The organism is Sphingobacterium bambusae (assembly GCF_033955345.1).
GTDB lineage: Bacteria > Bacteroidota > Bacteroidia > Sphingobacteriales > Sphingobacteriaceae > Sphingobacterium > Sphingobacterium bambusae.
Genome location: NZ_CP138332.1, coordinates 575,672 through 633,342 on the forward strand (window position 1 = coordinate 575,672; position 57,671 = coordinate 633,342).

A 57,671-nucleotide genomic window follows, 5' to 3' on the forward strand; every position below is an offset into this window, starting at 1 on the left:
AAGGAGATGTTTTTCCCGTTGCCGGCCGTGCCCTTTAGGGCGATGACCGTGCCCACTGCAGATAGCAGAAAGAAAGTCATCTGGTCGCTGATGATAGCCCAGCTGATCTGCTTATCCCCAAAATAACTGGCCACCAAGGGAAAGCCGACGAAGGAGGTATTGCTAAAACCGGATACCAGCATCAAGGTATGCGCCGTTCGCCGAGAAAAGCCAATCCGTCGTTGCAATAGCTTGATAAATACGATGGCGCCCAGTAAGATAAACACTGGCGCCAAGAGCAATAACAGGAAACGGTCATCCCAATGTAGCCCCGGCAAATAACGGAACGACGTAGCCGGTAGACCAATGTAGACTATCCACGTATTAATACTTTTGAAGCCATCTGCACGCACAATTTTCCGTTCTTTTAACAGATATCCGGCGAACAAACAAAATAAGATAACTAGGAAATTTGACATACTAACGTAAATACTGCCGATTGAACACCTCAAAAAGGAATTATGGCATTGTAATTTCTCAGAAATTAATAACTTTGCGCGCTAAGTTATCAAATATTTGGAAGTAACATTGAAAAAAACACAGTATATTATAGGGATCGCACTACTATGGGCCACACGTAGCGCGGCACAGACTGACACCTTGCAAACCGCAAAATCGGCAAAAAATCCGCTTATCATTGAACTAGAGGTTGAAAATGGTGGAATCATAGCTTCAAAAGAAGTTAAAGAAACTGCGTTTCAGCATGCTTACTACAATGGCGTAAACCTCAAGGTGGGCTGGAAGATACAGCATTCAGACGATCAATACTTTACACTATACAACAACCCTATTTATGGTGTGGGTTTATATAGTAGTACCTTCAATACCGATATTATCGGCAGCCCATATGCCCTGTACGGCTTTATGCAATCGCCTTTTGGCAACTTGGAAAACAAACGTTGGGGATTTGACTACCGTATCGGTTTAGGTATTTCCGGAAACTTCAGGCCTTATAATGAAGAAACAAATCCGTTGAATGTAGTTATCGGAGCGCGTAATAACGTGTTTATCGATTTGGGGATTCGCGCACAGTATAAGCTTAATGCGAATTGGCGTGCCGGTGCAGGTTTGGCTTTCCATCATTTTTCTAACGGAGCCATGCGCCTGCCAAACAAGGGAGTCAATCTGGTTCCGATTACCGCATCGATCACCTACCAGCCCAATGGAGAGAACGTTTTGCCGGACAAAAGTAAGATTGAACCATACAGCGACAATATACACTATCATGTGAACTACGGCATGGGCTGGAAACAATTGGAACGCGATATCGATCACCGCTTTCTGAAAATGACTATGAGTGCCTACGCCAGTAAGCACGTGTCTCATAAGTGGCGGATGGGCGCCGGCTTTGATCTATTCTACTCCGAATCGGGTAATAGCGATCAAATTGCCGGTGACAAGAGCGGGCAGCTGAGCGCTAAGCTCTCCTACGGCCCGTCTTACTACCTCGCCCATGTATTGACACGGAATTTGATCTTAAATGGAAACGTTGGGTATTACCTGCACAAGCAGTACTTTAACGGCGAGATAACACGTATCTTCCTGCGAGCTGGAGCTCGCTATTATGTGTATGAAAACATCAATGCCGGTGTTTCCATTAAAGCGCATAAAGGCAAGGCGGACTTTATTGAATGGACCGTAGGCTACACCTTCAACAGATAAATGAGATAAAGGCAGTATATCACAAAAAAAGAGAAGTTTAGCTTCTCTTTTTTTTGTGATAATAAGTATTGATGTAGCTCGACCTACATCACCAGTTTACGAATACTTTTCGCGAGGTTACGGTCTACCGTGATATATCCAGGGTAGTAAATATTGCTATTTCCAATACGCATAGAAGGCTTAATCTTCAACACCAAAAAACCTTCTCCTTCGCGGGTAAAGATCTCGTTAAGCACACCCTCCAAGCCCTTTTCTTCCGTTGCACCAAAGATGTTGGCTTTAAATGTCAAGGGCACCGTCGTACTTTCTCCGGTAGCCAATTGCACGTTTTGATTCACATCGCCCTCAAACAAAGGTTTACCCTGTATCTCGATCAGGTATTTAAACGAATTGATCGATGTTTTCGAAGCCGTTGGATTGCTGATTTTCATATTCACGCGCGCTTCCAAAGGTAGATCCTTGCGCAACATGGCCAATGCTACCGCCGGCAGGGACGCGATATTTACACTATTTCCCGCGGTGTAGCTGTTGATAGCTCGGCCAGCTAGGCGTACGTCCTGCAACGATTCTACCGAATAATCACACTTTGCAAGCGCATCGATGTTATTCTTACTTACCGCACAGCCGCCCATAACCAGCGCCAACAACATGCAGCAAAACAGCGTTAAAGTTCTATTTTTCATATTTCTATTGTCTACTATTTTTTTCTACCACCAAAATTATAGGTAACGCCCAACGTGAAGACCGCATTACCGGCTTTCAGGTAGTCGTTATCCAGCACATTAAAGTTGAAGCCGTTGGTATATTGCAACTGAAATCCCTTATTAAGCTCCATTCGTGTAAAGAATAGTGGCTCAATAAAGAAAGCTTCTTCTTTTGGACTCGCCAAATCGTTAATAGTAAAGTTCGTCATTGCCACACGGCTTGCACGAATGGCTGTACCATAGTTCAAGTCACGCTTTTTACCAAACAAGTTTAACTTTTGTTTTCTTGTGGACGAGTAGTTCACCTGCACAAAGATCTTATCAAAATCCATGGCGCGTGTTTCTACGGGCTGCATCCCTGTCGTCGTAGCCCGGCGATCCACCTCTGTAGATGATCCCACACCGTAGCCCCCATACACCTCCAACACCTGCCGTTTCTCCTTACCGATCTTGGTAAAATAGCCTACTCCGGCCTCGACCAGTTGCTGTCGAAAAAGTTCATTGCTATTTTCTCTGCCCCGGTCGATATAGGAGCCGTTCGCAATCACGGCGACATGCTTTCCAACAGCGACACCAGCGTTACCACTGAGATTGCCTTTGATATTGCTATGTGCAGCGAGGTAAACCTCGCCCTGCTCCCGAAACATGGGTGTAGCCGGCACGTTGGGCATATAGATCGAGCTGCAAGCGCCCAGAGATAATGCAAGCGGCACCGCCCAGAGTTGTGTTAATTTGATTCGCATAGTTTTTTCCACCAGCCTTAAAGCATAATTATTGTGCCAAAATAGGGCAGAAAAAGCAAAAGCTAGATCAACTAGCTTTATATAATGCCTGCTTTTAGGAGCTCGGCTTCCATCTCCTGCTGGAGAATCAGAGCTTCCGCCCGTGCGCGTTCTGCAAAGTCTCGTCCTTTGGATGCATAAATAATACCCCGTGTGCTGTTGACCAACAAACCACAATCGGCGTTCATCCCATATTGGCAAACATCCTGTAGTGAGCCTCCTTGTGCTCCTACGCCGGGCACCAGCAAGAAATGATCGGGTGCATGCTTACGCACCTGTAAAAATGCATCACCTCGGGTTGCGCCAACAACAAACATCGTGTTGTCTACCGTTCCCCATTCACCCACCTTCTGCAATACGGATTCAAAAAGCTGCTCGCCCGATGCATCGCTGAAGTTCTGGAAATCCTTGCTTCCTGCATTCGATGTCAGTGCCAGAACGATGGCCCACTTATTGGGGATATCAAGAAAGGGCGTCACAGAATCCTGTCCCATATATGGCGCAATCGTGATCGAGTCAAAACCCAAGCCCGACACCTGTTCATCAAAGAAGGCCTGCGCATACATGGCCGAGGTATTTCCGATGTCGCCACGCTTGGCATCCGCAATGCTGAAGCAGTCTTTAGGCAATATTTCCCAAGTTTTTTGTAAGGATTGCCAACCTTTCACACCATAGCACTCATAGAAAGCAATATTCGGTTTGTAGGCCACGCAGAGATCCGCAGTAGCTTCGACGATAGCCTTGTTGAAGCTGAAAATAGGATCTTCATCGTCCAACAGGTGCTCTGGTATCTTCGTGATATCCGTATCCAAGCCTACACATAAAAAGCTTTTCTTATCTTTTATCGCCCGAACGAGTTCCGCTCTAGTCATTGTTTATTAATTAAAGTCGTCATAAAATCAAAAACCTCTTTTCGAGAATAATCGGCCATCCCCTCATGGTGTGCAGCAATGTTGCCTTCCTTGTCGAGAATAACCGTCGTCGGGATAGATTGTCCCAACCAATTGCTGGGAATCTCCGTTTCCGGAAAGTAAACTGGAAGATCCATTTCTCCCTGTTCCATAAACTCACGCGCCTTTTCCGCCTCCCCATCTATTTCTACCAACATGAAGACGATCTGATCATTATCCTTAAACTTATCTTTCAACGCCTGTATAGACGGCATCTCCGCCTTACAAGGAGGGCACCAGGTTGCCCAAAAGTTGACAAAAACCACTTTGCCCGCCAAGTCGGCAATAGAAACCACCTCTCCTTCCTCATTGCTGAACGATACATTGGCCTTAGCGCTTTGCTCTTGTCCCTCAGGCAGCGCAACGCTATCGCTTGGCGTTTCTAAATTAGGCTTGAACAAACCGATTTTCATAAGCCCTTGCTGAAACCAAGAGCGACTTGCCGGAATAATCAAAGCGACAATCAGTAAAACAAACAGCACATTACCGACAATCTTCCAGGTTTTCTTTTTATCCTTCATGCGATTCATCAATTAGCTATCAAATTTTTCCAACAACTTCACTAGGGTCGCAAAGTCCTTGGGATACGGTGCTTCAAAAGCATAGTCCTTGCCATCAATTGTGAAATTCACAAAGCGCGCATGGAGCGCAAAGCGTTTCATAATCGGCAATTCTTCCTGTTCCTTCGCCATGGTAAAGCCGCGCTTCTTGATCTGCGAAAGGAAAACAGGTTTCCCGCGATACATGCTATCCCCCACAATAGCGGCATGTTGTGTCGCTAGGTGAATACGTATTTGGTGCATCCTTCCGGTAATGGGCTTACATTCCACTAAGGTGAAATGTTTAAAGTACTGAATGGAATTGAATATGGTCTCCGCTTGTTTACCGTTCGCCCGATCGATGGATACATTCTTGTTGCCTTGGTTTAGAATAGGCAGGTCAACCAATAGATTATCAAATGTATGTGTACCGCCTATAACGGCATGGTAAACCTTGTTGACGCGGCGGCGTTCAAATTCAATGGATACCAATCGGTAGGTCTCTGGATTTTTAGCAATCAACAAAATACCGGAGGTTTCTTTATCCAATCGATGACAGACCTGCGCATCCGCATGATATTTCTTTGCCAACCGAAGGATATTCACTTCTCCACCACTGCGGTCATCCAATGAAGCCACAAATGGCGGCTTATTGATGACGATCAAATTATCATCCTCAAAAATGATTAAGTCCTGAAATTTCGGGAATTTAAATAAACGATTTTCGCTTTCCTGCATAAGCACAAAAATAAGAAATATAGGATAGATAAAAGAGCAGCCTCCGTCATTATGGGATTATTTAGCATATTTCTGTTTTAATTATTTAGTTTTGCCTAACAAAAACAATACAGATGTCAGTAAATAAGATAATCAAACGCGTAACAACAAATACCATCATGGGCATGAAACAGCAGGGCGAAAAGATCAGCATGTTGACGGCCTACGACTATTCGATGGCACGCGCGCTGGATGAAGCCGGAATAGATATTTTGTTGGTGGGTGATTCAGCGGCAAATGTTTTTGCTGGCTATGAAACAACCCTTCCCATTACGTTGGATCATATGATCTACCATGCGAGCGCTGTTGCCCGCGGAACAAAAAGAGCTTTGGTATTGGTGGATCTTCCTTTTGGTGAATACCAAGGCACCGCAGAAGATGCTTTTAAAGCAGCCGTGCGCATGATGAAGGAATCTGGTGCACACGCCTTGAAACTGGAAGGCGGAACGGAAATTTTAGAAAACATTAAAAAGATTATCGATGCAGGCATTCCCGTATGTGGACACCTTGGTTTAACACCACAGGCCATCAATAAATTTGGAACCTTTGGTGTTCGGGCGCAAGAAGAAGCCGAAGCCGAAAAACTAAAAGCCGATGCCTTGGCTCTACAGGAAATCGGATGTTTCGCCATTGTTCTAGAGAAAATCCCGGCCAAACTAGCCAAAGTAGTGTCCGAATCGCTTACTATCCCTACGATCGGTATCGGTGCTGGAAATGATTGCGACGGACAAGTATTGGTGGTTAACGATATGCTCGGTTTCACCAAAGATTTTAAACCTAAATTTCTACGTCAATATATGCAGCTGTATAGCGGAGTCGTCGAAGCGGCCAGCCAGTATGCGGCCGACGTAAAATCAGGGAATTACCCCAACGAAAACGAACAGTATTAATCCAACCCCATGCGCTTTGTCCTGATCTTTGTATTACTGGCTATTCTGGTCTATTATATTTCCAGAAGGTTCATGATGTCTGCACCGCAGCGCACGGGGCTTACACAAAGCCGCAGGCAGAACCTGCAGTTGCTGGATACCCAGCCCGGTTTGTTGGCCAAGGTCACGCGGAGCACCATGATGACCGTAGGGATTGGCGTAGTGCTTTTTTTTCTTATCCTTATTATTGGAATGAAGATCAAAATATTATGGATTGCACTTCCACTAAGTCTTTATCTTATCGGCCAACTGTTTGTGTACAGCAACCATATGAAGGTTGTCCGAAACCAACGCCTATACTTTGATCCGCAGCAAGGCGATGTACTGGTGCAATACAGCAATGGAGAGCAGCTGCAGTTCAATCTGCTCCGGGATATACAGTCTGTAGCCGAAGTGAAGTCTGTGCAAAAGAATAGAGATACCCTTTTTGGTTATTATAAGCTAGAGCTCAAACAAGGACAGTTGGTTATCCCCTATTTGCTGGAACAAAATCCGCAGCCCATCAACAAGCAGTTTTTTGATTGTTTAGCGACGAACTATCTGATAGTCGTCGAAAGTCGACTCTTCCCTATTATATAAAACATAAAAAGCAGCAAATTTTGCTGCTTTTTATGTTTTATATAACCAATATTCTTATTCGTTTATTGCTTTCCAGATCATGTCTTTCAGTTGCGGAATATTTTTACCAGCAACAGAAGAAATAAAGATAGCCGGAATTCCTTTCGGCAATGTCTGCGACATCTCCGCTTCCAGTTCCTCGTCCAGCATGTCCGCTTTCGTTACGGCCAATAAGCGCGGCTTATCGATCAACTCGGGGTTGTAGGCCGTGAGCTCATTCAGCAGAATCTTGTACTCTTCCTCTATGCTACGATCCGTATCCGCCGGAACCATAAACAGCAATACAGAATTTCGTTCAATGTGGCGTAGGAAACGGTAACCCAAACCTTTGCCTTGCGATGCCCCTTCGATGATACCGGGGATATCCGCCATGACGAACGATTTATTATCCCGATAGCCCACAATACCTAAATTAGGCACCAATGTGGTAAAAGGATAGTTCGCAATTTCAGGCTTAGCTGCCGAAACCACAGACAGTAAAGTCGATTTACCCGCATTTGGAAAACCTACCAAACCAACGTCAGCCAGTACTTTCAGCTCCAATATGATCCATTGTTCCTTACCCGGAAGACCGGGCTGCGAAAAGCGAGGTGTCTGCTGTGTAGACGATTTAAAGTGCCAGTTTCCCAATCCACCTTTCCCACCAGGGGTCAGGATTTTTGTCTCGCCATCTTCCGTGATATCAAAAAGCACTTCGCCCGTTTCGGCATCCTTAGCTATTGTGCCTAGTGGAACCTCCAATATCTCATCTAGACCTGTTGCGCCACTACGTAGCGACGAACCACCAGACTCTCCATTTGCCGCAATAATATGTTTACGGAATTTCAAATGCAGCAGGGTCCAGTGTTGGGTAGATCCCTTTAGGATAATATGGCCACCGCGTCCACCATCACCGCCATCAGGGCCACCTTTGGCCGTGAATTTATCGCGGTGCAAATGCGCAGAACCGGCACCACCATGCCCCGAACGGCAACACACCTTCACATAATCTACAAAATTTGAGCCTTGGGCCATATTCCTATTTTATTAGCTATTAATATTGATCAATGATCGTGGTCAACGATTGAAAGATGGTTTCAATTTCGCCGATGCCATCCACCTTCGCCAGTTTTCCTTGCTGCTCATAGTACGGAAGTACATGAATTGTTTTGCTGAAATACTCCTCTATGCGTTTTTTCAACTTGTCGGCAGCATCATCTGCTCTACCTGAGATTTCCTGTCTTTTGGCGATACGCTGGGTCAATTCCTCCTCGGTCACATCCAACGCCACAACTCCTGAAATTTGTTGGCCAATAGACAACAAAAAAGCATCCAACGCTTCCGCTTGCGCTACTGTCCTTGGGAAACCATCAAAAATAAAACCTTTGGCTGCAGGATTCTTTTTGATCTCCTCTTCCAACATGGCAATCGTAATCGAATCAGGAACAAGATTACCTTCCGCAATGATCTGGCTTACTTGTTGACCAAGCTCGGTTTGGTTTTTAATGTGTGCACGAAAAATATCGCCTGTAGAAATGTGTACCAACTGATATTTCTCGATAAGTTTTTCAGATTGAGTACCCTTACCAGCACCTGGAGGACCGAATAAGACAAGGTTTAGCATAGTTTGTAGTAATTTAATTCTATGTTCGAAAAAAAAGCCTAATCCGATAGAGAATTAGGCTTCGTGTACTAAGTGCGCTCAAAGGGAGTCGAACCCCTAACCTCCTGATCCGTAGTCAGGTGCTCTATCCAATTAAGCTATGAGCGCGGCAACCATTACTTCTTGGCATAGTGCCTTTCCGTTTTGGTGATGCAAATATAGGCAAATGGATTTTCTCTGCAAATTTTTTTTCACTTTTTGGTCACAAGAAAGAGCTAACACGCTACGGATCAAAGCAAGAAATTTTTATATTTTGCCAGCTGGCCTTTCCATTCCAATATACGTATAACAATCGAACAGGCTTGCTTCCTATTTTGAGGATATTCGCTACCCGAGCAACCTAACCCAGCGAGAGCCATGAATCTTGCGCAAAGCTCAGCAACATGTCCGATAATTTCGAAAAGCAAGGAAACCTTCAATTGAAAACAATCGTGCAAATAGGGTGAGAAAGTCTTTAGCTGATAAAAGTGAGAAGAAAAAAAGTGCGCTCAAAGGGAGTCGAACCCCTAACCTCCTGATCCGTAGTCAGGTGCTCTATCCAATTAAGCTATGAGCGCAAACTTTCAAAACGAATGTTGCAAAAGATGCTGTTGTCGTTTTCAGTGATGCAAATATCGGCACTTTTTCCTTTTTTCCAAATTATTTTTCAAAAAAAGGGTATCTAAAACGATATGTGGTATATATATTGTTGATTAAAACATCATTACATTTGGCATAAATTTTCAATAACATGGCGGAACGCTTAATAAAAAGCAACAAAATTAGAGTCGGCGATATCAGCATCTCGTATTTCCACAAAAAGGCAAAAGCAGCATCGGCAAAAACTATTATTTTTCTTCACGGCTTTCCGTTCAACAAAAACATGTGGCGACCACAACTAGAGTCCCTACCCGATCATATCGACGCATTTGCTGTAGATATCCGCGGTCATGGCAACAGCACCTCGGGACATGGATTTTTCTCGATCGACGTTTTTGCAAAAGATCTGCGTGTATTTATGGAACGCCTAAATATTGACCAAGCTGTGCTATGTGGCATCTCCATGGGTGGATACATCGCCCTGCGGGCCTACGAGCTTTTCCCCGAAAAAATAAGTGGCTTGGTGCTTTCCGATACACATAGTAAAGCAGATAGCAATGCCGCCAAGCAAAAGCGCTTCGACAGTATTCAGGCCGTATTGAGCCACGGCCGCCGTCCTTTTGCCATTGGATTTGTGGAAAATGTATTTGCTCCTTCCAGTATAGAAAAATATCCCGAGGCCATTGAATTGATTAAGAGCAGCATCCGACGAAACAGCATCAGCACCATATGTGCAACATTATTAGCCTTGGCATCCCGCACGGATACCAGCGCTAGCCTGTACCAGATTGAAGTACCCGCCTTGCTTATACGTGGCGCGCAGGATAAGATCACCGCAAAGCAGGATATGCTCGACTTGGCCAATGCCATCCCGAAAAATAGCTATGTAGAAATCGAGGATGCAGGCCATCTGCCCAATTTGGAAGATGCCGAAAAATTCAACAGCCTACTGCAGGAATTTATAGAAGAGGTTTAAGGACCTCTTCTATGCCCGCAAGGCTTCTTCGGCGAGTCCATAGCCCATGTCGATCAACTCGGTCGAACGATGAAAATCCCAGACACCTGCCGCATCTTGTGGTATCGTGATGGTAAAATCAGGCTGATAATAAGCCAAGCTCAGCGTGCTCAAGCGCCTGCGCATGGCATAGAACGATTCCTGCAGCAAGCCTACCGGATTCAATTTCGCCACCAAACCCTCCTCTTTGGCCGGAACACCATCTAGGTTTACAGCAATCACGATATTTTCTTTTTTTGTCACATGATTCAAAGGCAACGGATTGAGCACCCCACCATCCACCAAAAATTTATCGCCATGCACCACGCCTTTAAACACGCCGGGAATAGCGATGGAGGCACGAATAGCGGTGTAAATACTTCCTTCGGTAAAAAGCACCTCCTCTTCATGCTCTAGATCCGTAGCTACCGCCGTATACTTGAAAGGAAGATCTTCGATCAACACATCCTCAAATACATCCTGCAAAATCGTCAGCACACGTTCGCCTTTTAGTAAGCCATAACGCGGATTCGTAAAATCCATCAACCGAAACACCTGCGCCTTGGTCAGCGTCCTCATCCAGTCGCCCAGTTCCTGCACCCGGTTACAAGCGTAGGCAGCACCAACCAGTGCGCCAATGGAACAGCCCACTACTTCATCAATTTCATAGCCTCTGCCCAGCAGGTATTGTATAACACCAATATGCGTAATCCCGCGTGCACCACCACTTCCGAGCACCAGCGACACTTTTTTCGGTCTATCTATGTATTGCATACGCTAAAGATAAGAAATAAATATGCTGCGTTGATTGTCAGCCGAATGTCGATTTTAATTCTTGTTGATATGCCGAATATATAATATAGTTACTTTTGCTAACACTGTTAACAAAATGTTTAAACAAGAATGGGGATCAGCGATCGAAAGCTACGTCAGCAAGAAGAGATAAAGCAGCAAATCATTGCCGAGTCATGGCATATTATTGCCGAGGAAGGTTGGCATGCGCTGTCTATCCGTCGTATAGCCGATGCCATTGAGTACAGCATACCAGTCATCTACAAACATTTCGAAAACAAGGAGGCCATTCAAGAATATTTCATCAAGGATGGTTTTGCGAAACTGACGGAAGAGATGCGACAAGCAGAAGCACAAGCGGCCAACGACGACGAGCGTATTCGCGAAATCGCTTACAGTTATTGGCGTTTTGCGGCCAGTCGTACAGCACATTACCGCATTATGTTTAGTTTGGGTATCCCCCATTGCGAGACCGTTAACAATGTAGCCGAGATGAAGCAGATGTCCGACATTATGCGTGTGTCCATCGAGAATCTGGCGAAAAGCCATCAGCAAGAAAACACCGACATCTACCTGAAGCTAAAAACCTTCTGGTCTATGTTGCACGGATTTATCTCCATTGAATTGCTGTCGAATGCCGTCATTCCCGAGGAGCCGACGCCCATGTTCAAAGATGCCATAGAGAGTTTTATGTTTACCTTAATTAATAAAAAATAAAAAAATGAGCTTATTACAAGATTTACAATGGCGATATGCAACCAAAAAAATGAATGGTGAAGCGGTTGCACAGGAAAAAGTAGACTATATCATCGAAGCAGCGCGCCTAGCGCCTACATCATCCGGTCTGCATCCCTTCAAGGTGATCGAAATTTCCGATCCCGAATTGAAAGCAAAAATCCAGCCTATCGCCTACGGCCAAAGCCAAATCGTAGATGCGTCGCATCTTTTGGTATTTGCCGCATACGATGAGTACACCAAAGAGCGTGTTGACTCCGTATTTACACAGCAAGAAAACGAGCGCAATTTACCACAAGGGTTTGCCGACGATTACAAGAACCAACTGTTTGGCAACTTCCAACAACAGAGCAAAGAGCAACATTTCCAACATGCAGCGCGTCAGGCCTACATCGGTTTTGGATTGGCCATTGCCGCAGCAGCTGAACAGAAAGTCGATGCTACACCGATGGAAGGTTTTACCAATTCCGCCTTGGATGAATTGTTGGAACTGAGCAAATGGGGGTTAAAATCCGTTACGATCTTAGCGTTAGGTTACCGTGACAGCGACAACGACTGGTTGGTCAATCTAAAGAAAGTACGTATCGCGAAAGAAGACTTCGTCCTTAATTTGAGCTAATACTAAACAGCTATATTGAAACAAAGCGAAGAGGGGCTCTCCAGTGATGGAAGCCCCTTTTTTATTTACTTCGAAGCAGGAATCTGCTGCAGTATCTGCAGCAAGAACTTCCAAAATTTCTGTACCGAAGATATCGATACCCTTTCCTGTGGCGAGTGTGCGCCCAAAATGGTCGGGCCAAAGGAAATCATGTCCATCCCGGGGTAATTGGTACCCAAGATACCACACTCCAATCCGGCATGGCAAGCCACCACTTCCGGCTCTTCCGCAAAAAGGGATGTGTAAGTAGATTTTAAGACCTCCAGAATCGCCGAATGCGGATTCGGTGTCCAGCCCGGATAATCGCCCGAGAAGGAAACCTCTGCGCCCATCAACTCAAAACAACTCCGTAGTGCCGTTGCAAGATCCCATTTCGACGATTCTACCGACGAACGTGTCAAACATTTAATCACGATAGCACCATCCTTCACCTCTACCCGAGCGATGTTATTGGAGGTCTCCACGAGATCCGCAAAATCAGCACTCATACGGTATACGCCATTCGGCGCCGCATACAAAGCCTTCAGCAGTTTCTCCTGCACAGCCGTCGGCAACAAGGTAACAGGCGCCGCCGCTATCTTCAGCAGGCTGATCTGCAATCCCGCATCAACGGTTGCAAACTCCGCTTTCAGCGCCGCCACTTCCTTATCAAAAACAGAAAATACACCTTGTTCGTCTATATCTTCGAAAGCCAACAAGGCAGCAGCCTCTCGCGGGATCGCATTGCGTAAGCCACCTCCATCAATATTCGACAAACGTGCGCCCTGTAAGGTTAACTTATAGAGCAAACGCGTCAAGATTTTATTGGCATTGCCCAAGCCTTTATGAATTTCCATGCCCGAGTGTCCGCCTTGCAGGCCTTTCACTTGCAATTGGTAAAGCATAGCTTTCTCCGAAACCAAAGAGGTTTCATAGGACAAGCGTGCCGTGACATCTACCCCTCCGGCACAGCCGATATCAATTTCCGTATCCTCCTCGGTATCCAAGTTAAGCAAGATACTGCCGCTCAACAAACCGCCCTGCAAGCCTTTGGCTCCCGTCATGCCGGTTTCCTCATCAATGGTAAAAAGCGCCTCCAAGGCCGGATGTGCAATATCCATCGCCGACAGCAACCCCATAATGGCTGCCACGCCGATACCGTTATCTGCACCTAAGGTTGTTCCATCCGCGCGCAACCAGTCGCCATCGATCCACATTTGAATACCTTGGTTATCAAAATCAAATACCGTGTCATTATTCTTTTGATGCACCATATCCAGATGAGATTGCAGCACCACCGTCTGCCGACCTTCCATGCCGGCAGTAGCCGGTTTACGGATAATCACATTGCCTACCGCATCTTTAACCGTAGACAAGCCCAATCCATGACCGAAATCCAACATAAACTGAATAACACGTTCCTCTTTTTTTGATGCACGAGGCACCGCGTTCAACGCTTCAAAATGCGTCCACACCGTGCTCGGCTCTAATTGCTCTAACATAGTAGCTCTCTATTTTTGTTGTTAGCGCAAAAATACACATTAGCAAACATAAAGCGTCCGTTGTATAAACTATTAAAACAATTTGCATAAAGAAACATTTATATATACTAAACACACACATGTCTATACACGTAGAGCGCAAGCCAATTATATTCAGTCCAGATTCCAAAAGAGTGCTAGCACGTTTCTTTCAGCTCAGCGAAGAGCGGTCATTAAAAATCATCAAGCGCATACTTGGGCTATCTCGAACAAAGCAGAACGAACTTTTCAATCAAATTTTACGCGATTTTTCCAAGCGGCACCGGAGCGTAGTTTCCATTTTGGAAAAAAACTATAAGCGAGTATCCCCCCTTATCAAAAAAATAAGTATTGAGGAACAAGACATTACCTACAAAGAGCATCTAATAATCGGCGCATACTTCACCATGGAGTATTCCATTGAGGCTGCTGCTTTTTTCAACCCTTCTATTGTCGAAGATGTGGATCAATCGCAGTTGCGTGATGGGGAGAAGCGAATCATCCTGAGTTTCCGTGCTACCGGCGAAGGGCATGTTTCGTCGATCGTATTCCGATCTGGCATCATCGATAAAAACCTCGACATTCAACTGGATGAAGTCGGACGACTGTTGGAGAAACCAAAGCAGGTAAAAAATCACCAATATGAAAAAGTTGATTTTATAACGAAGCTATCGGCTTTGCATGCACCGGAAGAGGAAATGCTGGCCATCATCGAGCGTAAACTACCCGAATTATTTACTTATGAAGAGCTGCGCAAGTTTGTAAATGAAATAAAGGACGAAAATACGTTGAGTTTAGACAGCGACACCTTAAGCAATCAAATGCAATGGTTGGCATCATCGCATTACGAAATGACCTACTCGCTCGATACGGCCATATCCGAACGAGTGATATTTCCCATTGCCGATACCGAAATACGGGGCATTGAAGATGCGCGTTTTGTAAAATTTGCCGACGAGAAAGGGAAAATCACCTATTATGCTACCTATACCGCCTACGACGGTTTTTCCATTCTTCCCAAATTGCTATCTACCAAAGATTTTATCCATTTCAAGGTGCAACCTATAAATGGTAAGATTGCCAACAAGGGAGCGGCGCTATTTCCACGGAAAATAAATGGCCGATACGCCATGCTGTGCCGTGTAGATGGCGAAAACAATTACATTTCGTTTTCGGACAATATCACCAATTGGCATGAAGATATCATCTTGTTGAGTGAGCCCGAAGAACCATGGGAATTTATTCAGCTGGGCAATTGTGGGTCGCCCATTGAAACCGAAAGAGGTTGGCTAGTCATCACACACTGTGTGGGGCCTATGCGGAAGTACACCATTGGAGCCACGTTACTTGATTTGCATGATCCCACAAAAATCATCGGCCGGTTGAAGGACCCCATTTTATCGCCCAATGCGGAGGAAAGAGAGGGCTATGTTCCCAATGTTGTTTATTCCTGCGGACAAATGATCCATAACGGCCACCTCATTATACCTTATGCGATGTCGGATTATGCATCCACTTATGCCACCGTCAATTTGGAATTCCTGCTAAACGCCCTATGCGAAACCGCATAGCTACGCAGCGCTAAGATCAATGTATACCGCTGTTCGTGCAGCTTACCTTATTGAAAGCTATCCTCGTTAGGGCGTTTGTCCTAACGAGGATAGCTTTTTTTGTGCCTTTGTTTTTTGAAAAGTGGTTGCCGTTTTTTTTCCGTATCTTAAGTTCTCAAATCGTAAAAAAATGAAATCATCCAAAGAGAAAATGATTGCCGGAGAAATCTATCAGGCTATGGGGAGGGAACTGTTTGACGAAAGGCAACATGCCAAAGAGCAGCTCTATGTTTTCAACAACTTAGCGCCCTCTAAAATAAAGGCAAGAAACCAAATCTTAAAAAAGCTCTTCGGCGAAACGACCAACCTATTTTTTATAGAGCCTCCATTTCGCTGTGATTACGGCTACAACATCTTTTTGGGAGACAACTTCTATGCAAACTTTAACCTCACCATCTTGGACTGTGCACCTGTTACCATTGGCGCCAATGTGATGATCGGCCCCAATGTATCGCTTTTCACGGCCGGACATCCGGTACATCCCGAGCCACGTGTGGCAGGCTGGGAGTTTGCAAAACCCATCAACATAGAAGATAATGTTTGGATTGGCGGACATACCGTTGTCAACCCGGGAGTGCGTATTGGAAAGAATTCGGTGATCGGCGCTGGATCCGTCGTGACAAAAGATATTCCGGAAAACGTCATTGCAGTAGGCAACCCCTGCCGCGTTCTCCGCGTAATAACGGATCGCGACAAACAGTATTATTATAAAGACGAGCAGATTCCGAATTTAGAAGAATAAGCCTATTACATAGCAAAGGGTTGCATTAAAAAATGCAACCCTTTGCTATGTAAGTCGAACTGTTAACGGCTCGAAAAAAGTCTTTCAACGAGCTGTTAAGCCGCATTTTTTTGCTTCAAAATACGCTTCACCTCATCGAGCAATACCGGCAACCCCGGGTAAACCATATCATGCCCATAGCCATCAAATTCCAGCAACTTTACATCCGTATGTCCAACAATAGTTAACATTCTTTTGAGGTAGGCATTTTCTTCATAGCGACCAAGCATCTCTTTTTCGCGATCACCGGTCAACAGTACAATCGGCGCGGCATCCTTTCTCACCCAAAACAGTGGTGCCCATGCATCGATGGTTGGCTGCTTCTCATCAATCCCCTGCTCCTTGCGTGCCGTAAAGTGCGTCACCGTTTGCCCGCTAAACGGAATAATACCTATCAGCTGATCCGCATCCATCCCTTCCTCTTTTAAATAACGCTTATTAAGGCCCAGCATCAAGGCGAGATAACCACCTGCAGAATGACCAGATAAGAAGATCTTATTGCTATCGCCATTGTATTTTTCGGCGTGCTTCAACACAAAGGAAACCGACTTCGCCGCATCTTGAATAATATCCTCCACCTTTACCTGCGGCGCAAAGCGATAGCCCACACCCACAATTACATAGCCCTTCGCTTTCAGGAATGCAGGAATTTCTTTCTGCCCGCCCGTTAGTCCGCCGCCATGATACCAAATGATGATTGGTTTCTTTTCGCCAGCAACCGGATAATGTATATCGAGTTTGCATTGTGTACGCTGGTAATCAGAAGCCGGCTTGTCCACATAGCTTAAGTTTTCGACCGTTTTGTATGCTTGAGCATCCTGACTGCGCGCGTTGAAGAATGTGCTTAGGGAAATAAAAAATAATAATACTGTTCTCATAATACGATGTTTGCCCCTCAAAGTACCAAAAAAAGATACAGCATGCAAACGGTCGCTATTATTTGCTTCTAATAAGATAGATTAAAAGAATGCCGGAGAGGATAAAGCTGACCGTAAAGCCCAGCCAAGAGAGGATGGGCATTCCCCAAATCAAGTATCCTACACGGCCATGCGCCAAGATACTTGCCCCCACCCCAAAGGTCATCGCCAAAATGGAAAGTAAGAATTTATTGCCGATACGATGAAAGACCAGCTGCATACGGTCAAAATCTTGAATCTTATGGTTCATCGTCAGCTTATCCGACTTGGCTTTCTCCAGCAAGGTAATCAGATCTTCCGGCACCTCGGTCAGCACATCTTTCATGAACTTCGCCTTATCGAGCAGTTGCTTTTTGATGTATTCGGCCGACATTTTTTGTTGGGCAATTTTCTTGGCAAAGGGCTTGATACTTTCGGGGACATTCAGTTCGGCGTGCAACTGCCGACCAGTACCTTCCAAAATGGAAACCCCGCGCAACAGCAAATACACGAAATCGGGCAGCAAGATGCTGTTATATTGCAAAATCTTATTGAGTTTGAAGAGCATCACCGAGATATCGATATCATCCAGTGCATTCTCTTCGATCATTTGGAAAACCTCATAGGCATCACGCTCCAGCTGCCGTTCGTCTTCGATATCATGGACCACCGCCAGCTTTTTGATATTACGGATAAGATCCTTGGCATCATTCATTAAAAAGTTGATGACCATGGCCTCAATCATATCGCGATCCCGCGGAATCATAAAGCCCATCGACCCAAAGTCGATAAACACAATCTGTCCCCTCTTGTTCACCAACACATTGCCGGGATGTGGATCCGCGTGAAAAAAGCCATGCTGCAACACCTGCTCCAAATAAAGATCCAAGCAATTTTGCAATACGGCTTGCGGCTGTAGACCATGATCTGCTAACAGCTCCTTATTATTGATCTTGAAGCCTTCTACAAATTCCATGCACAGGATTTCATCGTTAGAATACGCTCTGTAGATCTTGGGCACATAAACCAAGCTGTTTCCTCGAAAATTGCGGCGAAAACGTTCGATGTTATTCAGCTCATTGGTGAAAGAAAGCTCGCCGACTAAGGAATTGGCAAACGACTGGACAATTTCGTACAGATTGATCTTCTGGATAATTTCGTACTTGCTACGGAGCAACTTTACCAAGTCTAAGATAAAGTCGAGGTCGGCATGCACAATTTGATTTATCTGGCTTCGTTTCACCTTGAATATTACCGCGTTCCCATCTTTCAGCGTAGCGCGATAAACCTGCGCGATGGATGCCGCCGCGATAGGTTCTTCCTCTATCGATGCGAAGTGTTCGTTTACGTCAATACCCAATGAAATCGCCAGCTTCTCCTGCAGATTCATCGGCTCGGGCGGGACTTCATCCTGCAGCTTCACCAGCTCCTGCCGCAGATCATCAGGAATAATATCCGCTCGGTTGCTCAGCAGCTGTCCTAATTTGATAAATGTCGGCCCAAGTTCTTCTATAGCCAGTCGCACACGAATATTAAAATCCTCTTCAAAGATGCGCTTGGTATGCGTGTTCCAAAGCAATATACTATCGGGAATCAAGCGATCGATATTGGACCGAGAAATCACTTCATCGAAACCATGCTTGGACAAAACGCGAAGAATCTGCCCTACCCTTCTAATTTTATGCATGCCATACATAGGCTAATCGATATAGTTATCCAAGCCTATGGCATGGCTCACCTTGGTACTTAAGCTCGTAATGTCCGACTTAAGCCCCACCATCAAGGTCAGGAACTGAACTGAATTTCCCTCTATGCGCCTAAAATGTTGAAGATAGCCCAATTCAGCCCCCAAGAAGAACCCTGGGAATTTATAGTCGGCCCCAACGCCCATTTTCCCGGCTAGGGAGATCGAATATTTGCTATCCATTTTTAACACCTGCCCCACCAGCTCACCCCGCGGTTCGCTCACCAATCCTACAGCTGGCCCCAAGTAAACAAAGGTGTTCAATCGCTTAAATTGACGACGGCGGCCTGCCGCCATACTCAACATATAAAAGTTGGCGCGCCCGTTCTCCACCATATGGTTGTAGTCGGGGTCGGGAAGTTGCTGGTTGTAACCATAGGTCAATAGGTACAAGGTAGGCGTCAAAAAATAACGGGGATCCTTCAAAGAAATATCTAATCCCATACTGCCCGAAAACAGCTTTGTCGTAAAGGCTTCGTTCGTCTTTCCGACAGGGAAAGAAAGCCCTGTACCTCCTAAATAATAAATTTTATGATAATGAATTGTATCCCGCTCTTCCTGTGCAAATCCCGCATAAACGCATAGGGATAGCAACAGCATTGTAATCAGCTTTTTCATGCAACCAACAGTATTGTTATCCTTTAACAATAAACTGGTACAAAAGTTTTCGGGAAGGGATAGGGTCTAGAGGAAATTCTTGCTCTGCGGTCCTTGGTTAAACAAGAGATCCACCGCGCTCAGATCCGACAGAAAACCATGACGCTCTTCAAACACTTGGTAATAGGCAGGCTGCGCGGGCCAATAATTGCCTTGCTTAGGGTGTATCGCCTGTCTTAAGTCCACATCCGCTTCAGCAGCAGCATAAGCTTCCGTGAAGCTGATCGTCTTGTTGAACTTCAGGCATTTTAAGAGCAGCTCCAGCTGAGCAACGTTAAAATCCAGTAAAAAAGCATGTTCCCGATTATAAAACTGGCGAAAATCATCTTCATAGTACTCGAAGTAGGCCGAACTGCGATAGGCCGTCTGCAGACTGAGCCAGTGCAGTCTTTGCCAATCGTGCTCATAGTTGATTCGGATATCCTTCACCGCTACGCGTTCCTTCCTTCCGTGAACAATTGGCACAATAAGATCCAGCACGCCGTTTGCCGTCGCGATCTTCGCCCGCGTACGGTAGCTCTGCTTCGCGTAATGCTCATACTTCTCCAACAGCAAGGTTTCACTAGGATGCTGTTTGATGGCATGAAAGTAAGATACCGGTGGCAAGTAAAAAGCAGGCAAGAGCAAGGGTGAATTCATCGATTTTAACTATTTTAGGCAAAAGTAAACTTATTTAGGGATATTTGCAGGGAATTCAAGGAATTTGACCGTCTTCATGAGAAAAAAAAGCATCGCAGCATTACTTTATATTACGTCTTTATTACCGTTTTGGCTGTTGTACAGGCTGTCCGATCTCTTGTATTACCTGCTTTTCTATGTTATGCGCTACCGCAAGGAAGTGGTCTTTGAAAATCTCGAAAATGCTTTCCCCGAGAAGTCAGCAGCGGAGCGAAAAACCATTGCCAAGAAATTTTACCGCTTCCTACCCGACTTGGTCGTCGAGGCGGTGAAGATGCGCAGCATGAGCAAAAAGGAGGTCGAGAAACGTATTGAGCTGCTCAACCCCGAAGAAGTTTATCAATATTTCGATCAAGGCAAGGGCGTTATTGGTGTCACCGCGCATTACGGTAATTGGGAACTGGGCATCTATCGGCTGTCATTGATGACCAATTTCCCGAGGCTCATCATCTACAAACCCCTGAACAATAACGACTTTAACGAAGTATACAATGCTTTACGTTGTCGCTTTGGTGCTACGATGGTGCCCATGAAACAGATCCTGCGGCATATTGTCCAACTTCGGAACCAGCCCCATATCAGCATGTTTGTTGCCGATCAAACACCTACTTATCAAGATTCGGACTACTATATGGATTTTCTGAAGCAAGAGACCTTGGTGTATACGGGAACCGAGCGCATCGCTAGGCTGACGAAAAACCCTATCGTCTATTGCCACATCGGGCGCAAGAAAAAAAGAGGCCATTACTATTGTCAATTCACGAGCTTGGTAACCGATCCGGATGCTTACGCGCCGCATGAAATTACCGAGATCCATAATCGTTTTACCGAAGCGATGATCAATAAGGAACCTGCCTATTGGCTTTGGTCGCACAGACGTTGGAAAAGAAAACGCAGATCATGAAACAGTACCCACGCGTAGCCGTCGTTATCCTCAATTGGAACGGACGATTTTTTTTAGAGAAATTTTTACCTTCTGTCTATAACAGCAGCTATCCCAACACAGAATTTGTCTTGGGCGACAATGCGTCTACCGACGACTCCATAAGCTTCGTCGAAGACAATTACCCCAGCATACGCGTGATCAGGAATACCGAGAACCTGGGCTTTGCCGGCGGATACAATGCCATCTTGGAGCAGGTCGAAGCCGATTACTATGTGTTACTGAATTCCGACGTGGAAGTCACCGAATCTTGGATCGAGCCGGTCATCGATTACTTGGAGAGCCATCCGCAGGTTGCAGCAGCACAGCCCAAGATCAAGGCCTACCATGCTAAAGCCCAATTCGAGCATGCCGGTGCGGCAGGTGGCTATCTGGATGGCTTCGGCTATCCCTTTTGCCGGGGTCGGCTATTTGATGTTGTGGAAGAAGACCAAGGGCAGTATGACGATAATCGGGAAGTCTTTTGGGCTTCCGGTGCAGCGCTTTTTATCCGTTCTGCCGTTTGGAAAGAAGCCGCAGGCTTTGATGCCGATTTCTTTGCGCACATGGAAGAAATAGACCTCTGTTGGCGTTTGAAGCGCATGGGTTATGGCGTTGCCTATGTGGGCGCGGCTACGGTATATCATGTAGGGGGCGGTACCTTAAGCACCAGCAACCCGAAGAAAACGTACCTCAATTTCAGGAACAACCTCGTGATGCTGCAAAAAAACCTCCCGTTTTTTCAAGCCTGCTGGATCATCTTCTTGCGGATGTGGTTAGATCTATTGGCCTTGTTCAAATTTTTGGCCGATGGAAAACCACGTGATGCCTGGGCGGTGAGCCGGTCGCATCAGCACTTCTTTCTCTACTTCTTCCGCAACGCCCGAAAAAGACGAGCTTACGCATCCCCGGAAAATAAAAAAGGCCGCTACAGCAAAAGCATTATTTGGGCTTTCTACATGAATAAAATACGAAATTTCCGCGAATTAGAAGGTGATAATTTTAAATAACAGCAGCGCAGTCGAATAAAGCATACATTCGCAAATAAATAGATGGCTACGCCGCAGCTGCAGCACCAGAAAAACAGGGTTCATAGTTTATTTACAGCCTATTTTTACTAAATTTGCTGACTATGTTAGCAGATATTCAGGAAAGAATCGCCCAACTTACGCAGGAGCTAAACGACTACAACTACCAGTATTACGTTTTGGCAAACTCCCTTATTTCAGACTACGATTTCGATCTGAAACTAAAGGAATTGGAAGCCTTGGAGCTTGAATATCCGCAATTTAGAGACCCCAACTCACCTACGCAAAAGGTGGGAGGCGACATTACCCAAAAGTTTAACACCATTCCGCATCGTTGGCCCATGCTATCTTTGGGCAACACCTACAATGAGCAGGAGCTCCGTGATTTTGACGAGCGCGTGCGCAAGGTTGTGGGCGATCAGGTGCAGTATGTATGTGAACTTAAATTCGATGGCTTATCCATCTCGTTAACCTACGAAGACGGGAAGTTGGCGCAGGCCGTTACCCGTGGCGATGGTGTGCAGGGCGATGAGGTGACCAACAATGTCAAAACCATACGCAGCGTGCCGCATCATCTCAAAAAAGGAGATTACCCTTCCCTATTCGAGATACGCGGTGAAATATTTATGCACCGTGCCGCTTTCGAGCGCCTGAACAAACAGCGTGAAGATGCTGGCGTGCAGACCTACGCCAATCCGAGGAATTTTGCTTCGGGCACCATCAAATTGCAAGACCCAAAGGAAGTTGCTAAAAGACCCTTAGATTGCTTTCTATACTTTTTGTATGCCGATAACAGAAACAGGTTGTTTGACAGCCACTGGGACAGTATACAAGCGGTAAAGAGCTGGGGCTTCCAAATATGTGAACATACACGCCTGTGCCATTCCATCAATGATATAATTTCCTTTATCAACCATTGGGATGAAGCGCGACATCAGCTATCATACGATATCGATGGTATCGTGATTAAAGTAAACGACTACGCGCAACAGGAAGAGCTGGGCTTTACAGCCAAGTCACCCCGTTGGGCCATATCTTATAAATATAAGGCCGAGCGGGTGGAAACCGAGCTGGAGCGCATCACCTATCAGGTAGGTCGCACCGGCGCCGTGACGCCTGTTGCCAATCTAAAGCCCGTTGTGCTGGCCGGTACCACCGTCAAACGCGCCTCGCTGCACAATGCCAACGAAATTGCGCGATTGGATCTGCATGAAGGCGATACTGTCTATGTAGAAAAAGGCGGCGAAATTATTCCCAAGATTATTGGTGTGAATGGAGAGAAACGTGCTGTAGGAACAGCGCCCATCGTTTACCCAAGCGTATGCCCCGAGTGCGGAACGGCACTCGTTCGCCAAGAAGGCGAAGCCGTGCACTATTGCCCGAATGAAGATGGATGTAGACCGCAGATCGTTGGAAAGCTACAGCACTTCATCGGTCGCAAAATGATGGATATCCAAGGCATGGGTGACGAAACCATGGAAACCTTCTACAAGCTAGGTCTCCTGCGTAAAATAGCCGACATCTATTCCTTGAAAGATCATCAAGAAGAACTCAAAGGCTTGGCACGCTTCGGCGCCAAGTCCATCGATAATATGTTGGCCGGCATTGAACAATCCAAATCCAAGCCTTTTGAGAAGGTGCTTTTTGCGTTGGGCATCCGCCATGTCGGGGAAACCATTGCTAAAAAGTTAGCGCAGCACTTCAAGACTATCGACCAAATTATCGCTGCAAGCGCCGAAGAGATGGCCGCCGTGCAAGATATTGGAGGCCGCATAGCCGACAGTGTGTACAGCTACCTGCACGACCCGCAACACCTGTTGGAAATCGGACGGTTAAAGGAAGCAGGCCTTCAATTTGAAATCGAAGAGCAGGAAGTTATCCTTGCCGGCGACAGCCTCAGTGGCAAGACCTTTTTGATCTCCGGCGTATTCGCCGACTTCTCGCGGGAAGAGCTGGCACAGCTGATCGAATCGCATGGTGGGAAAATGGTTTCCAGCATATCTGCGAAACTAAACTACCTTGTCGCAGGCGACAAGATGGGGCCCTCCAAGCTGGCGAAGGCCGAGAAACTGCAGGTGCCGATCATTTCGGATCAGGATATTTTGAACATGATTAATCCATAATAAATTTATATTACACACAATGAATGAGCTTCAAGGAGCAGGTGTAGCTTTGGTTACTCCTTTTAACGCAGATGGATCGATTGACTTTGAGTCGTTGGGCAGACTGATCGACTTTCAAATCGACGAAGGTATGAATTACTTGGTATCCTTGGGTACCACTGGTGAAACAGCAACCTTAACTGCAGAGGAACGAAAGCAAGTTTGGGCATATACCTCGGAACGTGTTAACGGTCGCGTACCATTGGTCGCAGGATTGGGGGGAAATAATACGAGTGAAATTGTCAAACAGGTTGCATCCTTTGATTTTTCAGGCTATTGTGCCTTGCTTTCGGTGTCGCCTTACTACAATAAGCCAACGCAGGAAGGCATCTACCAGCACTACAAAGCTATTGCTGAGGTGGCCAAGCTTCCTGTCATCCTATACAATGTGCCCGGCAGAACGGGCAGCAATATGTCGCCTGCCACAACCATTCGCTTAGCGCAGGATTTCAAACATATTGTAGCGACGAAAGAAGCGTCTGGAAGCTTTGCGCAGTTTAGCGAAATCATGCGCGATAAGCCCGCCGATTTTCTATTGATCTCCGGCGATGATCCGGTTACGTTACCCATGATGGCCTTGGGTGCCGTTGGCATCATCTCGGTTATCGGCAATGCCTTTCCAAAGGAAGTTGCTACCTTGGCCAGCCTATGTGCAGCCGGGAACTATGCGGAGGCACGCGAGATACACAACAGCTTGCTGAAACTCACCGAGCTTTGCTTCGTGGAAAGCAACCCTTGTGGCGTGAAGTATATTATGAAGCAATTGGGCATCATTGCTACCGATCAAGTACGCCTGCCGCTCGTGCCTGTTAGTGCGTCGTTGCAAGCTACCATTGATCAGGAATTGGCCAAATAGTGCGATGACAATGATCAGGTCTTATACAATGGGTTGCTTGCGCAACCCATTTTTTAGGACATAAAAAATCCCCTGTTGAAGAAACAGGGGATTTTTTAATGATCAGATAACCCGTTTACTTATTTTCTTGCTTTGCTGCTTGGTTCTTGCGGATGATATTTAAAGCACCACCAGCTTTGAACCATTCGATTTGCTGCGCATTATAGGTATGGTTAGCCGAGATCTCATCTTGCGAACCATCCGCATGGTGAAATACTAAGGTCAACGGCTTGCCAGGCGCAAACTCCGTCAAGCCCAAGATATCCACCGTATCGTCTTCTTGAATCTTATCGTAATCGTCTTTATTCGCAAAGGTCAAGCCCAACATCCCTTGTTTTTTCAAGTTCGTTTCGTGAATACGGGCAAATGATTTCACCAATACCGCACGAACACCAAGATGACGAGGCTCCATGGCTGCGTGTTCGCGTGAAGAGCCTTCACCATAGTTTTCATCACCAACCACAATTGATCCGATTCCTTCTGCTTTGTAGGCACGTTGCGTTGCAGGAACTGCCGCATATTCGCCCGTCAACTGGTTTTTCACAGAATCCGTCTGATCGTTGAAATAATTTACTGCACCGATCAGCATGTTGTTCGAGATGTTATCCAAGTGGCCGCGGTATTTCAACCAAGGACCAGCCATGGAGATATGATCCGTGGTACATTTCCCTTTCGCCTTGATCAATAATTTCAAACCTTTAAGATCCGTACCTTCCCAAGCCGCGAAAGGCTCCAACAACTGCAAACGATCCGACGTTGGCGACACTTCCACCTCTACTGTAGAGCCATCCGCTGCCGGTTCCTGATAGCCCGCATCTTCCACATCAAAGCCTTTGCTTGGCAATTCATCACCCGTTGGCGGATCTAGCTTCACCTCTTCGCCATCGCGATTGGTTAAGGTATCCGTTACCGGGTTAAAGCCCAAGTCGCCCGAAATAGCAATTGCAGCCACCATCTCCGGAGAGGTCACGAAAGCATAAGTATTCGGGTTACCGTCGGCACGTTTCGCAAAATTACGATTGAACGAGTGCACAATGGTGTTTTTCTCTTGCTTATCCGCACCCGCGCGATCCCACATACCAATACAAGGACCACAAGCATTGGTAAAGATCGTCGCACTAAGCTCTTCAAAAGTCTTCAGTAAACCATCGCGATCCGCCGTGTAGCGCACCTGCTCCGATCCCGGATTGATACCAAACTCGGCCTTGGTCACTAAGCCCTTGTCTATCGCCTGCTGCGCAATGGAAGCGGCACGCGCCAAATCCTCGTAAGAAGAGTTGGTACAGGAACCAATCAAGCCCCATTCTACCGTAGTAGGCCAACCATTCTTATCTGCCTCTTCGCGCATACGCGAAACCGGCGTATATAAATCTGGCGTGAACGGACCATTCAACGAAGGTTCCAATTCAGACAGGTTGATTTCAATAAGCTGATCGAAATATTGTTCTGGATCGGCATAAACTTCCGGATCGGCTGTCAAATGGGCTTTCACCGCGTTTGCTGCGTCAGCCACCTCCGCACGGTCGGTTGCACGCAAGTAGCGCTCCATCGACTCATCGTAACCGAAGGTAGAAGTCGTTGCACCGATTTCTGCCCCCATATTACAGATGGTACCTTTACCCGTACAAGACAAGGATTCAGCACCTTCGCCAAAATATTCAACGATTGCACCGGTACCACCTTTTACGGTCAGGATACCCGCTACCTTCAAGATCACATCTTTCGGGGAAGACCAACCGCTCAATTTACCGGTCAACTTCACGCCGATCAGTTTCGGGAACTTAAGCTCCCAAGGAAGACCCGCCATCACGTCACAAGCATCAGCGCCACCGACACCGATAGCCACCATACCCAATCCGCCAGCGTTCACCGTATGGGAGTCCGTACCGATCATCATCCCTCCAGGGAATGCATAATTTTCCAATACCACTTGGTGAATAATACCAGCACCCGGTTTCCAAAAACCGATGCCATATTTATTTGATACAGAAGATAAGAAATTGAATACCTCTGAGCTTTCGTTTTTTGCACGCGTTAAATCCTGCGCAGCCCCATCCCTAGCCTGGATCAAGTGATCACAGTGCACCGTAGAAGGAACCGCCACCTGAGGACGTCCAGCCTGCATAAATTGCAACAAGGCCATCTGCGCCGTTGCATCCTGCATAGCTACACGATCCGGTGCAAAGTCCACATAAGAATTTCCACGTTCGTAAGCTTCCGTAGCGTTGCCATCCCAAAGATGCGCATACAAAATTTTCTCCGATAAGGTTAAAGGCTTGTTTACAACCTCACGAGCAGCGCTGATGCGCTCCTCGTATTGGCTGTAGACCTTTTTTATCATGTCTATATCAAATGCCATATCTCTTAAATTATATTATCTGTTCAGCACTATTTACAGTGGTAGGAAAGCCTCTATCTATCCAACCAACTGCTTCACAGGAGGAGCAAACTTCGTTAAGTCGATGCCCTTCACTGCATTTTTATATTCTTCCACATTCGGAATTCTTCCCAATATAGCCGAGAGCACCACCACGGGCGTTGAAGCCAATAAGGACTCTCCTTTTTTACGTTCGGAATCTTCCACCACACGTCCTTGGAAAAGACGCGTTGAGGTCGCCAATACCGTATCACCTTTAGCAGCCTTCTCCTGATTTCCCATACATAGGTTACAGCCAGGGCGCTCTAGGTACATGATATTTTCATATTCCGTACGGGCATTGCTTTTTGGTAACATATCGCTAAACTCAAAACCAGAATAGCGTTGTAGGATTTCCCAATCGCCTTCGGCCGTTAGCTCATCAATAATGTTGTAGGTTGGCGCTGCCACCACCAATGGTGCATGGAACTCCACCTTACCTTGTTGCTCTTCCAAGTTTTTGAGCATCTGCGAAACGATTTTCAAATCGCCTTTGTGCACCATACAAGAACCAACGAAACCAAGGTCAACCTTCTTCTCACCCGCGTAGTACGAAAGGGCGCGAATGGTATCGTGCGTATAGCGTTTAGATACATCGTCGTTGTTCACATCCGGATCGGCAATCATTGGCTCGGCAATAATATCCAAGTCAATCACCACCTCGGCGTAATATTTCGCATTTTCATCAGGCGTCAACGCAGGTTTCTCACCCGATTTGATTTCAGCAATACGTTTATCCGCTCTGTTGATCAATCCTTGAAGTACATGCTTATCGTTGTCCATGCCTTTATCGATCATAATCTGGATCCGCCCTTTGGCGATCTCCAACGATTCGATCAAGGTGTCGTCCTGCGATATACAGATCGAAGCTTTCGCTTTCATCTCGGCCGTCCAATCCGTAAAGGTAAAGGCCTGATCCGCAGGAAGCGTACCGATATGTACCTCGATAATTCTTCCTTGGAACACATTTTCGCCAGCAAACTGCTTCAACATTTGCGCTTGCGTTGCATGCACCACATCACGGAAGTCCATGTAGTCTTTCATTTCGCCCTTGAAGGTAACCTTCACCGACTCTGGGATAGGCATGGACGCCTCGCCCGTAGCCAAAGCAAGTGCTACTGTGCCCGAATCGGCACCGAAAGCCACCCCTTTGGACATCCGCGTGTGCGAATCGCCACCAATAATGATCGCCCATTCATCCACCGTGATATCGTTAAGCACCTTGTGGATCACATCCGTCATGGAATGGTATTCTCCTTTCGGGTCGCGAGCGGTGATCAATCCGAAATCGTTCATGAACTTCATCAACTTCGGAATATTTGCCTGCGCTTTCTTATCCCACACAGACGCCGTGTGACAGCCCGATTGGTAAGCACCATCTACGATCGGTGAAATTACCGTTGCAGCCATAGATTCCAACTCTTGCGCAGTCATCAACCCGGTGGTATCCTGCGAGCCTACGATGTTCACTTCTACGCGTACATCCGATCCGGCATGCAATACCTTGCCCGGTGTTGTACCTACGGCATTTCTGTTGAAAATCTTCTCAACAGCTGTCAGTCCTTGTCCTTCCACCGAAATTTCTTTGGATGGCGCAAATACCGGCGTAGCCTCTATACCGAGGATCTTCGCGGCAACCGTCTGTATTTTTTTACCAAAAACGATAGCGTAAGAACCGCCCGCTTTGATAAACTCCATTTTTTGTGGTGTAAAAGCCTTCGCAATATCGATAAGCTCTTTATCGCCGTTGTATAATTTCTTTGTTTTCGTGTTGATGGTCAACTCCGTTCCGGTCGCTACCGAGTAAACCTCTTCTAAGATAGGTTCCCCTTTTTCGTTGCGTACCACGGTTCCATCGGCATCAACCTTCTTCACCCAGTTTTTAAGGTCTAGACCAATCCCGCCTGTTACATCTACGGTTGTCAAGAAGATAGGCGAAATGCCATTGGTACCACCCACAATTGGCGCGATGTTCACAAAAGGAACATATGGGCTAGCCTGCTTACCCGTCCACAAAGCCACGTTGTTTACCCCCGACATACGCGATGAGCCTACGCCCATGGTACCTTTTTCGGCGATTAACATTACGCTTGCATCCGGGTGTTTCGCTTGTAAAGCGCGAATTTCATCCTGCGCAGCAGGGGTAATCATACATTTACCGTGCAACTCACGATCCGAGCGCGAGTGCGCTTGATTTCCCGGAGAAAGTAAGTCCGTCGAGATATCGCCTTCACCAGCAATAAACGTCACGACTTTGATTTCTTCGGCAACATCAGGCAATTGGGTAAAGAACTCTGCTTTTGCATAGCTCTCTAAAATATCTTTAGCCACGCCGTTTCCAGCTTCGAAGGCATTTTTTAAACGTTCGATATCGGCGTCATACAAGAACACCTGTGTTTTCAACACCTTCGCCGCCTCAGCCGCTTGCGCCGCGTCAGCGCCCAACGCCAAGTCTAGTAACACTTCAATGGAAGGGCCACCTTTCATGTGCGACAAGAGCTCGAAAGCATAAGCCGGCGTGATCTCGGCTACCGTCGCTTCGCCTAGGATAATTTCTTTTAAGAACTTAGCCTTAACGCCCGCTGCACTGGTGGTGCCCGGTAGGGTGTTGTAAATAAAAAAGTTTAGCGAATCTGCTCGGTACGGATTGCCCGAGTCTTTAATTTGTGTGATAATGTCACTTAGCAGGTCTGCGCCATCAATCGGTTTAGGGTGTAAGCCTTGCTGTTTTCTTTCTTCAATCTCTTGAATATAATCGTTGTAAGTACTCATCATTAAGAAATCATTTCAAATTTTAAGGGTATTGTACGAACCTAGTACAGCCTCTTTTTTTAAAATTTTTAATATTTATTATGCCAACATAACACTGTGCGCGACCTAGTATACTAACAAATAATGCGGACGAATGTTTATGAAAAACGAAATCGGTTATCGTTTTTTGATTTACGACAAAAATACGAAAAAAGAATAGGTTTTAATAAGGTTCTGGCTAAGCTAAACGTTAATTTGGAATAAATCCAAACAAGATTTTCCCAACTTTCCTACAAGGATAAAATTGTAAGAACGCAGGGAGAAAAAAGCCTAAATTTCAAGTTTATTTTGCATAACATGCAAAAGTGGCAACTATGCCGTAAATAAAATTCACGAGAGCAGTTGCCACTTATGACACTAAACAGACTTATTTCCAGTGCTTATATGCTTTAATTCCTGCACAGCGAGGGTTGGATTTGCAGCGCCAAAAACACTGCTTCCAGCCACCAACACATCGGCTCCCGCCTCAAGTAGTTGCGCGGCATTATTGCGTCCCACCCCGCCATCAATTTCAATTAACAGCGCGTCGTTAACAGCAGCTGCTAGGGCGCGAAGCTCTTTAATCTTGCTATAGGTTTGTTCGATAAATTTCTGCCCGCCAAAGCCGGGGTTTACCGACATCAAGCATACGAGGTCGATATCGCGAATCACATCCTTCAGCAGGCTTACGGGCGTATGCGGATTGAGGGCAACGCCAGCCTTGCAACCCAGTTCGCGGATGCCAGCCAAGGTGCGGTGCAGGTGCGTGCAAGCCTCATAGTGAACGGTGATGACCGCCGCACCGGCCTCTTTACATGCCTTCAAATACCGATCCGGGTCAACAATCATCAGGTGCACGTCCAGCGGTTTCGTGGCATGCTTGGCAATAGCCTGCATTACCGGAAATCCAAAGGATATATTGGGCACAAACAGCCCATCCATAATATCGATATGGAACCAATCGGCCTCACTGTTGTTAACCATGTGCACCTCCTCGTAAAGTCGCGCAAAATCGGCGGCTAGCACCGAGGGTGCAATCAAGTGTTTTGTTGTAGACATGTATGCTTCTTTTTTAGCAAAGATAAGGAAGTCAGCAGCTATTCTTCGAGGAATTTCGTAAATTAATCGGTCAAGCGATTCCGCGGAGAAATAGTACATTTGTGTAGAATTGCAGTGTTCATCTAAAAAAAGGTACGGTAAGTGGCTAAACTCAAAATAAATTATAACAGGGAAAAGAATCAGAACAACTCCTTCTTGGTCAAGTTTGCGATGGTCATTTTGGCCATTGTGCTGATCTGTATTTTTCTTCCCAAGCAGCCCCGGTTTAGGTATGAGTTTCAAAAGGGCAAAGCCTGGAACCATGACAACCTTATATCGCCCTACAACTTTGCCATCTTGAAGACGCAAGAGGAGCTGATTCGCGACCGCGAGCAGATCTTGAAGACTGTACAGCCCGTTTACACGCTCAATACCAGCGCCAGCAAGGAGCAGATTGACCAGTTCAATACCGACATTGCCGAGAAATGGCAGATCAGCAATATGGATTCTCTCGGGCAAGGCAACCTCGAAAGCTATCAAGCCGTCGGCAATGCCCTGCTCAACTATGTGTACAACCGCGGTATCGTATCGCTCAACAACCGATACCAAAACAAAGGGCTCAATCCCGAAAATGTAGACAAAACACAGAGCCAATACAACTTCACACTGATCCACGAGAACATCGCCCAGCAGAAGAACACGGCCGATATCTTCACCATTGAATCGGCCAATCAATACATTCAGCAATCGCTTGCCAAAAACAACAAGATAGGACGCAAGGCTTGGCTCTCCGAAATCCTAAAAAACTACGTGACCTTGAACTACGTCTTCGACGAGAACCTCACCAACAAGGTTGAGCAGAATGCGCTGGCCAACATATCCAGCACGCGTGGCGTGGTGCAAAAAGGCGAACTTATCGCCGAGAAGGACAAGATCATCAACAACGAAACCTACCAGCGGCTGGAGTCCCTGCGCAAGGTGTTTGAAGATGAGGCGCGCATCAGCGGCAACCAAAATTTCGTTGCCTTTGGCCAGTTTATCATGATCTCCCTCTGTATTGCCCTGCTTATGGTGTTTCTCTATTTCTTCCGGCCTTTTATCTACGACAACAACAGGTTGGTGATGATCGTCCTAATTGTTATCGTTGCCATGCTGGGCGTCTTGTCTTGGGCCATTAATATGAAGATTCCAAACCTGTATTATATCCCCTACTGTAGCGTTCCTATTATCTTCCGCGTGCTGTTTGATACGCGCGTAGCGCTCAATATACACCTCTTGATGGTGCTGATCGCTGCACTCTTTGTACCCAACAGCTACGAATTTGTGTTCCTGCAGTTTATTGCCGGTATGGTATCCATCTACAGCATCAAGACCCTGGTGAAGCGCGAGCAGTTCTTGGTTTCATCCTTGATTATCTTAGCTACTTACATTGTAGCCTATGTAGGCTTGGTATTAACGCGCAATGGTTCTTTCAGCAACATCTATTGGACGGACATTGCTCCTTTTATCGTCAGTGTGGGGCTTACCCTCCTCGCCTATCCGCTGATCTACGCCTTCGAGCGCTTGTTTGGCATTGTTTCCGACTTGACCTTGATGGAGCTTACCAATAGTAATTCGCGCATCCTGCGCGAGCTTTCGCTCAAGGCTCCCGGCACCTTCCAGCATTCGCTGCAGGTAGCCAACCTGGCGGAGGCGGCGATCTACAAGATCGGTGGAAACCCGCTGCTCGTCCGTGCTGGCGCGCTATACCACGACATCGGCAAGATGTCGAATCCGTTGTTCTTTATCGAAAACCAGCGCTCGGGCAACAACCCGCACGAGGAACTGACGCCCGAGCAGTCGGCACAGATTATTATCTCGCACGTGCACAAAGGCGTGGAGATGGCTAAAAAGAATCTATTGCCCGAGGTGGTGATCGACTTTATACGCTCGCACCATGGTACCACACGTGTAGACTACTTCTACAACAGCTTTGTTAAAAACAATCCGGATAAGTTGGTCGACGAAAGTATCTTCCGCTACCCTGGCCCGGTGCCTTTCTCGAAAGAAACGGCGGTGCTGATGATGGCCGACTCGGTGGAGGCTGCCTCCCGCGCACTCAAAGACCCTAGCGAGGAGTCGATCAATAAGTTGGTGGATAAGATTATCGACTACAAAATTACGCAACGGCAGTTTATGAATGCGAACATCACCATGCGTGATATTACAGAAGTTTCGGATATATTTAAGGCGATGTTGAAGAGTATTTACCATGTGCGCATCGACTATGATGTAAACAAGAGCAGCAGCCCTGCCACGGCCTAAATAAAAAATCTTTTTGACTGTCAGAACGTTATTGTTTTTTCGCAAAAAATACGTTTTAACGCTTTGCAGAATAAAATATTTGCGTTATGTTTGCACTGTCAAAACACGGAGAGGTGCCTGAGTGGCCGAAAGGAACAGTTTGCTAAACTGTCGTACTGGAAACGGTACCGCGGGTTCGAATCCCGCCCTCTCCGCCAAGACACATTTTCAAAGCTTTTAAAACAGCTTAAAAATAAGTCAAAAGCCTGCAAAACAACAATTTGCAGGCTTTTTTCGTTTATGAGGATATAGCAAAGTTTTCATAAATACTCCTAAAAGTTGTGGCATATCTGTGGCAGTTTTAAATTGAAAAATAAATTGCCACGAAAAACACCATAAACAACTGTATTACAAGTTGTTTAGCAAAAGAACATCTTGATTTAAAGACGATTTTGATCGACATTTACTTACTTTAAATTATTATGTTATGTTGGAAACACACATTTCGACCACATTTTTTTTAAAAACGTCTAAAAAATCGGACGACGAACGATTTATCTACCTTCGAATTTCGATCAACGGCATTCCAAAGGAAACTTCAACAAAGAAAAAATGGGCAGCTACAAGATGGAACCAAAAAAAAGAAAGAGCTTTAGGTACTAAAGAAGATGCTCGAACTATAAATGCCTACTTAGACGATCAAATCAAAAAAGTTGAAAAACTAGCTACCGTTATAGAAGATAAAGGAATTCCGCTTACATCACAGATTTTGATGGATTCTTATACAGGCAATAATTTGATATCGACAAAAGTTCTTGACGAATTTGCAAAACACAATGAAGAACTATTTGCTCTAATTCCATCAGGGGAAGTTGCAGAAGGCACACACACACGATATGTAACTGCGCGATCACATGTATCTGACTTCATCCGTTTCAAATATAAATGTGCAGATCTGGAATTTAAGCAGCTAAACTTTGAATTTGTTAAGGAGTATGAACTTTACCTTAAAACAGTGAGAGGTTGTAATCATAACACAACACTTAAGTACATAGCAAATTTTAAGAAGATTGTACTGCGTGGAGTGGCTAAGGACTACATTCCTAAAGATCCTTTCATGATGTTTAAATCTAAAAAAACGAAGCCGAATAAGAAGCCACTATCTAGAGAGGAGTTATCAGTACTCGAAAGTAAGAATTTCACGACAAAGCGTTTAGAGGTTATTAGGGATATCTTTGTTTTTCAATGCTATACTGGACTTGCATATAGTGATGTATACAAATTAGATAAAGCAAACATCGTAAAGGGAATAGATGGAGAACTTTGGATTATGGATAGCCGGAAGAAATCAAAATCCGAATTTAATGTTCCACTCTTACCAAAAGCACTGGAGATAATTAATAAGTATAAGGACGACCCGGATTGTATTTCAACCGGTAGAGCACTGCCTGTAAAGTCGAATCAAAAAATGAACGAATATTTAAAAGAGATCGCTGCAATTTGTGAAATTTCAAGTATTCTAAATACGCATAAGGCGAGACGAACATTTGGAAGCACTGTGACTCTAGCAAACGGTGTCCCAATCCACGTTGTGAAAGATATGCTTGGCCATCAATCAGTGAAGCAAACAGAGGAATACGCACTGACAGAGCAGGAAGCGATAAGCAAGGAAATGCAAACATTAAGACGAAAGCTATCTAAAAAGGAAAATAATTCACGATCAATTATCGAGAAGAACACTACGTCCTCCCTTAAGAAGCTTGACATAGATCGTCCTTTGACCAATGACGAATTGAATTTAGTGGCACAATTTATTGAATCTTTAAGAACGAAATCAGCTGATTGAGCGATAACATCCGCTAATATTATTTGTAAATTTACAACCGACTGGTTACTAAATTAATTATTTATGATTAAGAAAAAAAACAGCGAGGCACAATTGGAAGAGGCCAACTATATTACTGTAATCAAACGGCTGAGTGGTAATTTACCTACAGCATACTTGTTTATCGCCATTATTCTAATCTTGCTTCCAAGTACCCCCTATTCTCCCTTTAATGAAAAAATAAATCAATTATTGGAAAAGATTGGTTTTGTTGCGATGACATCGGGCGTTTTTGCCTCTGTTTTGAAATCAATCCAATTTACAGGAGTATTTAGAGAAGAGCTAAACAAGGTAATATCTGGAAGTGCTTTGTTAAAGAACAGAAAAGATCTACCAGATCTTTGGAAAAAAATATCTAAAATAATCTATTCTGAAAAATTTCCAGAAATCAATGAGACTCTAGAAGACAGGATATTGGACACCTATTTCCCGACAACGAAGAACCACTACAATGAAGATGTCGTAGCATCGATAATAATCCATGAGCTGACGGATGATTTTGTCATTCATTACACACAGACTATTCAATACGTTTCTGTTTTAAGCTCGAATGGCGAAGCGTCGGAATTTAATTTCACTTCAACCCTAACTGACGATGAGAATGTTGAGGAAATGACTAGATTGATATCGTTAAAAATTGACGAGGAAGAACTGCAGAATAAGATAGTACCTATAGAAAATACTGGCGAAGGCTTGATAACCTACTCTATTACTGTTCCGCTCATTGGTAAGGACAGATTTTCGATTCTTCATAAGATGGAGAGACGGTACTCGTTGAAAGCTGAAAACTATAAATTATTACGTTTTAATACATTAACAAAAAATGTAGATGTAACAATATCATTTCCACCTGAAATTGAAGTATCCTTTTTCGGAGTAGGGATAATCACTGAGTTTGAAACAGTACATGAGGGAATTCCGAATTGCATCTCTAAGCGTCATAGAAATGACCTAATTCTCCCCAAACAGGGTTTTGGACTGAGTTTTAACAAAAAATAATTTCTACAACTAACTTTTATTTGTAATTTAGCTGTAGTATTAAACGAGTAATAAACAATATATTTGGACATTATGAAAACATACGAGATCACATTTGGAAGCAATGATCTGATTGGATAAAAGATCATGCAATGATATTCTAAAGAAGGTGTCTAATAAGGCACCTTCTTTTTGTTTATAGCGCATCTAGCACTCCATTATATTTTCATCGCCAATATTAAGCTGCAAGTCGATATGTTGTGCTTTTGAGCATTTGTAGATGTGTGTTTGTCGCAAATAGGGAGTCTATGCCATCTGGATTGCCAATCAAAGCCTCGTTTTTCCACTTTCTTGCCCATTTTCTTAGGTTATGAGCAATGGCCATCAAACCGAACTCCACAGCAACTTTCTGTAGTCCTTTCATACTGAATCGGGTAAACCTGTTGTTGCTCTTCATTTGTCCAAATACCGCTTCAACTTCTACAGGTCGCTTACTTCGATGATAGAGCCCCTGTTCCGAGAGTAGTCTTTCTCGAGCCTTGGCCTTGAGCCAGGTAAGTCGGTGGTTCACTTCAATCAGTCGGTTACCTTGAGCTTTATGGCACTGACCTCGCATCGGACATCCTTCACATCGCACAGCTTGATAGCAACTCACTTGGCTGGAGTATCCGTTGGCACTAGCCCGAGTTGAATGACCAATAAAGCGAAGTTTCTGTCCTGCCGGACATACATAAAAGTCCTCCTGCTGGTTGTAATACAGGTTTTGTACCGAAAAAGGATCCTGCCTGTGCTTACGCTTTTGCTCCATATGAAAGTAATTGTACTTGACAAAAGCGGTTATCCCTTTTCCTTCCATCAGCTCATAGTTTTGCTCGCTACCATATCCAGCATCTGCGACAATTAACTCACTCTGCTTTCCGTAATGGGATGCAAAGCCTTCCAGATCTTCCGGCAAGGTTGTGGTGTCTGCGGTAGTCTGATGGATACTATAGTGGGTGATGAACTGTTCTTCGGTACTGATCTGCGTATTGTAAGCCGGTTTGAGCTGACCGTTCTTCATATGATCTTCTTTCATGCGCATAAAAACGGCATACGTATCGGTTTTACTATAGCTATTGCGATCCCCTAGTATTTCCAGCTGTTGTTCATATTTCGCCAATCTAGGCAAATAGTTCTCTTCAAGTTTCTTGAGCTGCTTATCGGTGGACTTACAGCTCGCTTTGAGCTTAGCATTTATCCCTTTGATTCTTTCCTTCAACCCTGCACTATCGATTGCCTTACTCATTTCTTGATTGCCTAATGAAGATTGATCTTCGGTTATCTGCGCATCAATCGCCGAAAGTACAGAGGCGATGTTAGCTTCCAGTTTTAGCTTGTTCTTTTGGATGGATTTCCTCCAAACAAACGTATAGCGACCTGCTAGCGATTCGATCTTGGTGCCATCTACATACTGAACGCGCAAGCTGACATACTCCAGGTCGTGCAACATCCGAACGATGCTTGCAAATAAATCCTGTATTTGACCTTTAAGACGCTTACCTCGAAAATAGTTGATCGTACGGTAGTCAGGGGTGCTATTTCCTGAAAGCCACATGAAATAGATGTTCTCCTGCAGGGCGCGTTCGATCTTTCTGCAGGAATAGATATTGCTTAAATAGGCGTAGAATAAAACTTTAAGAAGTATCCGGGGATGGAAACTTGTGGTGCCTCCGCCTTTATATTAAGAGATAAGGTGTTCGATATCCAGTTGATCAACAACCTGATTAACCAATCGAACGGGATGGTTCGATGGAATACGATCAAAAATATCCTCGGGAAATAGGCTAGGGCTATTGGATGGTAAGGCTTTAAATTGTACTTTCATATCGTTTTTTGGGTGCACCTTAAGATACAAAATCTTAAGGACAAAAAACAGAAAAACCCCGCCATTTTTTATGACGGGGTTCTTTGTTTAAGAAACCTTTTTAGACAGCCTCTTTTTATTTGAAAATACCTTAACATCCTTCGAATCCCAGATTTCTCAGATGAAGTGCTGTTTCTTCTTTAAATTTCATAAACTCTTCCTCATTTTGGTATCTGGTGTCTACTGCACTGCCTTGGTCCCATTGTGTAGTACCAATACAATATAAGCTTGACAATACGTTTGGATGGTATGTACCTTTCAGAATAGACAGAATGTCAAACGCAAACTCCGAAAAATGTGTTTCCGAGTGCTGTAAAATCATCCTATAGTAAACTGTATCACTTATCTTTTTACTTCTTGATGCTGCATAATAAGAAAGCGCCTTATTTTTCCACCTAATATCACAATTTTCGATCACTGGAGATATTTTCCCGCTGTAGTACCTGTCTAACTTATTTACCCGAAGTATGGATCCACCATAAAAGCCTCTTAGCACTGACGCCTCCAAGAGTGTATCGATCGCATCAAAATCCATGTCGTCTACCTCCCGTAGCTCAAAGAAAACAGTGGCACAGAAAAAGTCAGATGGCAGATATAACTTTACCGGTTGGTTATTCGGCTCCACCCGAGCCAACAAAGGTTTTAGCTTGGACAATTGATCGACCGCTTTACGGACACTCCGTTTATTAAAAGTTGCTTTTATCTCTATTACACCTCGTACATATTCTACTGGGATTGCAAGCGACTTTCCTTGATCAGACGAATCTGGATTGTTTTCTATCCATAGTACTGGGGATTCTAACTGATCGTAGATGATAACATCATAATGTACCATAAACTCCGAAGTTGGTATGCCTGAAGAAATTATAAAACCAGAAGTAACCGCGTATCGTTTTGGCAAGAACTCGCTCAACCATTTTCTAAATTCAGCCTCTGCAATACGGCCATGCTCAGTTTTCACCCTTTTGCTGCTATTCTGCTCCTTTGCAATATCGTACGCCTGAAGCATCTTGTTTTTGGACGAAAGAAACTGCTTCCAGCCTTGGCTGGGAATTTGGACTTTAAGAGGAAATCTCTCGCTTTTCATTTATCTTGGCTAATGTATGAAATAAACAATCTTAATTCTGCGCAAGGAGGTAGTAAACATTTCCTACTATTTGTAATATCAAAGTGCTCCTTTCGACTCCATTTTATTTAACAAAATGAAGCGATCGAACAAAAGTAGTCGTTTTATAAAATAATTAAATCAATACAATGAAAATAATTTTAAGGACATGACACGCTTCACATTTTTAATTTTTGTAAACTTTCATTTTTACAATCACAACTTTGATAAAACTAAAAATTATAAAAAAACAAGCGTTAGGGCTGATACTATCCATCCTAACCTGCTCATATTACAAAATTGACCAGCAAGCTCCGACCTTAATTATAGACCCTATTTTTGAGGACTTAAAAGAAAGTTGGATAGAAAGCGAAAAAAAGAAGGTAACGGACCATGGATCAATTTCAACAGTCCAAACACGCTGCGATTGTATTATTCGCAATCAATCTGCCGGTAATTCCTAACAATTTAATTACATCGGCAAAAAAAAAGGTTAATTAGACGTTTTTTAGTACTTTCGTGAAGTAAGCTTGTGAAATTCGCAAACTAAATAATTAACCGACTTAATGAAAGACAAATTATCAACCATCTTGAAAAAGCTGTTTCTTAGCTCAATGGCTGGAATAGCCGCAAACCAACCCGCTAATGCCGCAAATGTGGCAGAAACAATCTCCTCCAATCCAAAAGAAAAAGAACTATCTTTCGATAAGGAAGCGGATTTAAGCCCAAAGCTTTTACTAAAAGTAAATTCTGGTGGCGATTGGTCAGTAGTTTCGCACCGTAGTCACCGTTCACATTCATCACACAGATCACATTATTCCAGTTCTACGAGTAGTAGCAGCTCCTCTCGGTCTACAAGTTCACGTAGTACAGGATCCTCGTCAGGCTCTAGTAGTTCATCATCATCAAAACCTTTAAATTTTAATAGTAGCGGTTCATCAGGCAGCTCCGGTTCAGCAGCATCCAATACTGTGAGGCCTTCGACTAGTATATCGTCGGGAATAACTGCAACGGCGCTTAAACTTGGAGACCGAAACTTAAAAAAAGGGATGATTGGTAGTGATGTAACAGAATTAATTAACATCCTATTAAAAAAAGGCTACCTAAAGCTTGAAAATGGCGAGAAGCAAGTAACAGGAACATATACCTACGACGAAACCATTGAGGCGACCATCAAGCGCTTCCAAAAGGATAATAATATCACCGTAGATGGAAATTGCGGCTCGACTACAGTTTATTATTTATTGTATCTGTAGTATGCAAATAGAACGTTATCAGCATAAGATTTTATTTACGATAGAATCCTCATTATACAGCGAGGCCGTAATACATAAGTGCTTTTATTGGTATCTATCCAAGTTTCAGATCGAAATACAGTCGGTGATGCATCATTATCAGGTAACTGTTGATCAAATTTCATTAGAGGTAGACCAAGAACATCTGATAGCACAGATAAAAAAGAATTTGGTTGATTATCACACGCGAGAAATAATCACCAGAGAGACCATAGATATCAGGACACTTTTAGTAGTGAAAGCGTTCGCGCACGACGATGCCTTTGACGATATGCCAGGTGGCGATCTGAATGATACAGTTGGATTTAGTGCTTCAGATTTTAAGTAGGAATATGTTTATGGATGGTAATGCGATTAAAGATTTCCGAACTTTTAAATCGCCAATGTATTATGGTAGCGATAAGGATACTTACTATCTTCTACCCTTTCGGTTTCATCAGATTAGCGATAGTAAGGAAGTACTGGTCAACGAGATTGGTGATTTCATTTTAGCGCCTACTGGAACAGCAACGCGTATTGCACGCCGGCAAGTGACCAAGAATGAAGAACTGTATGCGGATTTGATAGCTAACTTCTTCATCTCCGAGAACGCAATCCCAGACCTAATTGACGTAATGGCTACTAGGTACCGGACAAAAAAGTCTTTTTTGGACGACTTCACAGCATTACACATCTTCGTCGTTTCATTGCGTTGCAACCATTCCTGCCACTACTGCCAAGTGTCAAGAGTATCCGAAAGTCGACAAGATTTTGATATCTCTATAGAAAATCTAAAGGCCGGTATTGAGCATATGTTTCGGTCACCTTCACCATCAATTACCATGGAATTTCAAGGCGGTGAACCGCTTTTAGCATTCGATAAGGTAAAATATGGTGTAGAATATGCAAAGCAGTTAAATGAAACCTACAACAAGGAAATTACCTTTGTAGTCTGTACAAATGCGACAGTATTTACGGAAGATATCCTAGATTTCTGCTTGTTGAACGATGTAATGGTATCGACTTCCCTCGACGGCCCCTCCTTCCTACATAATGCCAATAGACCGAAAACAGGAGCCAAAAGCTACGAAATGGTGCTACAGGGTATCACCGATGCCAGAGAAAAGTTAGGTTATGAAAAGGTGTCTGCACTTATGACCACCACGGCGTTAAGTTTAGATTATCCAACGGAAATTATTGACAACTACATTGAGAATGGTTTCAGAAATATTTTCCTCCGACCTATTAGCCCATACGGTTTTGCATTAAAAAATGCGAAAAAGAATCACTACCACACGCAAAAGTATCTAGAGTTCTACAAAAAAGGCCTTGATTATATTATTCAACTCAACAGAAACGGCCAGTTTATTGTTGAGGACTACACAACTGTCATCTTAAAGAAGATCCTTACCCCTTTTCCTGTCAGCTACGTGGATCTACAGTCTCCCGCAGGGATGATCAACAATGTGATTGTATTTAACTACGATGGCTACGTTTACGCAACGGATGAGTCAAGGATGTTGGCAGAAAATCAAGATTTCACGTTTCGAATGGGACATGTACAAGACCAATACCGAGACATCTTCTATGGTAAAAAAGCTAAAACCTTTGCTCAATATTGGTCAAATGAAAGTTTGGCGGGTTGTGCCGATTGTGGCTTTCAAGCCTATTGTGGTGCGGATCCCGTATTCCATTATGCCTCGCAAGGCGATTTTGAAGGCTTTAGACCCGATTCAGATTTTTGTATAAAGAATATGGAGATCATTCGACACATTTTTGAATTGATTGACACCCAGGGCGAGTCCCTACTTAAGATTTTCTATTCATGGATAACCAATACCGAACAAAACTAGAATGACTACATGATCCAGCTTAATTCGCGGGGAATCCCCATTAATATAGAAAGCCCTACGTTAGCCACTATCTTTGCAAAATCCATAAATAATGACCTTGTTGCTCAACGTGCGGATGGAGGAACTATCGCATTGTACAAGCACGTTCCGGAGCTTAATAACGATCAAATGATTGTAGGACTTCAGAAATTGGACAATTTAACAGAAGGAGATATTGTTTACATAAATACAAACGGAGCAATCAATACACTCTACAGAAGGGATTCATTGCATAACGCGCTCTTCATCACTGACCGATGCAACAGTAACTGTTTGATGTGTTCACAACCTCCCAAAAATCATGATGATCTATCCCATTTCTACGCTATAAATACTGCATTGATATCGATGATACCTAAGGATACTTTAGAGCTAGGTATTACTGGAGGAGAGCCGACCTTACTTGGTCAAAGGTTTCTTTCATTACTTGCACAGCTCAAGTACGAACTTTCTAGCACAGAGATTCATATTCTATCCAATGGACGAAGTTTTGCGTGGAGACATGTGGCGCAATCCATTAGTAAAGTTGACAATAGGCGAACGGTATATGGAATACCACTTTATTCGGACGATTATCGACAACACGATTACATCGTACAAGCCAAAGATGCATTCAATCAAACGGTCTTAGGAATGCATAATATGGCAAGGTATAACCAACGGATGGAAGTTCGTGTTGTGCTTCACAAGCAATCTTACCGTCGCTTACCGCAACTAGCAAAATATATCTATAGAAATCTCCCTTTTATCGAACACGTGGCCTTTATGGGGCTAGAGTACACCGGGTATACCGTTAAAAATCACGACCTGTTATGGATGGAACCGGTCGCTTATGCCGAAGAGCTCGAAGAGGCAGTATTGTACTTACATGCCATGGGGATGAATGTTTCTATTTACAATCTACAATTGTGTTTACTAAAACAATCACTATGGCCGTTCGCTCAAAAATCAATTTCAGATTGGAAGCAAAATTATCTTGCGGAATGTAGCAGTTGCAGTAAACTCGATAGCTGCGGTGGTGTATTTGAAACTTCTAAGCGTCACAGCACGCTAATTTCAGCAATACGATAAATGGATAAGAAAAATCGCCCCCTGATCTACAAAAATCTATTTCTGTTAGTTGGAGTTCTGCTACTAATCAATCCGGTCATAATCTACATCGTTTTTGGAAAGATATGGTTATCGCTCCTTACAACACTTGTCGCTGTAGTGTTAACCGTCGGCGTTGCCGAAAGAAAAAAACTTCGGGGCATGTTTACCATATGGCTTAATTTTCTGATAGTAATCTCCATTTTTATCCATAGTGAAGCCGTCTTCACCTCTCGTTTTCCAGAATATATTATCGAAGATTTATATAAGGTCAATCATTATTATTACTTCAATCGTCCATACCTAGACAAAACATTTCAAGACAAGGAATACAATGTTCGGTATAAGACCAACGCCCAAGGATTCAGGATTGGAAGTGATGATGATCCTGATGTACGCGTGCAGGAATGTGATTGGCTATTTATTGGAGACTCCTATACACAGGGCGCTCAGGTTGAGTATGAAGACCTATTTACTTCAAAACTTTTCGATAGTTTTCCCAACAAAATAATAGTGAATGCAGGAATAAGCGGAATGGGAATTATTGATGAATACTACTATTATGTTAATGAAGGAAAACTGTTAAAACCGGAAAAGATATTTTTGCAGATATGCAACTTTAACGACTTTATGAAGGTTGAAAAGAGGACGGCTGGGTTTTCTGATTATCTGATGCACCATTCAAACTTTGCCCGGTTCATGTTATATGACTTAAAATATGCGAACCCTGCTGAGCTACCACTGGGTAGATGGACGGAGCCCTTCTATCCAGACAAAAAATCTAACATTGATTATAATATCTTTTACAGGGAGCAATCTGAGAAGAAGAAGAGAGATCTTAAAAACTTCTGTTTATACCTACAAAAATTTTCGAAGGCCGCAGCGGAAAATGGATCGGAACTGATCTTATTTCAGATTCCAACGAAAGAGCAGGTGCACTTTAAATATCTGAACGAAGTTTTGTCGGAATTCGACATCAACATTGAAGAACTAGACATGAATTTCCCTAATAGATGGCTATCCAAACAATGTAAAAATCAAGAAATTGCTTACCTAGATCTGCTACCAGATTTTACGAGTTCCCAAGCAGCACTCTTTTACGATTTCGATGAGCATCTCAACATATTGGGACATCAACAGATTGCAAACAGTTTACGTAAAAAGATAGAGATGTCACCTTCTGCGCGTGCTGAAATTACCATGCTGAGCAAATCTAATGCGGGAGATCGCTATCCCGTCTTCGATATTCACGACAGCACAGTTTTTTTTCAATCATGGCGAGATGGAAACATGGAACTCTTTTCAGCGGACAGCACCATGCAGAGCGTGCAACGGATAACCTGGAACAACAGGGACGAATTACATTCATGGCCTTCGCCTGATGGTCGCACAATTGTTTTCACAGAAGGTGACCAAGCTTTGAATACCACCAAAGTTATTTTAATGGATATCAACGGTACTAATCGACGATCGATCACAAATGGAATCGATACCTTTGGAGCAATTCCGTCCTTTAGCCCAGACGGTAACTGGATAGCTTATGCTGCTTGGCATTTGCGATCAGGGAACTTCACCAACCCCTATATTGTATTACAGCAGATTCACACCAATGAAGTATCAATTATAACCTCGGATGATTATGAACATTGGCGTCCAATATTTTCACCCGATGGAAAAACGATTTATTACATCGCGAAGGATAAAGACGATCAATTTGATATCTATGCATATTCGCTTCAATCGAAGAAAAGAACAAACTTAACCAAATCAACCTATGACGAATGGGATCCAAGTGTTTCTCCAGATGGTAGCACTATGGTGTATTCTGCCCGCCAAAATGGAAATTGGGATCTATTTCTATTAGATCTACAAAGCGGGGTAAAAAGACGGCTTACCGACTCAAAGGGTGATGAATGGGACCCTACCTTCTCACCTTCTGGCAAAACTATATACTATGCCGCCACTTACGGGCTCAGAAATGGGATATTTAAAATACTGACTTCCGATTAATATGCTTTTTACTTCCCTGCCCTTTATGTCGTTTTTCTGCTTGGTCTGCATTGCTTTCTATACGATAAAAGACAATTTCAGAAGCTCTATCGTAATGGTAGCGAGCTTTATTTTTTATGCCTTTTCAGGTGCCTCCAGTTTATTTTACCTATTAATAATAATATTCGTTACATTCACCGCGATTAAGGCTACGCAAAGGTTCCAAAGTAATACGCCTTGCAAGATTGCCGTAGGCTGTATTATCATTATGCTCTTATCAGCAAAGTACTCTCCAATACCGCAGATCATTAATGATTCTAGCGCATTTGGCCAAGAATATTCAGAAAATATTCTACCACTTGGGCTATCTTTCTACGCTCTACAGGCCATAAGCTTGCTTATAGAGATAAACAAACGAAGGTACTCATCGAAGATTAGCTTTAAGGAAGTATCACTTTTTTGCGGCTTTTTCCCCGTATCCATAGCTGGACCTATACACAGGCCAGACCAGCTTATTCCCCAGTTTACTTCACCAAAATCCATTGATACAAGTAATCTTCATATCGGGATAAAAACATTGATTTTTGGATTTATCTGCAAACTTATCGTGGCCGATAAACTCGCGTTGTTGGTGGATCCGGTCTTCAGCAACTTACAAGATCACAATGGATTCCTTGTTTACAGTTCAACCATACTTTACTCGTTACAGATCTACTTCGACTTTTGGGGGTATTCGTTAATCGCTATTGGCCTAGGAAAATGTCTTGGTTACGAAATCAGTATAAACTTTAGAAATCCATACGCTTCTAAATCATATCAGGAATTTTGGCACCGATGGCATATATCCTTATCCAAATGGCTGAGAGACTATGTATATATCCCACTCGGCGGTAGACGGCGAGGCCCCATTATGTTTGTGTTATCTATTTGTGTTACATTTCTATTGAGTGGAGTTTGGCACGGCATATCGATTAATTTCATTTTGTGGGGAGCCATACATGCTGTTCTTTTTTTGCTGGATAATATATTGGTCAATGTTACTCAAGAAAAACCATTAATACCATATAGAAAGCTGCTTTTTCTACTAACAATCCCCTTCACATGGCTAATATTTAGATTCGAGGAACTCGATACACAGCTTGCTGTGCTGAATTCAATATTTAACTTTTCGGGGTGGTCAATCTCGCAAGCTATGATCTACTTCGGTTCTGGGATAAATTTATTTTGGATTACGCTTTCAGTTTCAATTATGCTGATTGCCCATTCTAAGTTTATCAGACAGAGAATTGAAAGTGCCCCACAGACCAGGAGGGCGATGATAATGGACTGTGTCTTACAAACAGCAGGTATGTTACTTTTAATACTAGTAGGCGACATAGGTAGCCGGCAGTTTTTATATTTTAGTTTTTAGCTACTATGTCCATCATTTTAGGAATTTCCGCTTTTTATCATGATTCTGCTGCCTGTCTGTTGGTAGATGGAAAAATCATCGCTTCTGTAGAGGAAGAGCGTTTTAACAGAGTTAAACACTCCGCCGAATTCCCAATTCAAGCAATCAGGTATTGTCTTGGCGTGATGAATTTGTGTATTGATGATCTCGATGCCGTCGTATTTTACGAAAAACCCTTTCTAAAATTTGAACGGCTACTGCAGACCTATTATTCTTTTGCTCCGAAAGGACTAATCTCTTTTTTAAAAGCAATACCGATCTGGCTTGATGAAAAATTGTTTATAAAACAAAAGATCAAGGATGGCCTTTCGGAAATTGGACCATATAATAGAAAAACGCTCAAACTCCTATTTTCCGAGCACCATCTCTCCCATGCAGCGAGTGCATTTTATCCGTCCAAGTTTACTGAAGCAGCCATTTTAACGGTTGATGGCGTAGGTGAATGGGCTACTGCGTCTATAGCTCATGCACAGGACGAACAGATAACGATCGTTAAAGAAATGGCCTTTCCCCATTCTGTTGGTCTACTTTACAGTGCATTCACCTATTATTTGGGCTTCACAGTGAATTCAGGAGAGTATAAAGTCATGGGACTTGCTCCATTCGGCGATAAAACAAGCGATGAAACACTTACCTACATCGAAAAAATAAAATCACAATTAGTGACTATCCACGAAGACGGCTCTATAAGGCTTAATCAGGCCTATTTCGGTTATGCAACAGGGCTGAAAATGGCAAATGAGAAAAAATGGGAGCATCTTTTTGGTATACCAAAACGCAAGCGAGAAAGTGAGCTATACCAGCACCATTGTAATTTAGCATTAGCAGCACAACTTGTATTGGAAGAGATTGTTTTAAAAATGGCTAGGGAAGCCAAACGCGTAACCAATTCCTCGAATCTTTGCCTAGCGGGAGGAGTAGCGTTGAATTGCGTGGCAAATACTAAAATAAGAGAAGCTGGAATTTTTGATAACATATTCGTACAACCGGCGGCTGGAGATGCTGGCGGTGCAATCGGAGCGGCATTTGCCGTGTATCATCTATATTATGGACACAAAAGAACTATTGAAGAAAAACAACACCATGTTTATTTGGGACCTGAGATCGACGAAAAGGATATCATTAATTTAAATCGACGATTTAACACCAATTACTCAAAATTTGATAGTTATAGAGATTTAAGTCGTATTGTCGCCAAACTGATCTGTGAAGGTAATGTTATCGGATGGTTTCAAGGTAGAATGGAGATTGGTCCAAGAGCACTTGGTAATCGGAGTATATTGGCAGATCCTACCAATCCAAAAATACAGGAGCTGATCAACACGAAAATAAAACGTCGAGAATCATTCAGGCCCTTTGCTCCGGTAATCACGTTAAAACAAGCGAAGGAATATTTCGATATCGTAGGTGATTCGCCATACATGCTATACACCGCAAAAATAAAGGAAAGATACAGAAAGCCCTTAGCTGAAAACTTCTCGAAGCTTACGATCAGCGAAAAGCTCGCATTCATAAAAAGCGATTTTCCTGCCGTAACTCATGTTGACTACAGTTGTCGGGTGCAAACCGTATCCGAAGATTTCAACCCCAAGTTCTTTCAACTTCTTTTAGACGTTAAAGAACAAAATGGTCATCCACTGTTGTTAAACACGAGCTTTAATGTCCGAGGTGAACCTATTGTGAATACGCCAGAGCAAGCTTATACATGTTTTATACGGTCTGGAATGGATGTACTTGTTATCCAGAATTATTTGTATTACAAAGACGAACAAGATGATATTGTAAATAAATTGAGTATAGATTTTGAATTAGATTGATACAGTAATATGGAGTTTTTAAAAGATATCTTCTATTTTATAAAAGAAAGAAAAAAGTACTGGCTAGCACCGATGATACTTTTATTGATCTTAGTGGGAGTTATCGTCGTTATTGGAGGGAAAAGTGCACTGGCACCATTTATCTATACAATATTTTAAATAATGCCGAAGAGCACCAGAGACCCCAAGGATTCGACTATTGTTACACTCGCAATTTTGACAATATGCTACTACCTGACCGAGAACGCAATTTTATTACTATTAGCCCTGCTTATATCTTTTTTAAGTCTATTATCAACTACTTTCAGAACTGGGATACATAAAATGTTGACCGCAGCTACTCAGATCGTAGGTTTTTTATCGCAGAAAGTGGTACTGACCCTAATCTTCTTTGGCGTTTTAACACCCTTGGCACTACTTTATCGAATTTTTGGAAAGCGAGAAATGAAGGATTTTACACGAAAAACAAGCAGTACATTTTCTGAGCGAAACGAAACGATCAGGAAAACATCCTTTGAAAAACCTTGGTAAAAGTGGATGTCCGTTTACTTTTACGAGGTTTAAAAAGATAAGAATATAATCGTCAAATCTATCACTACGGAAAACCGTAAGATCGACTCACGTTTTAACGGTAATTTTATAAAAATAAATAAAAGAAATATGACACATAAATTTAGATTCTTACTCGCTATATTTACTATGCTATTGCTCAGCTGCACAAACCAAGATGTAAAAGAGTATAATACAACGGCAACTGATACGACAAATTACAACCTAATAAACCGAAAGCAAAATTCTGTTGTAAAATACGAAATTCATAATCCTGAAATTTCCGTTACCCCGACTAAAACGCTATACAGAGCAAATATTATACTGAAAGAAACAGGCGGCTTTGATGATGAAACAAACAAAACACTGCTCAGTCATATCTATGATTCAATAATGAATTCCAATGATAAACCCGACGCTGTTGCTCTCTATTTGTTCCCAAATAAAGAACATAGCCAAAGCGGGATGGCACAGTGGGTTGCGCGATTATCAAAATCAAAGTTAGATAAAGAACCATCCCTATTTGTGCAGCATTTCGAATCCGAGACTAACGAGCGTAAAAGTGCATCTGAAAAAAACATACTTTCCGTCGAAAAAAGAAAATTGATTTTTTCAGAGATTATACACGTGGAAGATGAAGCCACCCAACAGGCGGACAGAAAATATCCTCTAACCAACACTGCTAATTATAAAAAAAATGAAGATTATCGCCGTACTCTCATGACTAGTTTAAAATATAAAATTCAAAAAAAATACAAGCTAGATAAAGAAAGTCTTAAAACAATATCCATGGAAGGACTAAAGTATAATTGGCCTATGCCGCCCTACCAAAAAGATTGAAACTAGCAAAACCGAGTAACATCAAATTTTGGATATTTTTTTAGGTGTCTGAAAGAAAACAAATCTAAATATTCGATATACTATTAACTAGTAAACTTTCTGGAGGAGCACCGGGAAGAGCAAATATTAAACGTAGCAAAAAAAGTTCAATCTTTCAGTTCCAGAGTTCTATTAACTCTGATTTATTGAACTCCGGAACTGAAAGGTATTTGATTCCACCTGCCTTCTTCGAAATCCCTTTCTTTGTTTAAATTTTAATACTTGCTCCTATTTTAACAAGTAATATAGAATGAAACCGACAACAAGAAGAAGTACCCATTTAACACTGTTTCTATTTTTCTTTTTATTAGTGATTTGTTTATCGGGAAAAAGCGATTTAGGAAATTTATCTTGCTCAAAAATTTCCACCTTAGTGTCAATAGGATGTTGATTTCTAACATCTATATCTGCCTTCGCCAACGGCCTGAATTGTTTCCCGCCAGATAAGCTAGACAAATATTCCTCTAGCTCATCTTCAGTTGCGTAAAGCACGTCCCTAGCCTTGCTTCCCTCAAAAGGACCTACAATACCGGCGGCTTCCATAGCATCCATTAAACGTCCTGCCCGATTGTATCCGAGCTTAAGTTTTCTCTGTATCAACGATGTTGATCCTTGCTGGTGCATAACGACTAAACGGGCTGCATCTACGAATAGATAATCTTGATCCTCCAGTGAAAAATCATCGTTCTGATCAATTGCAGCAATACTGCTAGGCAACATCATAGCTGAAGGATACCCCCTCTGACGACCGATAAAATCTGTGACCTTTGTTATAGATGCGTAATCAATAACAGGTTGACGCGCTTTTATCAATCTACCACTGCTTTCGTAAAGTAATTCACCTAAAAGACGGAGTTTTTCCGCGCCCACACGATCCAAGATTCTTTGCGATTCATTTTGCGACATTAGTTTCATGCCAATGCGCAAACTAAAGTTTGCGCGTATTTGAGGTGTAATACTTCGCGACATTATTTGACTTGTTGCTGCAATTACATAAATCCCTGTGTAAAAGTTCCTTTGCAGTAAATCTACAAGCGTTTTCTCGACTTCATTATCATCGAGAAAAGTTTGTAGATCATCTAAAAGAACAACTATGTTAGGTAAGAAGCGATGCCCTTCATTAACTGATAAATGACGGCTAACAAACCTCTCGTTATAATCACTTATCGTCCTAACGCCAGCTTTTCTAAACAATTCTAACCGGGAATCACATTCCAATACCATTGCTGCAATAGTGGAGGTAACTTGTGGGCCTTCTGATATTGGATAATCTTGATTCGACAACTTTGCCAAATAATGCTTTTCTAAAGACAGCAAAGAATTATAGTCTACCGGTTTACTCCTGCAAATAACGAGTTTAATTTCAGCAGGATGATAAAAATAGAGCCATAACAGAATTTGATTATATATGAATTGTGTTTTCCCAGATGCTATAGTACCTGCAATTAACACGTTGGGGTATCGATACATATCTTGCAATACAGGCGTACCTTCCGCGTCTAATAATAGCGGTAATACAAACGAATTAGATAATTCCTTTGCGTTTAAAATTAGCTTTCTCCAATCTTCTGGGAGCAAATCTAGAGAGGGATAATGATAAGTCGATAAGTTTAATGCTTGATCCACATTATTGGGCACATTAACTTTATCGTTTTCTACTGGGGTGCAATGATCGCTTTCTTTCATAAGATTAATTTTGGTCGTTCTAATATAGCATTTTCAGCAACAACTTAATGTAATTACTAATAAAATGCTTTACTTATTCTAAAAAATCTATGTCATAAGAAAGATTGACGTTTATGTACGTTTTCTTACTTGGTAATATTTTACGAGAACAATACTCGAAACATGCCCAGTGCCTATTAAATCGACAAAGTAGGTTTACTCTAGCAGAACTCAATACAAAAAACCATAACTTAACATCAACAAGTAATTAATAATAAAACTTGACTAGAAAAGGCTTTAAAAATTGTATAAAACTTCTAAAACAAACACTTACATTAATTCACCATAAGAGAAAACTAAATTAATATAAACGTGAAAGAAACTGCCGATAATCAAAATAAGTCCAAACTACAAAAAGGATATTAAAGTCTTTTGTCTTGGATCAAAAGATGGTAAATATGTAAAGTACTGAAATGTCACCAGATCTTTAAGAGAGGAGTGATAGGTTGAGGTACTTTTAATTCGAGATCTTGTCATAAGCACACGTCGGCTGACGGATATTACCCTTGCTTCCTTCCGATCCATACCCAGGCTAATGATTGCAAATAACAACGCTATGTGTGTAAGCTTTAATCTAGGATCTGCATTTATGCGCTGAATCAACTCTATCCAAATTTCCTTAGGTTCAATCATCATCTTTGAACAATAATGTGATGTCCTCTTTACTGTAATAGTAAGATCCAAGCACCTTCCGGTACCTGATTCTTCCAGTTACTCTAAGATTCTGCAAAGTTGCTGGGGATATATTGAGCAACGAACGTACAGCTTTGCTTCGCAGCCAACCTGGATCTGTTGGCTTTAAAGCTAAATTTTCATCATTAATTAGTCGTTTGATTTCACTCAATAATTCGAGTTTGAAAACTTCTAAATCTTCTTTTGTAATATGTTGATGCATCTGGAAATCGTTTATATAGTAAATAAAAATTGAAACACTTTGATTTGATTAGATAAAATGGCAAACTGACGGTGAAGGATCAAAGTATTTCCGAAATACAAAAGTCAATGGCTCCTCCTTCGGCCAATACTGTCACTCGGCATTTATAATCTGGGGTGCCAATTTCCTTTACTGGAAGCCTTTTACCATCTAAATGGTAGTGGGGCGAATCGGAAGGAAGATTAAGCGTTGCATAGCCGGATGCCCTGATCCGGTCTATGCGTTGCAAGATTTTATACATGCTGGATTTTACCTTAATAATTATCTAGATCTTTTCGCTGATGGTGTTTGCTCGACATCCTGCTTATTTGCCTCGATCGTCGGTTCGGAGGCTTCTCTACCTCCCGCCAAATCGGCCGATCGGGGGACCTTCACACTTTGCGTTTTATCTTTGGAAGCGAAGATTGCCTCATCCCTTACTTCCCTTCGATCTTTATCCAAAATATCGATCGTCTTCATTTGGGGGTTGGCAGCAAGCGTCACCGGTATCGTACGCCTGCCGATCTGCAAGTCTGCCTGCACGATATTTCCATTGCGCAAAGCTTTGGAAACTTCCTGAAGCTTTTCAGCATCTTTTAAACCCTTGATGGGATATTTTTTCAGCGAAGCTTCCAAATCATACCCGTATTCTGGACGAAAAGTGCGCATTGGATGATTACCGTAGGCATCCTTTACTTCTAGATTAAGCTTAAACCAGACAGGCGTTCTTTCCTGATTTGGAGTATTTTCTCGGTTCGGTTCATTTTTGGTTCGCAAGAAAACATCCTTTTCTATTGCCTGACCAGAGAGGAGCTTAAACGCCTGTAAGGCAGTAACGCGGTAATCCCGCTCCAAATTAAATGTTTGCGACCGGACAATTGGATTATCCTTTTGCTGCAAAGTGACCTTGTAGTCATTAAGGAAGTACATATCGCTGTCCTTTGATCGGTTAAAATTGATGTCAAAGCTGAGCTTTTCGGTTCGTGCTGCTTTGGGATCGACAGAATCCAGCGGCCTGTGGGTAGTTTGGATACCCAAGCTAAAATTTGGCATTTCACGTCGAATAGCGGTTTCAAGCACTTCGTTAAGCTTATTGTCGAAACCTAGGTTGTCCAATGTTTTTTTGAGGTACTCTAAATTGTTCTCGTTCATGAGCTAATGGATTTAATGGTAAAATGAAATAGATAGCAAATTGGTGTTACTCCAACGGGTGACTGATTGAAATAGAATTTTGGAAGAGATTAAAATTTGAAAAGTGGCTAACGAGATCGAAAACGCTCGCGCTGCTCATTAACCTGCTGATCAGCTGTAACCAAATGCGGAAAATCTTTCTTCAGCATGATTTGCAATGCGTTTTGGTAAGAGCTGCTATTGTAATCAAGCTGTCTATGAAAGCCATCTTGAAGGTTTCGTAGCTCATGGAGCATAACATGTCTGAGCTTACCATCATCTTCAAAACTTAGGATCACTCTTTCCGTATTGGATAACATGCCTTTGGGCTCTGACACGCGGTATTGGACCGTGGTATCATCATAGATGGTTACTTGCTTTCCAAGTCGGTAAGCTTCTCGTTGATCAGCATCTAGCTCCTCGCCATTAACCATTACCGGCGCTTTTACACTGGCAGCATCATAGGCCAGGAATTCACGCGTTTCAGCGTCGTACTCCACCACCATTCGCCTAACTTTATCATCGCCAACGTTTAGCTCTACCACATGATTCGGCTGTTCACCATCCATTAGCGTTCCCATAGCCTGTTGATCAAGCAAATAATGCGGCTGAGGACTTCGGTAAACTGGATGGATGAGCAGTTCGACTTCACCTGAGTCTGTTCTGTTAAGAGATAGCTTCACTTCCATCCGAGCGATACGAAAGCTATTAAGCTCTACATCACTAATGGCGATTAAAGCAGAACGCCGTCCAGCAAACATAGCCTCTAGATCGTAGTCGTCGATAGCTACCTTTTCATTATTGAACAGATTTAGTGATTGCAGCGCTTCACGGGGAAGCTCTGCTTCTTTAAATAAGTAGTGCATAGATTTAAGGATTATTTGTTTAGAAATTGCCCTGTAGTTCTAACAGGAACTTAATTGGATCAATATAGTGCGTACCAATCCGCACACTGAAATGTAGGTGAATCCCCGTTGCTCTTCCCGTTCGTCCCAGGATGCCGATGTCCTGTCCAGCGCGCACCTTGTCACCAACGGCCGCAACACAAGCAGAGAGATGCCCGTAAATGCTGTGGACGCCTCCATGATCGATTCGAATAAATATCCCCAGCAAGGGATGCTCTCCGGTCTCGACCACAATGCCTCGATACATTGCCATCACAACGGGATCATCAGCAGTAAGGTCAACGCCATTATGAAAACTAGTCCTACCAGTTACCGGATGTCGACGTATGCCAAAAGATGAGGTAGTCTTTGGCTTGCGCAACGGACTACAAACGACGATCGTTTCCATCGAATCTACCAAAGAAGCCTTTCGATCATAACTACTACCCTCATGTACTGTATGTTTTTTAGATGTCGGTAACTTCGCCGTAACCTGCCCATACGCATTATAAGCTAGTCCCATGAAAAATACTATTACTAGTAGCATGCAAAGAAAAAGTTTAACCATAATAAAGGAGATCAAGTATTTTTTATGCGCGTAAAACCAAAGCGCAGCCAGTAGCGTAGATAGCACTAAATAAATAGTACATTTGTAGCAACCAATATTAATATATCTTTTATTAATGAATTTTAACCTGATAGAATCATGGACAGAATAGGTGGAAACAATCCGCTAAGGCAAATGGTCCTTCGCGGGAAAGCACGGGAAGATTTCTTCGCATGGCAAAAAGCCAACTTCCAAACGGATCCCGTTAATGTGGATCTATGGCTAATTGGCCTACAACTGGAACTATTTAGCCAGTTTTTCAGGAAGACCATCCGGCATGCCAATGATTTTTATGAAGCACTGGATGCTTACAACAAAACCTAAGTCTTTGGCTAATTGACCTTCAAGTTGAACTATTTAGCCTAAAGACAGCATAGCGAACTAGCGAGACCGGCTTTTCCCCTGATCATGCTGCTGCTGCTTGTCTAGATCATGTCTCGGATCAGCAGCATAATTTTGGAGCATCACCGGTTTATTTCGCTCTCGCTGTTGCATATCCTGAAGTGCTCTTTGGTAGCCTTCGGTATAAGGATCTTTTTGTTTGGACTTAATACCGAATAGATTACGGAGACTTCGAAGCAATAGATAAGAAATACCACCATCAAGGACGAGCGAATACATCAGCGCTTCCCGATTCGAGGTGACACCACTACGGCTACTTGCTCTGCGTTGTAAGCGTGTCCCATCGGAAAGTTCAACAACAGATCCATTTCTGTATTGCTCTTTCTGCAAATCAGACAGTTTCTCTCCATTGATCATCGCCGGCACTCTTATTTTATCCGGGTCGGCAGCGATAAACTCCCTCGTTTCCGAATCGTACTCGATCACATAAGATTTACGCTTACCGTCATTTTCCATATAGGTTTTCAGCACATGGGTCAGTTTTCCCTGTTCAAGCTGTTCCGCTTCGGCATCCAATAAAAGCGGATGTTTCTTTACATCACGGTATATGGGGTGAAGCTGTAACGTGATATGTCCATCTGGCATTCTTTCCAAAGACAATTTAGCGTCCATTTTCTTGATATGAATACCATCAGCATTAATATCCTGCAAAGTAATGAGATCCGTACGATGTCCTGCTAACAAGGCATCCATATCGGCCTCAGATAACCTTGGTTTGCCATTATTAAGCAATCCCAGTTTACGTAATTCTCCTACAGGAATATCCTGTTCATTGAATAGTTTGTCCATAAAATGACTGTTTTGTTTTTTACGCTAGCTAATTAATCCCCATGAATATTAAAGGGGATTGATTAAGATGCAGCGCTGATGCTGTAAACCGATAATGCATATAGATGGCAATCTCACTTAAAAAATGTAGCTCTATACGCCATTACTATGATTTTTGCCATCGGCATTAGCGAATTATGCATTGTTCGCTGGCCGGAATCCCATCACGATCTCCGCGACCTCGGAGTTGATTTGGGCAAAATTCGCCAGTAGGATTTCCTCCTTTTTGCCAGCAAAATCATAAAACATCGGTAGATCACGATATTGTGCTTCCTCCTGCTTGATCGCCTTTACGTCTAAATTGATCCGGCAGTTGATCGCCGATGGCTCATATTTGCCCGTGTAATCTTCAACAGCGTCCGAGGCCAGCATACCTACCATCTCCCCCGCTTTGAGGGCGGCAATCTTTCCCGCGGGGATGAGCGGTTCCAGACGTTCGGAAATCGATACAGAAGTTTTGTTACGATCTATCGAAAGGCCTTCGCTGACCTGCTTGACCTTACCAAAAATGCGCTCTAGCCAATCAAGCGTCT

The 57,671-nt window shown here is 43.4% G+C and carries 52 protein-coding genes, 3 tRNA genes and 1 pseudogene (2 of these 56 running past the window's edge); 26 read left to right on the plus strand and 30 right to left on the minus strand.

Translation table 11 applies throughout. From position 1 onward, the window contains the following. Nucleotides 1-458 carry the 5' portion of an AEC family transporter gene (locus tag SCB77_RS02510; RefSeq protein WP_320184851.1) on the minus strand. The gene continues 454 nt to the left of window position 1, outside the view, so only the first 458 of its 912 coding nucleotides appear in the window; the start codon lies at nucleotides 456-458; its stop codon lies beyond the left edge, outside the window. 109 nt (nucleotides 459-567) lie between these two features. On the opposite strand from SCB77_RS02510, the gene SCB77_RS02515 reads away from it, so the two are divergent. Next, nucleotides 568-1,701 carry an acyloxyacyl hydrolase gene (locus SCB77_RS02515; protein WP_320184852.1) on the plus strand — a complete coding sequence of 378 codons (1,134 nt, stop codon included), beginning with the start codon at nucleotides 568-570 and terminating at the stop codon, nucleotides 1,699-1,701. 83 nt (nucleotides 1,702-1,784) lie between these two features. On the opposite strand, the gene SCB77_RS02520 is transcribed toward SCB77_RS02515, so the two are convergent. The 5 genes from SCB77_RS02520 to SCB77_RS02540 all read right to left on the minus strand — a co-directional run bounded on the left by SCB77_RS02520 (nucleotide 1,785) and on the right by SCB77_RS02540 (nucleotide 5,414). Beyond that, nucleotides 1,785-2,384, minus strand: a complete 600-nt coding sequence (locus SCB77_RS02520; RefSeq protein ID WP_320184853.1) for a hypothetical protein — start codon at nucleotides 2,382-2,384, stop codon at nucleotides 1,785-1,787. A gap of 14 nt (nucleotides 2,385-2,398) precedes the next feature. Then, nucleotides 2,399-3,148: a hypothetical protein gene (locus tag SCB77_RS02525; protein WP_320184854.1), complete on the minus strand. Its 750-nt coding sequence runs from the start codon at nucleotides 3,146-3,148 to the stop codon at nucleotides 2,399-2,401. Nucleotides 3,149-3,225: 77 nt separating this feature from the next. Continuing rightward, nucleotides 3,226-4,059 (minus strand): orotidine-5'-phosphate decarboxylase, encoded by an 834-nt coding sequence (gene pyrF, locus SCB77_RS02530; RefSeq protein WP_320184855.1) that lies wholly within the window; start codon nucleotides 4,057-4,059, stop codon nucleotides 3,226-3,228. After that, nucleotides 4,056-4,658 carry a TlpA family protein disulfide reductase gene (locus SCB77_RS02535; protein WP_320184856.1) on the minus strand — a complete coding sequence of 201 codons (603 nt, stop codon included), beginning with the start codon at nucleotides 4,656-4,658 and terminating at the stop codon, nucleotides 4,056-4,058. Before SCB77_RS02535 ends, pyrF begins: the two co-directional genes overlap by 4 nt. Before the next feature lie 12 nt (nucleotides 4,659-4,670). Next, on the minus strand, nucleotides 4,671-5,414 hold the full coding sequence (locus SCB77_RS02540; RefSeq protein ID WP_320184857.1) for an RluA family pseudouridine synthase: 744 nt from the start codon (nucleotides 5,412-5,414) through the stop codon (nucleotides 4,671-4,673). A gap of 113 nt (nucleotides 5,415-5,527) precedes the next feature. On the opposite strand from SCB77_RS02540, the gene panB reads away from it, so the two are divergent. Further along, entirely contained in the window at nucleotides 5,528-6,343 is an 816-nt protein-coding gene (gene panB, locus SCB77_RS02545; protein ID WP_320184858.1) for a 3-methyl-2-oxobutanoate hydroxymethyltransferase, read from the plus strand. A gap of 9 nt (nucleotides 6,344-6,352) precedes the next feature. After that, nucleotides 6,353-6,961: a hypothetical protein gene (locus tag SCB77_RS02550; RefSeq protein ID WP_320184859.1), complete on the plus strand. Its 609-nt coding sequence runs from the start codon at nucleotides 6,353-6,355 to the stop codon at nucleotides 6,959-6,961. 54 nt (nucleotides 6,962-7,015) lie between these two features. Here the strand turns inward: SCB77_RS02550 and obgE are convergent, their stop codons facing one another. The 4 genes from obgE to SCB77_RS02570 form a co-directional block, all read right to left on the minus strand. After that, complete coding sequence (obgE, locus tag SCB77_RS02555) at nucleotides 7,016-8,014, minus strand: GTPase ObgE (protein ID WP_320184860.1); 999 nt, start codon at nucleotides 8,012-8,014, stop codon at nucleotides 7,016-7,018. Between the two features lie 19 nt (nucleotides 8,015-8,033). Next, on the minus strand, nucleotides 8,034-8,603 hold the full coding sequence (locus SCB77_RS02560; protein ID WP_320184861.1) for an adenylate kinase: 570 nt from the start codon (nucleotides 8,601-8,603) through the stop codon (nucleotides 8,034-8,036). 73 nt (nucleotides 8,604-8,676) lie between these two features. Further along, nucleotides 8,677-8,750: transfer RNA gene (locus SCB77_RS02565), tRNA-Arg, on the minus strand. Between the two features lie 375 nt (nucleotides 8,751-9,125). Then, nucleotides 9,126-9,199, minus strand: a tRNA-Arg gene (locus SCB77_RS02570). A 173-nt stretch (nucleotides 9,200-9,372) separates the two neighbouring features. Between SCB77_RS02570 and SCB77_RS02575 the strand changes: the two genes are divergently transcribed. Further along, nucleotides 9,373-10,197 carry an alpha/beta fold hydrolase gene (locus SCB77_RS02575; protein WP_320184862.1) on the plus strand — a complete coding sequence of 275 codons (825 nt, stop codon included), beginning with the start codon at nucleotides 9,373-9,375 and terminating at the stop codon, nucleotides 10,195-10,197. 9 nt (nucleotides 10,198-10,206) lie between these two features. Here the strand turns inward: SCB77_RS02575 and SCB77_RS02580 are convergent, their stop codons facing one another. Then, nucleotides 10,207-10,989 carry a patatin-like phospholipase family protein gene (locus SCB77_RS02580; protein ID WP_320184863.1) on the minus strand — a complete coding sequence of 261 codons (783 nt, stop codon included), beginning with the start codon at nucleotides 10,987-10,989 and terminating at the stop codon, nucleotides 10,207-10,209. Between the two features lie 129 nt (nucleotides 10,990-11,118). Between SCB77_RS02580 and SCB77_RS02585 the strand changes: the two genes are divergently transcribed. After that, a complete protein-coding gene (locus SCB77_RS02585) occupies nucleotides 11,119-11,724 on the plus strand; it encodes a TetR/AcrR family transcriptional regulator (protein ID WP_320184864.1) in 606 nt (201 codons plus the stop codon). A 4-nt stretch (nucleotides 11,725-11,728) separates the two neighbouring features. Then, a complete protein-coding gene (locus tag SCB77_RS02590) occupies nucleotides 11,729-12,361 on the plus strand; it encodes a nitroreductase family protein (RefSeq protein WP_320184865.1) in 633 nt (210 codons plus the stop codon). 65 nt (nucleotides 12,362-12,426) lie between these two features. Here the strand turns inward: SCB77_RS02590 and SCB77_RS02595 are convergent, their stop codons facing one another. After that, nucleotides 12,427-13,881 carry an aminoacyl-histidine dipeptidase gene (locus SCB77_RS02595; protein ID WP_320184866.1) on the minus strand — a complete coding sequence of 485 codons (1,455 nt, stop codon included), beginning with the start codon at nucleotides 13,879-13,881 and terminating at the stop codon, nucleotides 12,427-12,429. Nucleotides 13,882-14,000: 119 nt separating this feature from the next. Between SCB77_RS02595 and SCB77_RS02600 the strand changes: the two genes are divergently transcribed. Continuing rightward, entirely contained in the window at nucleotides 14,001-15,470 is a 1,470-nt protein-coding gene (locus tag SCB77_RS02600) for a glycoside hydrolase family 130 protein (protein ID WP_320184867.1), read from the plus strand. Between the two features lie 169 nt (nucleotides 15,471-15,639). Next, a complete protein-coding gene (locus SCB77_RS02605) occupies nucleotides 15,640-16,251 on the plus strand; it encodes a sugar O-acetyltransferase (protein WP_320184868.1) in 612 nt (203 codons plus the stop codon). 95 nt (nucleotides 16,252-16,346) lie between these two features. On the opposite strand, the gene SCB77_RS02610 is transcribed toward SCB77_RS02605, so the two are convergent. The 4 genes from SCB77_RS02610 to SCB77_RS02625 form a co-directional block, all read right to left on the minus strand. Next, on the minus strand, nucleotides 16,347-17,168 hold the full coding sequence (locus SCB77_RS02610; protein ID WP_320184869.1) for an alpha/beta hydrolase: 822 nt from the start codon (nucleotides 17,166-17,168) through the stop codon (nucleotides 16,347-16,349). A gap of 58 nt (nucleotides 17,169-17,226) precedes the next feature. Beyond that, the gene (locus SCB77_RS02615; protein WP_320184870.1) at nucleotides 17,227-18,873 is read right to left on the minus strand and encodes an ABC1 kinase family protein; all 1,647 of its coding nucleotides are present in this window, start codon (nucleotides 18,871-18,873) and stop codon (nucleotides 17,227-17,229) included. Nucleotides 18,874-18,885: 12 nt separating this feature from the next. Further along, entirely contained in the window at nucleotides 18,886-19,548 is a 663-nt protein-coding gene (locus SCB77_RS02620; protein ID WP_320184871.1) for a hypothetical protein, read from the minus strand. A gap of 66 nt (nucleotides 19,549-19,614) precedes the next feature. Beyond that, the gene (locus SCB77_RS02625) at nucleotides 19,615-20,226 is read right to left on the minus strand and encodes a WbqC family protein (RefSeq protein WP_320184872.1); all 612 of its coding nucleotides are present in this window, start codon (nucleotides 20,224-20,226) and stop codon (nucleotides 19,615-19,617) included. Between the two features lie 76 nt (nucleotides 20,227-20,302). Between SCB77_RS02625 and SCB77_RS02630 the strand changes: the two genes are divergently transcribed. The 4 genes from SCB77_RS02630 (at nucleotide 20,303) to dapA (ending at nucleotide 25,233) form a co-directional block, all read left to right on the plus strand. Continuing rightward, nucleotides 20,303-21,169 (plus strand): lysophospholipid acyltransferase family protein, encoded by an 867-nt coding sequence (locus SCB77_RS02630; RefSeq protein WP_320184873.1) that lies wholly within the window; start codon nucleotides 20,303-20,305, stop codon nucleotides 21,167-21,169. After that, the gene (locus SCB77_RS02635) at nucleotides 21,166-22,197 is read left to right on the plus strand and encodes a glycosyltransferase family 2 protein (protein ID WP_320184874.1); all 1,032 of its coding nucleotides are present in this window, start codon (nucleotides 21,166-21,168) and stop codon (nucleotides 22,195-22,197) included. The genes SCB77_RS02630 and SCB77_RS02635 overlap by 4 nt, the downstream gene beginning before the upstream one ends. Before the next feature lie 122 nt (nucleotides 22,198-22,319). Further along, nucleotides 22,320-24,338 carry an NAD-dependent DNA ligase LigA gene (gene ligA, locus SCB77_RS02640; protein ID WP_320184875.1) on the plus strand — a complete coding sequence of 673 codons (2,019 nt, stop codon included), beginning with the start codon at nucleotides 22,320-22,322 and terminating at the stop codon, nucleotides 24,336-24,338. 19 nt (nucleotides 24,339-24,357) lie between these two features. After that, a complete protein-coding gene (gene dapA / locus SCB77_RS02645) occupies nucleotides 24,358-25,233 on the plus strand; it encodes a 4-hydroxy-tetrahydrodipicolinate synthase (RefSeq protein WP_320184876.1) in 876 nt (291 codons plus the stop codon). A 115-nt stretch (nucleotides 25,234-25,348) separates the two neighbouring features. On the opposite strand, the gene SCB77_RS02650 is transcribed toward dapA, so the two are convergent. The 3 genes from SCB77_RS02650 to rpe all read right to left on the minus strand — a co-directional run bounded on the left by SCB77_RS02650 (nucleotide 25,349) and on the right by rpe (nucleotide 31,537). Then, nucleotides 25,349-27,631 carry an aconitate hydratase gene (locus SCB77_RS02650; RefSeq protein ID WP_320184877.1) on the minus strand — a complete coding sequence of 761 codons (2,283 nt, stop codon included), beginning with the start codon at nucleotides 27,629-27,631 and terminating at the stop codon, nucleotides 25,349-25,351. Nucleotides 27,632-27,688: 57 nt separating this feature from the next. Continuing rightward, nucleotides 27,689-30,463 carry a bifunctional aconitate hydratase 2/2-methylisocitrate dehydratase gene (locus SCB77_RS02655; RefSeq protein WP_320184878.1) on the minus strand — a complete coding sequence of 925 codons (2,775 nt, stop codon included), beginning with the start codon at nucleotides 30,461-30,463 and terminating at the stop codon, nucleotides 27,689-27,691. Nucleotides 30,464-30,856: 393 nt separating this feature from the next. Further along, on the minus strand, nucleotides 30,857-31,537 hold the full coding sequence (gene rpe / locus SCB77_RS02660; RefSeq protein WP_320184879.1) for a ribulose-phosphate 3-epimerase: 681 nt from the start codon (nucleotides 31,535-31,537) through the stop codon (nucleotides 30,857-30,859). A gap of 141 nt (nucleotides 31,538-31,678) precedes the next feature. Between rpe and SCB77_RS02665 the strand changes: the two genes are divergently transcribed. The 4 genes from SCB77_RS02665 to SCB77_RS02680 all read left to right on the plus strand — a co-directional run bounded on the left by SCB77_RS02665 (nucleotide 31,679) and on the right by SCB77_RS02680 (nucleotide 36,683). Further along, nucleotides 31,679-33,820: an HD family phosphohydrolase gene (locus tag SCB77_RS02665; RefSeq protein ID WP_320184880.1), complete on the plus strand. Its 2,142-nt coding sequence runs from the start codon at nucleotides 31,679-31,681 to the stop codon at nucleotides 33,818-33,820. A gap of 107 nt (nucleotides 33,821-33,927) precedes the next feature. Continuing rightward, nucleotides 33,928-34,017, plus strand: a tRNA-Ser gene (locus SCB77_RS02670). 269 nt (nucleotides 34,018-34,286) lie between these two features. Further along, on the plus strand, nucleotides 34,287-35,645 hold the full coding sequence (locus SCB77_RS02675) for a site-specific integrase (RefSeq protein WP_320184881.1): 1,359 nt from the start codon (nucleotides 34,287-34,289) through the stop codon (nucleotides 35,643-35,645). A 63-nt stretch (nucleotides 35,646-35,708) separates the two neighbouring features. Then, a complete protein-coding gene (locus tag SCB77_RS02680) occupies nucleotides 35,709-36,683 on the plus strand; it encodes a hypothetical protein (RefSeq protein WP_320184882.1) in 975 nt (324 codons plus the stop codon). A 217-nt stretch (nucleotides 36,684-36,900) separates the two neighbouring features. On the opposite strand, the pseudogene SCB77_RS02685 reads toward SCB77_RS02680, so the two are convergent. The 3 genes and pseudogenes from SCB77_RS02685 to SCB77_RS02695 form a co-directional block, all read right to left on the minus strand. Further along, nucleotides 36,901-38,370 (minus strand): annotated as a pseudogene (locus SCB77_RS02685) (IS1182 family transposase); the annotation flags it as partial. Between the two features lie 12 nt (nucleotides 38,371-38,382). Beyond that, nucleotides 38,383-38,526 (minus strand): hypothetical protein, encoded by a 144-nt coding sequence (locus SCB77_RS02690; protein ID WP_320184883.1) that lies wholly within the window; start codon nucleotides 38,524-38,526, stop codon nucleotides 38,383-38,385. Between the two features lie 130 nt (nucleotides 38,527-38,656). Beyond that, nucleotides 38,657-39,652 carry a DUF6602 domain-containing protein gene (locus SCB77_RS02695; RefSeq protein WP_320184884.1) on the minus strand — a complete coding sequence of 332 codons (996 nt, stop codon included), beginning with the start codon at nucleotides 39,650-39,652 and terminating at the stop codon, nucleotides 38,657-38,659. 584 nt (nucleotides 39,653-40,236) lie between these two features. Here SCB77_RS02695 and SCB77_RS02700 point away from each other — a divergent pair. The 9 genes from SCB77_RS02700 (at nucleotide 40,237) to SCB77_RS02735 (ending at nucleotide 50,570) form a co-directional block, all read left to right on the plus strand. Further along, nucleotides 40,237-40,926 carry a peptidoglycan-binding domain-containing protein gene (locus SCB77_RS02700; RefSeq protein WP_320184885.1) on the plus strand — a complete coding sequence of 230 codons (690 nt, stop codon included), beginning with the start codon at nucleotides 40,237-40,239 and terminating at the stop codon, nucleotides 40,924-40,926. A gap of 1 nt (nucleotide 40,927) precedes the next feature. Then, complete coding sequence (gene hxsD / locus SCB77_RS02705) at nucleotides 40,928-41,293, plus strand: His-Xaa-Ser system protein HxsD (RefSeq protein WP_320184886.1); 366 nt, start codon at nucleotides 40,928-40,930, stop codon at nucleotides 41,291-41,293. Continuing rightward, nucleotides 41,256-42,797: a His-Xaa-Ser system radical SAM maturase HxsB gene (gene hxsB / locus SCB77_RS02710; protein WP_320184887.1), complete on the plus strand. Its 1,542-nt coding sequence runs from the start codon at nucleotides 41,256-41,258 to the stop codon at nucleotides 42,795-42,797. Before hxsD ends, hxsB begins: the two co-directional genes overlap by 38 nt. A gap of 9 nt (nucleotides 42,798-42,806) precedes the next feature. Then, nucleotides 42,807-43,907 (plus strand): His-Xaa-Ser system radical SAM maturase HxsC, encoded by a 1,101-nt coding sequence (hxsC, locus tag SCB77_RS02715; RefSeq protein WP_320184888.1) that lies wholly within the window; start codon nucleotides 42,807-42,809, stop codon nucleotides 43,905-43,907. Continuing rightward, the gene (locus SCB77_RS02720; RefSeq protein WP_320184889.1) at nucleotides 43,908-45,935 is read left to right on the plus strand and encodes a hypothetical protein; all 2,028 of its coding nucleotides are present in this window, start codon (nucleotides 43,908-43,910) and stop codon (nucleotides 45,933-45,935) included. Between the two features lie 247 nt (nucleotides 45,936-46,182). Then, nucleotides 46,183-47,325 carry an MBOAT family O-acyltransferase gene (locus SCB77_RS02725; protein ID WP_320184890.1) on the plus strand — a complete coding sequence of 381 codons (1,143 nt, stop codon included), beginning with the start codon at nucleotides 46,183-46,185 and terminating at the stop codon, nucleotides 47,323-47,325. Nucleotides 47,326-47,330: 5 nt separating this feature from the next. Continuing rightward, nucleotides 47,331-49,181 carry a carbamoyltransferase family protein gene (locus SCB77_RS02730; protein WP_320184891.1) on the plus strand — a complete coding sequence of 617 codons (1,851 nt, stop codon included), beginning with the start codon at nucleotides 47,331-47,333 and terminating at the stop codon, nucleotides 49,179-49,181. A 9-nt stretch (nucleotides 49,182-49,190) separates the two neighbouring features. Next, nucleotides 49,191-49,340: a DUF5989 family protein gene (locus SCB77_RS23130; RefSeq protein ID WP_380936407.1), complete on the plus strand. Its 150-nt coding sequence runs from the start codon at nucleotides 49,191-49,193 to the stop codon at nucleotides 49,338-49,340. Between the two features lie 501 nt (nucleotides 49,341-49,841). After that, nucleotides 49,842-50,570, plus strand: coding sequence for a hypothetical protein (locus SCB77_RS02735; protein ID WP_320184892.1), 729 nt, complete (start codon nucleotides 49,842-49,844; stop codon nucleotides 50,568-50,570). A 267-nt stretch (nucleotides 50,571-50,837) separates the two neighbouring features. Here the strand turns inward: SCB77_RS02735 and SCB77_RS02740 are convergent, their stop codons facing one another. From SCB77_RS02740 to SCB77_RS02765, 6 genes are all read right to left on the minus strand, one after another. Beyond that, nucleotides 50,838-52,295, minus strand: a complete 1,458-nt coding sequence (locus SCB77_RS02740) for a DNA translocase FtsK (RefSeq protein WP_320184893.1) — start codon at nucleotides 52,293-52,295, stop codon at nucleotides 50,838-50,840. A 664-nt stretch (nucleotides 52,296-52,959) separates the two neighbouring features. After that, nucleotides 52,960-53,229, minus strand: coding sequence for a helix-turn-helix domain-containing protein (locus tag SCB77_RS02745; RefSeq protein ID WP_320184894.1), 270 nt, complete (start codon nucleotides 53,227-53,229; stop codon nucleotides 52,960-52,962). Nucleotides 53,230-53,308: 79 nt separating this feature from the next. Beyond that, complete coding sequence (locus SCB77_RS02750) at nucleotides 53,309-53,509, minus strand: hypothetical protein (protein WP_320184895.1); 201 nt, start codon at nucleotides 53,507-53,509, stop codon at nucleotides 53,309-53,311. A gap of 20 nt (nucleotides 53,510-53,529) precedes the next feature. Beyond that, a complete protein-coding gene (locus SCB77_RS02755) occupies nucleotides 53,530-54,399 on the minus strand; it encodes a hypothetical protein (protein ID WP_320184896.1) in 870 nt (289 codons plus the stop codon). Between the two features lie 107 nt (nucleotides 54,400-54,506). Beyond that, nucleotides 54,507-55,283, minus strand: coding sequence for a DUF4099 domain-containing protein (locus tag SCB77_RS02760; protein ID WP_320184897.1), 777 nt, complete (start codon nucleotides 55,281-55,283; stop codon nucleotides 54,507-54,509). Between the two features lie 19 nt (nucleotides 55,284-55,302). Next, nucleotides 55,303-55,848, minus strand: a complete 546-nt coding sequence (locus tag SCB77_RS02765) for a M23 family metallopeptidase (protein WP_320184898.1) — start codon at nucleotides 55,846-55,848, stop codon at nucleotides 55,303-55,305. Between the two features lie 159 nt (nucleotides 55,849-56,007). Between SCB77_RS02765 and SCB77_RS02770 the strand changes: the two genes are divergently transcribed. After that, on the plus strand, nucleotides 56,008-56,232 hold the full coding sequence (locus tag SCB77_RS02770) for a hypothetical protein (protein WP_320184899.1): 225 nt from the start codon (nucleotides 56,008-56,010) through the stop codon (nucleotides 56,230-56,232). Nucleotides 56,233-56,289: 57 nt separating this feature from the next. Here SCB77_RS02770 and SCB77_RS02775 read toward each other — a convergent pair whose 3' ends face one another. Both SCB77_RS02775 and SCB77_RS02780 read right to left on the minus strand, forming a co-directional pair. Next, on the minus strand, nucleotides 56,290-57,099 hold the full coding sequence (locus SCB77_RS02775) for a DUF4099 domain-containing protein (RefSeq protein WP_320184900.1): 810 nt from the start codon (nucleotides 57,097-57,099) through the stop codon (nucleotides 56,290-56,292). Nucleotides 57,100-57,273: 174 nt separating this feature from the next. After that, a protein-coding gene (locus SCB77_RS02780) for a type IV secretory system conjugative DNA transfer family protein (RefSeq protein WP_320184901.1) crosses the window boundary here: on the minus strand, nucleotides 57,274-57,671 show its 3' end. 1,594 nt of this gene lie beyond the right edge of the window; the window shows 398 of its 1,992 coding nt (coding positions 1,595-1,992); its start codon lies off the right edge, out of view; its stop codon occupies nucleotides 57,274-57,276.

What these genes read in the sequence shown, in the direction of transcription:
- SCB77_RS02520 (WP_320184853.1), bottom strand. Translation starts at nt 2,384, where the DNA reads ATGAAAAATAGAACTTTAACGCTGTTTTGCTGCATGTTGTTGGCGCTG.
- SCB77_RS02525 (WP_320184854.1), bottom strand. Translation starts at nt 3,148, where the DNA reads ATGCGAATCAAATTAACACAACTCTGGGCGGTGCCGCTTGCATTATCT.
- pyrF (WP_320184855.1), bottom strand. Translation starts at nt 4,059, where the DNA reads ATGACTAGAGCGGAACTCGTTCGGGCGATAAAAGATAAGAAAAGCTTT.
- SCB77_RS02535 (WP_320184856.1), bottom strand. Translation starts at nt 4,658, where the DNA reads ATGAAGGATAAAAAGAAAACCTGGAAGATTGTCGGTAATGTGCTGTTT.
- SCB77_RS02540 (WP_320184857.1), bottom strand. Translation starts at nt 5,414, where the DNA reads ATGCAGGAAAGCGAAAATCGTTTATTTAAATTCCCGAAATTTCAGGAC.
- panB (WP_320184858.1), top strand. Translation starts at nt 5,528, where the DNA reads ATGTCAGTAAATAAGATAATCAAACGCGTAACAACAAATACCATCATG.
- SCB77_RS02550 (WP_320184859.1), top strand. Translation starts at nt 6,353, where the DNA reads ATGCGCTTTGTCCTGATCTTTGTATTACTGGCTATTCTGGTCTATTAT.
- obgE (WP_320184860.1), bottom strand. Translation starts at nt 8,014, where the DNA reads ATGGCCCAAGGCTCAAATTTTGTAGATTATGTGAAGGTGTGTTGCCGT.
- SCB77_RS02560 (WP_320184861.1), bottom strand. Translation starts at nt 8,603, where the DNA reads ATGCTAAACCTTGTCTTATTCGGTCCTCCAGGTGCTGGTAAGGGTACT.
- SCB77_RS02575 (WP_320184862.1), top strand. Translation starts at nt 9,373, where the DNA reads ATGGCGGAACGCTTAATAAAAAGCAACAAAATTAGAGTCGGCGATATC.
- SCB77_RS02580 (WP_320184863.1), bottom strand. Translation starts at nt 10,989, where the DNA reads ATGCAATACATAGATAGACCGAAAAAAGTGTCGCTGGTGCTCGGAAGT.
- SCB77_RS02585 (WP_320184864.1), top strand. Translation starts at nt 11,119, where the DNA reads ATGGGGATCAGCGATCGAAAGCTACGTCAGCAAGAAGAGATAAAGCAG.
- SCB77_RS02590 (WP_320184865.1), top strand. Translation starts at nt 11,729, where the DNA reads ATGAGCTTATTACAAGATTTACAATGGCGATATGCAACCAAAAAAATG.
- SCB77_RS02595 (WP_320184866.1), bottom strand. Translation starts at nt 13,881, where the DNA reads ATGTTAGAGCAATTAGAGCCGAGCACGGTGTGGACGCATTTTGAAGCG.
- SCB77_RS02600 (WP_320184867.1), top strand. Translation starts at nt 14,001, where the DNA reads ATGTCTATACACGTAGAGCGCAAGCCAATTATATTCAGTCCAGATTCC.
- SCB77_RS02605 (WP_320184868.1), top strand. Translation starts at nt 15,640, where the DNA reads ATGAAATCATCCAAAGAGAAAATGATTGCCGGAGAAATCTATCAGGCT.
- SCB77_RS02610 (WP_320184869.1), bottom strand. Translation starts at nt 17,168, where the DNA reads ATGAGAACAGTATTATTATTTTTTATTTCCCTAAGCACATTCTTCAAC.
- SCB77_RS02615 (WP_320184870.1), bottom strand. Translation starts at nt 18,873, where the DNA reads ATGCATAAAATTAGAAGGGTAGGGCAGATTCTTCGCGTTTTGTCCAAG.
- SCB77_RS02620 (WP_320184871.1), bottom strand. Translation starts at nt 19,548, where the DNA reads ATGAAAAAGCTGATTACAATGCTGTTGCTATCCCTATGCGTTTATGCG.
- SCB77_RS02625 (WP_320184872.1), bottom strand. Translation starts at nt 20,226, where the DNA reads ATGAATTCACCCTTGCTCTTGCCTGCTTTTTACTTGCCACCGGTATCT.
- SCB77_RS02630 (WP_320184873.1), top strand. Translation starts at nt 20,303, where the DNA reads ATGAGAAAAAAAAGCATCGCAGCATTACTTTATATTACGTCTTTATTA.
- SCB77_RS02635 (WP_320184874.1), top strand. Translation starts at nt 21,166, where the DNA reads ATGAAACAGTACCCACGCGTAGCCGTCGTTATCCTCAATTGGAACGGA.
- ligA (WP_320184875.1), top strand. Translation starts at nt 22,320, where the DNA reads ATGTTAGCAGATATTCAGGAAAGAATCGCCCAACTTACGCAGGAGCTA.
- dapA (WP_320184876.1), top strand. Translation starts at nt 24,358, where the DNA reads ATGAATGAGCTTCAAGGAGCAGGTGTAGCTTTGGTTACTCCTTTTAAC.
- SCB77_RS02650 (WP_320184877.1), bottom strand. Translation starts at nt 27,631, where the DNA reads ATGGCATTTGATATAGACATGATAAAAAAGGTCTACAGCCAATACGAG.
- SCB77_RS02655 (WP_320184878.1), bottom strand. Translation starts at nt 30,463, where the DNA reads ATGATGAGTACTTACAACGATTATATTCAAGAGATTGAAGAAAGAAAA.
- rpe (WP_320184879.1), bottom strand. Translation starts at nt 31,537, where the DNA reads ATGTCTACAACAAAACACTTGATTGCACCCTCGGTGCTAGCCGCCGAT.
- SCB77_RS02675 (WP_320184881.1), top strand. Translation starts at nt 34,287, where the DNA reads ATGTTGGAAACACACATTTCGACCACATTTTTTTTAAAAACGTCTAAA.
- SCB77_RS02680 (WP_320184882.1), top strand. Translation starts at nt 35,709, where the DNA reads ATGATTAAGAAAAAAAACAGCGAGGCACAATTGGAAGAGGCCAACTAT.
- SCB77_RS02690 (WP_320184883.1), bottom strand. Translation starts at nt 38,526, where the DNA reads ATGAAAGTACAATTTAAAGCCTTACCATCCAATAGCCCTAGCCTATTT.
- SCB77_RS02695 (WP_320184884.1), bottom strand. Translation starts at nt 39,652, where the DNA reads ATGAAAAGCGAGAGATTTCCTCTTAAAGTCCAAATTCCCAGCCAAGGC.
- SCB77_RS02700 (WP_320184885.1), top strand. Translation starts at nt 40,237, where the DNA reads ATGAAAGACAAATTATCAACCATCTTGAAAAAGCTGTTTCTTAGCTCA.
- hxsD (WP_320184886.1), top strand. Translation starts at nt 40,928, where the DNA reads ATGCAAATAGAACGTTATCAGCATAAGATTTTATTTACGATAGAATCC.
- hxsB (WP_320184887.1), top strand. Translation starts at nt 41,256, where the DNA reads ATGATACAGTTGGATTTAGTGCTTCAGATTTTAAGTAGGAATATGTTT.
- hxsC (WP_320184888.1), top strand. Translation starts at nt 42,807, where the DNA reads ATGATCCAGCTTAATTCGCGGGGAATCCCCATTAATATAGAAAGCCCT.
- SCB77_RS02720 (WP_320184889.1), top strand. Translation starts at nt 43,908, where the DNA reads ATGGATAAGAAAAATCGCCCCCTGATCTACAAAAATCTATTTCTGTTA.
- SCB77_RS02725 (WP_320184890.1), top strand. Translation starts at nt 46,183, where the DNA reads ATGCTCTTATCAGCAAAGTACTCTCCAATACCGCAGATCATTAATGAT.
- SCB77_RS02730 (WP_320184891.1), top strand. Translation starts at nt 47,331, where the DNA reads ATGTCCATCATTTTAGGAATTTCCGCTTTTTATCATGATTCTGCTGCC.
- SCB77_RS23130 (WP_380936407.1), top strand. Translation starts at nt 49,191, where the DNA reads ATGGAGTTTTTAAAAGATATCTTCTATTTTATAAAAGAAAGAAAAAAG.
- SCB77_RS02735 (WP_320184892.1), top strand. Translation starts at nt 49,842, where the DNA reads ATGACACATAAATTTAGATTCTTACTCGCTATATTTACTATGCTATTG.
- SCB77_RS02740 (WP_320184893.1), bottom strand. Translation starts at nt 52,295, where the DNA reads ATGAAAGAAAGCGATCATTGCACCCCAGTAGAAAACGATAAAGTTAAT.
- SCB77_RS02745 (WP_320184894.1), bottom strand. Translation starts at nt 53,229, where the DNA reads ATGCATCAACATATTACAAAAGAAGATTTAGAAGTTTTCAAACTCGAA.
- SCB77_RS02750 (WP_320184895.1), bottom strand. Translation starts at nt 53,509, where the DNA reads ATGTATAAAATCTTGCAACGCATAGACCGGATCAGGGCATCCGGCTAT.
- SCB77_RS02755 (WP_320184896.1), bottom strand. Translation starts at nt 54,399, where the DNA reads ATGAACGAGAACAATTTAGAGTACCTCAAAAAAACATTGGACAACCTA.
- SCB77_RS02760 (WP_320184897.1), bottom strand. Translation starts at nt 55,283, where the DNA reads ATGCACTACTTATTTAAAGAAGCAGAGCTTCCCCGTGAAGCGCTGCAA.
- SCB77_RS02765 (WP_320184898.1), bottom strand. Translation starts at nt 55,848, where the DNA reads ATGCTACTAGTAATAGTATTTTTCATGGGACTAGCTTATAATGCGTAT.
- SCB77_RS02770 (WP_320184899.1), top strand. Translation starts at nt 56,008, where the DNA reads ATGGACAGAATAGGTGGAAACAATCCGCTAAGGCAAATGGTCCTTCGC.
- SCB77_RS02775 (WP_320184900.1), bottom strand. Translation starts at nt 57,099, where the DNA reads ATGGACAAACTATTCAATGAACAGGATATTCCTGTAGGAGAATTACGT.